48 protein-coding genes, 1 tRNA gene and 1 riboswitch (1 of these 50 only partly in view) are annotated in these 56,781 nt (G+C 69.7%); of the genes, 34 read left to right on the top strand and 15 right to left on the bottom strand.

The features are described 5' to 3' along the window. Window positions 1-168, top strand: partial view of a formyltetrahydrofolate deformylase gene (purU, locus tag JR064_RS19405; protein WP_206230801.1) — the final stretch only. It extends 684 nt beyond the left edge of the window; only the last 168 of its 852 coding nucleotides appear in the window; its start codon lies beyond the left edge, outside the window; the stop codon is at window positions 166-168. 109 nt (window positions 169-277) lie between these two features. Here the strand turns inward: purU and JR064_RS19400 are convergent, their stop codons facing one another. Together JR064_RS19400 and baeS are read right to left on the bottom strand one after the other, a co-directional pair. Continuing rightward, the gene (locus JR064_RS19400; protein WP_179569706.1) at window positions 278-961 is read right to left on the bottom strand and encodes a response regulator; all 684 of its coding nucleotides are present in this window, start codon (window positions 959-961) and stop codon (window positions 278-280) included. Next, window positions 958-2,337, bottom strand: coding sequence for a sensor histidine kinase efflux regulator BaeS (gene baeS, locus JR064_RS19395; protein ID WP_206230800.1), 1,380 nt, complete (start codon window positions 2,335-2,337; stop codon window positions 958-960). The genes JR064_RS19400 and baeS overlap by 4 nt, the downstream gene beginning before the upstream one ends. A gap of 160 nt (window positions 2,338-2,497) precedes the next feature. Between baeS and JR064_RS19390 the strand changes: the two genes are divergently transcribed. The 3 genes from JR064_RS19390 to JR064_RS19380 are packed head-to-tail and all read left to right on the top strand — an operon-like array spanning window position 2,498 to window position 8,313. Next, window positions 2,498-3,709 (top strand): efflux RND transporter periplasmic adaptor subunit, encoded by a 1,212-nt coding sequence (locus tag JR064_RS19390; protein ID WP_206230799.1) that lies wholly within the window; start codon window positions 2,498-2,500, stop codon window positions 3,707-3,709. Between the two features lie 9 nt (window positions 3,710-3,718). Continuing rightward, window positions 3,719-6,865, top strand: coding sequence for an efflux RND transporter permease subunit (locus JR064_RS19385; protein WP_206230798.1), 3,147 nt, complete (start codon window positions 3,719-3,721; stop codon window positions 6,863-6,865). 5 nt (window positions 6,866-6,870) lie between these two features. After that, entirely contained in the window at window positions 6,871-8,313 is a 1,443-nt protein-coding gene (locus JR064_RS19380; protein WP_338123908.1) for an efflux transporter outer membrane subunit, read from the top strand. 172 nt (window positions 8,314-8,485) lie between these two features. Here JR064_RS19380 and JR064_RS19375 read toward each other — a convergent pair whose 3' ends face one another. Next, window positions 8,486-10,450 carry a choice-of-anchor X domain-containing protein gene (locus JR064_RS19375; RefSeq protein ID WP_206230797.1) on the bottom strand — a complete coding sequence of 655 codons (1,965 nt, stop codon included), beginning with the start codon at window positions 10,448-10,450 and terminating at the stop codon, window positions 8,486-8,488. Between JR064_RS19375 and JR064_RS19370 the strand changes: the two genes are divergently transcribed. After that, complete coding sequence (locus JR064_RS19370) at window positions 10,398-11,861, top strand: S1C family serine protease (protein WP_206230796.1); 1,464 nt, start codon at window positions 10,398-10,400, stop codon at window positions 11,859-11,861. The genes JR064_RS19375 and JR064_RS19370 overlap by 53 nt on opposite strands. 225 nt (window positions 11,862-12,086) lie before the next feature. Here the strand turns inward: JR064_RS19370 and metE are convergent, their stop codons facing one another. Next, window positions 12,087-14,378 (bottom strand): 5-methyltetrahydropteroyltriglutamate--homocysteine S-methyltransferase, encoded by a 2,292-nt coding sequence (gene metE / locus JR064_RS19365; RefSeq protein ID WP_206230795.1) that lies wholly within the window; start codon window positions 14,376-14,378, stop codon window positions 12,087-12,089. Window positions 14,379-14,591: 213 nt separating this feature from the next. Then, a riboswitch (cobalamin riboswitch) is annotated at window positions 14,592-14,845 on the bottom strand. Between the two features lie 143 nt (window positions 14,846-14,988). On the opposite strand from metE, the gene dusA reads away from it, so the two are divergent. The 6 genes from dusA to JR064_RS19335 all read left to right on the top strand — a co-directional run bounded on the left by dusA (window position 14,989) and on the right by JR064_RS19335 (window position 21,961). Next, a complete protein-coding gene (dusA, locus tag JR064_RS19360; RefSeq protein ID WP_206230794.1) occupies window positions 14,989-16,008 on the top strand; it encodes a tRNA dihydrouridine(20/20a) synthase DusA in 1,020 nt (339 codons plus the stop codon). A 435-nt stretch (window positions 16,009-16,443) separates the two neighbouring features. Next, window positions 16,444-16,776: a hypothetical protein gene (locus JR064_RS19355; protein WP_369916706.1), complete on the top strand. Its 333-nt coding sequence runs from the start codon at window positions 16,444-16,446 to the stop codon at window positions 16,774-16,776. 76 nt (window positions 16,777-16,852) lie between these two features. Further along, window positions 16,853-17,536, top strand: a complete 684-nt coding sequence (locus tag JR064_RS19350) for a response regulator transcription factor (protein WP_003469280.1) — start codon at window positions 16,853-16,855, stop codon at window positions 17,534-17,536. A gap of 85 nt (window positions 17,537-17,621) precedes the next feature. After that, window positions 17,622-18,992, top strand: coding sequence for an ATP-binding protein (locus JR064_RS19345; protein WP_206230815.1), 1,371 nt, complete (start codon window positions 17,622-17,624; stop codon window positions 18,990-18,992). 136 nt (window positions 18,993-19,128) lie between these two features. Continuing rightward, window positions 19,129-20,709, top strand: coding sequence for a DUF1800 domain-containing protein (locus JR064_RS19340; protein WP_206230793.1), 1,581 nt, complete (start codon window positions 19,129-19,131; stop codon window positions 20,707-20,709). Between the two features lie 61 nt (window positions 20,710-20,770). After that, window positions 20,771-21,961: a DUF1501 domain-containing protein gene (locus JR064_RS19335; protein ID WP_206230792.1), complete on the top strand. Its 1,191-nt coding sequence runs from the start codon at window positions 20,771-20,773 to the stop codon at window positions 21,959-21,961. Window positions 21,962-22,269: 308 nt separating this feature from the next. Here the strand turns inward: JR064_RS19335 and JR064_RS19330 are convergent, their stop codons facing one another. Together JR064_RS19330 and JR064_RS19325 are read right to left on the bottom strand one after the other, a co-directional pair. Next, a complete protein-coding gene (locus tag JR064_RS19330) occupies window positions 22,270-23,058 on the bottom strand; it encodes a zinc-dependent peptidase (protein WP_206230791.1) in 789 nt (262 codons plus the stop codon). Further along, window positions 23,025-23,297 carry a hypothetical protein gene (locus tag JR064_RS19325; protein WP_179569585.1) on the bottom strand — a complete coding sequence of 91 codons (273 nt, stop codon included), beginning with the start codon at window positions 23,295-23,297 and terminating at the stop codon, window positions 23,025-23,027. The genes JR064_RS19330 and JR064_RS19325 overlap by 34 nt, the downstream gene beginning before the upstream one ends. A 128-nt stretch (window positions 23,298-23,425) precedes the next feature. Between JR064_RS19325 and birA the strand changes: the two genes are divergently transcribed. The 9 genes from birA (at window position 23,426) to JR064_RS19280 (ending at window position 28,269) form a co-directional block, all read left to right on the top strand. Beyond that, a complete protein-coding gene (gene birA, locus JR064_RS19320) occupies window positions 23,426-24,397 on the top strand; it encodes a bifunctional biotin--[acetyl-CoA-carboxylase] ligase/biotin operon repressor BirA (RefSeq protein WP_206230790.1) in 972 nt (323 codons plus the stop codon). After that, entirely contained in the window at window positions 24,394-25,134 is a 741-nt protein-coding gene (locus JR064_RS19315; RefSeq protein ID WP_206230789.1) for a type III pantothenate kinase, read from the top strand. The genes birA and JR064_RS19315 overlap by 4 nt, the downstream gene beginning before the upstream one ends. Window positions 25,135-25,143: 9 nt before the next feature. Then, a complete protein-coding gene (locus tag JR064_RS19310) occupies window positions 25,144-25,974 on the top strand; it encodes an SPOR domain-containing protein (RefSeq protein WP_206230788.1) in 831 nt (276 codons plus the stop codon). A 133-nt stretch (window positions 25,975-26,107) separates the two neighbouring features. Next, window positions 26,108-26,183: transfer RNA gene (locus JR064_RS19305), tRNA-Thr, on the top strand. Between the two features lie 13 nt (window positions 26,184-26,196). Beyond that, window positions 26,197-26,400 carry a hypothetical protein gene (locus JR064_RS19300; RefSeq protein ID WP_206230787.1) on the top strand — a complete coding sequence of 68 codons (204 nt, stop codon included), beginning with the start codon at window positions 26,197-26,199 and terminating at the stop codon, window positions 26,398-26,400. Then, entirely contained in the window at window positions 26,397-27,320 is a 924-nt protein-coding gene (gene rocF / locus JR064_RS19295) for an arginase (protein ID WP_179569577.1), read from the top strand. Before JR064_RS19300 ends, rocF begins: the two co-directional genes overlap by 4 nt. A gap of 145 nt (window positions 27,321-27,465) precedes the next feature. Continuing rightward, entirely contained in the window at window positions 27,466-27,618 is a 153-nt protein-coding gene (locus tag JR064_RS19290) for an entericidin A/B family lipoprotein (protein WP_179569575.1), read from the top strand. A gap of 99 nt (window positions 27,619-27,717) precedes the next feature. Further along, the gene (locus JR064_RS19285; RefSeq protein WP_003469322.1) at window positions 27,718-27,852 is read left to right on the top strand and encodes an entericidin A/B family lipoprotein; all 135 of its coding nucleotides are present in this window, start codon (window positions 27,718-27,720) and stop codon (window positions 27,850-27,852) included. 201 nt (window positions 27,853-28,053) lie between these two features. Continuing rightward, window positions 28,054-28,269 (top strand): CsbD family protein, encoded by a 216-nt coding sequence (locus tag JR064_RS19280; RefSeq protein WP_009574162.1) that lies wholly within the window; start codon window positions 28,054-28,056, stop codon window positions 28,267-28,269. 70 nt (window positions 28,270-28,339) lie between these two features. Here JR064_RS19280 and JR064_RS19275 read toward each other — a convergent pair whose 3' ends face one another. Next, entirely contained in the window at window positions 28,340-29,194 is an 855-nt protein-coding gene (locus JR064_RS19275) for a hypothetical protein (protein WP_206230786.1), read from the bottom strand. A 110-nt stretch (window positions 29,195-29,304) separates the two neighbouring features. Between JR064_RS19275 and JR064_RS19270 the strand changes: the two genes are divergently transcribed. From JR064_RS19270 to rarD, 7 genes are all read left to right on the top strand, one after another. After that, a complete protein-coding gene (locus JR064_RS19270; protein ID WP_206230785.1) occupies window positions 29,305-30,597 on the top strand; it encodes a tryptophan--tRNA ligase in 1,293 nt (430 codons plus the stop codon). Window positions 30,598-30,816: 219 nt separating this feature from the next. Further along, on the top strand, window positions 30,817-31,740 hold the full coding sequence (locus JR064_RS19265) for an MBL fold metallo-hydrolase (protein WP_206230784.1): 924 nt from the start codon (window positions 30,817-30,819) through the stop codon (window positions 31,738-31,740). 150 nt (window positions 31,741-31,890) lie between these two features. Then, window positions 31,891-33,546: a M28 family metallopeptidase gene (locus tag JR064_RS19260; protein ID WP_191826915.1), complete on the top strand. Its 1,656-nt coding sequence runs from the start codon at window positions 31,891-31,893 to the stop codon at window positions 33,544-33,546. Between the two features lie 91 nt (window positions 33,547-33,637). Continuing rightward, complete coding sequence (locus JR064_RS19255; RefSeq protein ID WP_191826894.1) at window positions 33,638-33,823, top strand: hypothetical protein; 186 nt, start codon at window positions 33,638-33,640, stop codon at window positions 33,821-33,823. Window positions 33,824-33,913: 90 nt separating this feature from the next. Continuing rightward, complete coding sequence (locus JR064_RS19250) at window positions 33,914-35,134, top strand: PQQ-dependent sugar dehydrogenase (protein WP_206230783.1); 1,221 nt, start codon at window positions 33,914-33,916, stop codon at window positions 35,132-35,134. 787 nt (window positions 35,135-35,921) lie between these two features. Then, window positions 35,922-36,824, top strand: coding sequence for a drug/metabolite exporter YedA (yedA, locus tag JR064_RS19245; protein ID WP_179569557.1), 903 nt, complete (start codon window positions 35,922-35,924; stop codon window positions 36,822-36,824). Further along, complete coding sequence (rarD, locus tag JR064_RS19240; protein WP_206230782.1) at window positions 36,821-37,726, top strand: EamA family transporter RarD; 906 nt, start codon at window positions 36,821-36,823, stop codon at window positions 37,724-37,726. Before yedA ends, rarD begins: the two co-directional genes overlap by 4 nt. A 122-nt stretch (window positions 37,727-37,848) precedes the next feature. On the opposite strand, the gene JR064_RS19235 is transcribed toward rarD, so the two are convergent. The 5 genes from JR064_RS19235 to JR064_RS19215 form a co-directional block, all read right to left on the bottom strand. Continuing rightward, window positions 37,849-39,009 (bottom strand): alpha/beta hydrolase family protein, encoded by a 1,161-nt coding sequence (locus JR064_RS19235; protein ID WP_206230781.1) that lies wholly within the window; start codon window positions 39,007-39,009, stop codon window positions 37,849-37,851. Between the two features lie 371 nt (window positions 39,010-39,380). Next, window positions 39,381-40,694 (bottom strand): ABC transporter permease, encoded by a 1,314-nt coding sequence (locus JR064_RS19230; RefSeq protein WP_206230780.1) that lies wholly within the window; start codon window positions 40,692-40,694, stop codon window positions 39,381-39,383. A gap of 46 nt (window positions 40,695-40,740) precedes the next feature. Continuing rightward, window positions 40,741-41,898: an ABC transporter permease gene (locus JR064_RS19225; RefSeq protein ID WP_206230779.1), complete on the bottom strand. Its 1,158-nt coding sequence runs from the start codon at window positions 41,896-41,898 to the stop codon at window positions 40,741-40,743. A 61-nt stretch (window positions 41,899-41,959) separates the two neighbouring features. Continuing rightward, window positions 41,960-42,652 carry an ABC transporter ATP-binding protein gene (locus JR064_RS19220; RefSeq protein WP_206230778.1) on the bottom strand — a complete coding sequence of 231 codons (693 nt, stop codon included), beginning with the start codon at window positions 42,650-42,652 and terminating at the stop codon, window positions 41,960-41,962. 1,079 nt (window positions 42,653-43,731) lie between these two features. After that, a complete protein-coding gene (locus tag JR064_RS19215; RefSeq protein ID WP_206230777.1) occupies window positions 43,732-44,976 on the bottom strand; it encodes an efflux RND transporter periplasmic adaptor subunit in 1,245 nt (414 codons plus the stop codon). A gap of 250 nt (window positions 44,977-45,226) precedes the next feature. Here JR064_RS19215 and JR064_RS19210 point away from each other — a divergent pair, with 250 nt between their 5' ends. The 4 genes from JR064_RS19210 to JR064_RS19195 all read left to right on the top strand — a co-directional run bounded on the left by JR064_RS19210 (window position 45,227) and on the right by JR064_RS19195 (window position 48,913). Further along, on the top strand, window positions 45,227-46,129 hold the full coding sequence (locus JR064_RS19210) for an ABC transporter ATP-binding protein (protein ID WP_206230814.1): 903 nt from the start codon (window positions 45,227-45,229) through the stop codon (window positions 46,127-46,129). Then, entirely contained in the window at window positions 46,126-46,956 is an 831-nt protein-coding gene (locus JR064_RS19205; RefSeq protein WP_241093176.1) for an ABC transporter permease, read from the top strand. Before JR064_RS19210 ends, JR064_RS19205 begins: the two co-directional genes overlap by 4 nt. 115 nt (window positions 46,957-47,071) lie before the next feature. After that, window positions 47,072-48,259: a sensor histidine kinase gene (locus JR064_RS19200; protein ID WP_191826885.1), complete on the top strand. Its 1,188-nt coding sequence runs from the start codon at window positions 47,072-47,074 to the stop codon at window positions 48,257-48,259. Between the two features lie 51 nt (window positions 48,260-48,310). Then, window positions 48,311-48,913 carry a response regulator gene (locus JR064_RS19195; RefSeq protein ID WP_206230776.1) on the top strand — a complete coding sequence of 201 codons (603 nt, stop codon included), beginning with the start codon at window positions 48,311-48,313 and terminating at the stop codon, window positions 48,911-48,913. 94 nt (window positions 48,914-49,007) lie between these two features. Here JR064_RS19195 and fhuE read toward each other — a convergent pair whose 3' ends face one another. Continuing rightward, on the bottom strand, window positions 49,008-51,158 hold the full coding sequence (gene fhuE / locus JR064_RS19190) for a ferric-rhodotorulic acid/ferric-coprogen receptor FhuE (protein WP_206230775.1): 2,151 nt from the start codon (window positions 51,156-51,158) through the stop codon (window positions 49,008-49,010). Between the two features lie 652 nt (window positions 51,159-51,810). Here fhuE and JR064_RS19185 point away from each other — a divergent pair. Further along, on the top strand, window positions 51,811-52,605 hold the full coding sequence (locus JR064_RS19185; protein ID WP_425510318.1) for a ThuA domain-containing protein: 795 nt from the start codon (window positions 51,811-51,813) through the stop codon (window positions 52,603-52,605). Window positions 52,606-53,231: 626 nt separating this feature from the next. On the opposite strand, the gene JR064_RS19180 is transcribed toward JR064_RS19185, so the two are convergent. Next, window positions 53,232-53,810 carry a cytochrome b gene (locus tag JR064_RS19180; protein WP_206230774.1) on the bottom strand — a complete coding sequence of 193 codons (579 nt, stop codon included), beginning with the start codon at window positions 53,808-53,810 and terminating at the stop codon, window positions 53,232-53,234. Beyond that, complete coding sequence (locus JR064_RS19175) at window positions 53,807-54,907, bottom strand: catalase family peroxidase (protein ID WP_179569531.1); 1,101 nt, start codon at window positions 54,905-54,907, stop codon at window positions 53,807-53,809. Before JR064_RS19175 ends, JR064_RS19180 begins: the two co-directional genes overlap by 4 nt. 248 nt (window positions 54,908-55,155) lie before the next feature. Between JR064_RS19175 and JR064_RS19170 the strand changes: the two genes are divergently transcribed. Further along, the gene (locus tag JR064_RS19170) at window positions 55,156-55,671 is read left to right on the top strand and encodes an RNA polymerase sigma factor (RefSeq protein WP_206230773.1); all 516 of its coding nucleotides are present in this window, start codon (window positions 55,156-55,158) and stop codon (window positions 55,669-55,671) included. Then, the gene (locus JR064_RS19165) at window positions 55,668-56,414 is read left to right on the top strand and encodes an anti-sigma factor family protein (protein ID WP_206230772.1); all 747 of its coding nucleotides are present in this window, start codon (window positions 55,668-55,670) and stop codon (window positions 56,412-56,414) included. The genes JR064_RS19170 and JR064_RS19165 overlap by 4 nt, the downstream gene beginning before the upstream one ends. Window positions 56,415-56,781 lie beyond the last annotated feature (367 nt).

Raw genomic sequence — 56,781 nt, 5'->3', positions numbered from 1 at the left:
GGCCCGATCATCGAACAGGACGTGGCCCGCGTGGACCACGCGATGACCCCGCGCGACCTGGTGCGCCTGGGCAGCGACACCGAGTCGCAGGTGCTGGCCCGCGCGGTGCGCCGCCATGTCGAGCATCGCATTCTGCTCAACGGGCATCGGACGGTGGTGTTTCGGTGAGGCCGGGATTGGGGATTGGTGATTCGGGATTGGGAAAAGCGGCTTGACGGACTACCGTTTCAGCCGTGGCGCTGCCGGCTCTTGCGAATCCCCAATCCCCAATCCCGAATCACGGCTCAAACCGATACCCCGCCCCATACACCGAGCGCACCCACTCTTCGCCGCCGACGTCGGCGAGCTTGCGGCGCAGGTTCTTGACGTGGCTGTCCACGGTGCGGTCGGTGACGATGCGGTGGTCGGCATACAGCCGGTCCATCAGCTGTTCGCGCGAATACACCCGGCCCGGGGCGGTGGCCAGGGTGCGCAGCAGGCGGAACTCCACCTGGGTCAGGTCCAGGTCGCGGCCATGCACGCTGGCGCGGCAGGCGTCTTCGTCGATGCGCAGGCCCGGCGCTGCGGCGTCGTTGGGATCGTGGCGATGGCGGCGCAGCACCGCCTGCACCCGCGCCACCACCTCGCGCGGACTGAACGGCTTGCAGATGTAGTCGTCGGCGCCGATCTCCAGGCCGAGCAGGCGGTCGATCTCCTCCACGCGCGCGGTGACCATGATCACCGGCACCGCGCTTTCCTTGCGCAGGTCGCGGCAGATTTCCAGGCCGTCGCGGTTGGGCAGCATCAGGTCCAGCAGCACCAGGTCCGGCTTCTGCGCGCGGAACGCGCCCAGCGCCTGCGCGCCATCGGCGATCCAGTCGTGCGAATAGCCGGCCGCATGCAGGTATTCGCGCATCACCGCGGCCAGGCGCGGTTCGTCTTCGACGATCAGGATGTGGCCGATCGGATCCAGGCCGTTCATGCCGGCAGCGCCGGCAGGCGCAGCACCACGCGCAGGCCGCCGAGCGCGGAGGCCTCGGCGTTGATCGAGCCGCCGTGCGCTTCGGCGATGTTGCGGCAGATCGCCAGGCCCAGGCCGCTGCCGCCGCTGGCGCGGTTGCGCGAGGCCTCGGTGCGGTAGAAGCGTTCGAACAGGCGCTCGCGCTTGTCCGCGTCCACGCCCGGCGCGCTGTCCTCGACCACCAGTTCCAGCACCGTGTCGCGACGCACGCAGCTGACCCGCACCGTGCCGCCGGCATCGGTATAGCGCAGCGTGTTCTCCAGCAGGTTGCCGAGCAGTTGCTGCAGCCGGCGCTCGTCGCCGTCCACCTGCAGCGGGCCGGCGTCGATCTGCACCTGCAACTGCAACGGCGCGGCGGCGAAGCGCGCCTGCACGCCGGCCAGCACCGTGGCCAGGATCAGCGCCAGATCGACCGGCGCGCGCCGGTAGGCGAGCGCGCCGACGTCGGTGAGCGAGACGTCGTACAGGTCTTCGATCAGCTTGCCGAGCTGGCCGACCTGCTGGTGCAGCGAGCCCAGCGAGGCCGGGGTCATCGGCCGGATGCCGTCCTGCAGCGCTTCCAGTTCGGCGCGCAGCACCGCCAGCGGCGTGCGCAGTTCGTGCGAGATGTCGGCCATGAACTCGCGGCGTGCGCGTTCGTTGTGTTCCAGCGCCTGCGCCAGCAGGTTGAAGTCGCGCGCCAGCTGGCCGAATTCGTCGCGCGCGCCGGTGTCGATGCGGGTGGCGTAATCGCCGGCAGCCAGGCGATGGGTGGCGCCGGTGAGGCCGCGCATGCGCCGCAGCAAGGCGCGCGACAGCAGCCAGCCGAGCAGCGCGGCGACCAGCAGCGAGGCGCTGCCGATCGTCCACCATGCGCGTTGCTGCGCCTGGTAGAAGCGCGCGTCCTCGGCCGCCAGCACCTTCTGGAACGGCAGCATCGCCATCCAGCCGACGGTGCGGCCGTCGACCACGATCGGACGCAGGATGTCGTCGCGGCCGACATCGGGATTGCCGATCACCGAGCGGTAGTTCTGGTCGAGCACGGCGAAGCGGAAGACCGCGCCGGTCTGGTCGGACACCGGCGGCGGCAGGCGCGGCAGGCCAGGGCCGTGCTCCGGACGCATCAGCACGAACCAGGCATCGGGATTGTCGCGCACGAAGTCCCAGTTGCCATGCCGCGCGTACTCGGCCCTGACCCGCGGCAAGGTCTCCAGCATGCGCTCCACGCCCTGTTCGTTGAGGTAATCCAGGAACTGGCGCTTGAGGAAGACCTGCACGGCCATGCCATTGACCAGCAGCACCGCCACGCACGCGGCGAGGATGGCGAGGAACAGCTTGGCGGTGATGCCCAGTTTCATCGGAGAGGCAATGCGGGACGCGGCGACGGGGGGTGTTGCGTATTAGCCGCGTCGCCGCAGGGGAAATCAAGCGAATCCGCGCCGCTGCCGGCAATCTCCAAATTTGCTGCACATTCGCGCCGTAGCGTGGCCACATTCGGATAAACCGTGAGTTCGCCGCATGCTGCCCGTCGTCGCCCGTCGCTTCCCCGTCTCGTCCTCGCGCTGGTTGCTGGCCGCGGCCATCGCCGCGGCAGTGGCCGCGTGTTCCTCCAAGCAGCCGCCGCAGATGCCGCAGGCGCAGGTCGGCGTGCAGACGGTGAAGGCGCAGCGGCTGGCGCTGGACCAGACCCTGTCCGGCCGCACCGTGGCCTACATGACCTCGGACGTGCGCCCGCAGGTCGGCGGCATCCTGCGCAAGCGCCTGTTCACCGAGGGCCAGGACGTCAAGGCCGGGCAGGTGCTGTACGAGATCGATCCGGCCAGCTACCAGGCGGCGTACGACACCGCCAAGGGCGACCTGGCCCAGGCCGAGGCGGCGGTGCTGTCGGCCAGGCCGAAGGCGCAGCGCTACCAGACCCTGGTCGCGCTGGACGCGGTCAGCAAGCAGGACGGCGACGACGCGGTGGCCACGCTGCGCTCGAACGAGGCGGCGGTGGTCGCGGCCAAGGCCTCGCTGCAGACCGCGCGGATCAATCTCGACTACACCCGCATTACCGCGCCGATCGACGGCCGCATCGGCACCTCCAGCTACACGCCGGGCGCGCTGGTCAGCGCCGGCCAGAGCGACGTGCTGGCCACCATCAACCAGCTCGATCCGATGTACGTGGACGTGACCCAGTCCAGCGCGCAACTGCTGCAGCTGCGCCGCCAGCTCGACGCCGGCCAGCTCAAGGCGGTGGACGGCAAGGCCGAAGTGAAGCTGCAGCTGGAGGACGGCAGCACCTACGCGCGCAGCGGCACGCTGGAAGTGGTGGATGCCGCGGTCGATACCGCCACCGGCACGGTCAAGCTGCGTGCGGTGGTGCCCAATCCCGATCGTCTGTTGCTGCCGGGCATGTACGTCAAGGCGGTGCTGTCGATGGCGGTGGACGAGCAGGCCATCCTGGTGGCGCAGCAGGCGATCAGCCGCAACAGCAAGGGCGAGGCGGTGGCACTGGTGGTCGGCAGCGACAACAAGGTCGCGCAGCGGGTGCTGACCACCGGCGATGCGATCGGCGACAAGTGGGTGGTGCGCGACGGGCTGAAGGTGGGCGACAAGGTCATCGTGCAGGGCGTGCAGAAGGTTTCGGTCGGCGCCCAGGTCAAGGCGGTGGAAGTAACCGCGACCGATGCGGCCACCACCGCACCCGCGGCCACGCAGGGCGCCGCGGCCGCGCCGAAGGCCGACTGAGGAACCGCCATGGCCCGTTTCTTCATCGACCGTCCCATCTTCGCCTGGGTCATCGCGATCGTCATCACCCTGGCCGGCGCGATCTCGATCCTGTCGCTGCCGCTGGAGCAGTATCCGGACATCGCTCCGCCTTCGATCACCGTCAGCGCCACCTACACCGGCGCCTCCGCCGAGACCGTGCAGAACTCGGTGACGCAGATCCTCGAGCAGCAGATGACCGGCCTGGACAACCTGCTGTACATGTCCTCCAGCAGCAGCTCCGCCGGCAGCGCCTCGATCACCCTGACCTTCGATTCCGGCACCGATCCGGACACCGCGCAGGTGCAGGTGCAGAACAAGGTCTCGCAAGGCGAGTCGATGCTGCCCGAGGCGGTGCAGAGCAATGGCGTGACCGTCACCAAGTCCGCCGGCAGCAGCATGTTCATGGTGCTGGCCTTCACCTCCGAAGACGGCAGCATGGACAGCACCGACATCGGCGACTACATGGTGTCCACGCTGCAGGACCCGATCAGCCGGCTCAACGGCATCGGCGGGGTCAACGTGTTCGGCTCCGAGTATTCGATGCGGGTGTGGCTGGATCCGGAAAAGCTGCGCACCTATGCGTTGATGCCCTCGGACGTGAGCAACGCGATCTCGGCGCAGAACGCCGACGTCTCCTCCGGCGCGCTCGGCGCGCTGCCGGCGGCGCAGGGCCAGCAACTCAACGCCACGGTCACCTCGCGCAGCAAGCTCAAGACCCCGGCGCAGTTCGAGGCGATCGTGCTGAAGTCGCAGGCCGGCGGCGCCACCGTGTACCTGCGCGACGTGGCGCGGGTCGAACTGGGTTCCAAGTCGTATTCGTCCAGTTCCAAGTACAACGGCAAGGCCGCCTCCGGCATGGGCCTGCAACTGGCCACCGGCGCCAACGCGCTGGACGCGGCCAAGGCGGTGGAAGCCAAGTTGGAGCAGCTCAAGCCGTATTTCCCGGCCGGCCTAAAATACGAAGTCGCCTACGACACCACGCCGTTCGTGCGCATCTCCATCGAGGAAGTGGTCAAGACCCTGCTCGAGGCGATCGTGCTGGTGGTGCTGGTGATGTACCTGTTCCTGCAAAACTGGCGCGCCACGCTGGTGCCGGTGATCGCGGTGCCGGTGGTGCTGCTGGGCACGTTCGGCGTGCTGGCCTTGCTCGGCTATTCGATCAACACCCTGACCATGTTCGCGATGGTGCTGGCGATCGGCCTGCTGGTGGACGATGCGATCGTGGTGGTGGAGAACGTCGAGCGCTTGATGAGCGAGGAGGGCATGTCGCCGCGGCAGGCGACCTATACCTCGATGGGGCAGATCACCGGCGCGCTGGTCGGCATCGCCCTGGTGCTGACCGCGGTGTTTCTGCCGATGGCGTTCTTCGGCGGCGCCACCGGCGAGATCTACCGCCAGTTCTCGGTGACCATCGCCGCGGCGATGCTGCTGTCGCTGCTGGTGGCGCTGACCCTGAGTCCGGCGCTGTGCGCCAGCCTGCTCAAGCCGATCGAGCAGGGCGGCCACGTGTCACGCAAGGGCCTGCTCGGGCGCTTCTTCACCTGGTTCAACGACCGCTTCGACCGCGGTGCCGATGGCTACGGTCGCGGCGTGGGCAAGCTGATCGGCCACCGCAAGCTCGGCGGGCTGGTCTATCTGGTGCTGCTCGCGGTGATGGCGCTGCTGTTCTGGCGCCTGCCCAGCTCGTTCCTGCCCGAAGAAGATCAGGGCATGCTGATGGTGATGTTCACCACGCCGGCCGGCGCCACCCAGCAGCGCACCCAGCAGTCGATCGATCAGGCCACCGGCTTCATCCTCAAGCAGCCGGAAGTGGCGGGGGTGATGACCATCTCCGGCTTCAGCTTCGCCGGCAGCAGCCAGAACTCGGGCATGGGCTTCATCAAGCTCAAGGATTGGGCTGAGCGCGATGCCTCCGCGCAGGAAATCGCCAACCGCATCACCGGCGCGATGATGGGCGCGCTGCCCGACGCGCAGGTGTTCGCGTTGTCGCCGCCGGCGATCAACGGCCTGGGCACCAGTTCCGGCTTCACCCTGGAACTGCAGGACGTGGCCGGCAAGGGCCACGACGCGCTGGTCGCCGCACGCCAGCAATTGCTGCAGCTGGCCAACGCGGACAAGGGCATGACCGCGGTGCGCTTCAACGGCCTGGAAGACGCGCCGACCTACCGCGTGCAGATCGACGACGCCAAGGCCGGCGCGCTCGGCCTGGACGCGTCGGACATCAACACCACGCTGGCCACGGTGATGGGCGGCAGCTACGTCAACGATTTCCTCAACAACAACCGGGTCAAGCGCGTCTACGTGCAGGGCGAGGCGAGCGCGCGCATGCTGCCCAGCGACATCGGCCGTTGGTACGTGCGCAACAGCAGCGAGGCGATGGTGCCGTTCTCGGCCTTCTCCAGCAGCGCATGGGCGTATGCGCCGCAGGTACTGAATCGCTTCAACGGGGTCGAGTCGATGGAGATCACCGGCAGCGCCGCCAGCGGCATCAGCTCCGGCGACGCGATGAACGGCATCGCCGGGCTGGTCGGCAAGGTGGGCAAGGATGTCGGCTACGCCTGGTCGGGCATGTCCTACCAGGAGCAGGCTTCCGGCGCGCAGACCTGGATGCTGTACGCGGTGTCGCTGGTGTTCGTGTTCCTGTGCCTGGCGGCGCTGTACGAGAGCTGGTCGATCCCGATCTCGGTGATGCTGGCGGTGCCGGTGGGCATCGTCGGCGCGCTGCTGGCGACGTGGCTGCGCGGGTTGTCCAACGACATCTACTTCCAGGTCGGCCTGCTGGCGACGATGGGCCTGGCGGCCAAGAACGGCATCCTGATCGTCGAGTTCGCCAAGGAACTGGAAGAGAAGGGCCAGCCGCTGATCGAAGCCACGCTGCATGCCGCGCGCATGCGTCTGCGGCCGATCCTGATGACCTCGCTGGCGTTCATGCTCGGCGTGCTGCCGATGGTGATCAGCAGCGGCGCCGGTTCGGGCGGGCGCCATTCGCTGGGCACCGGCGTGCTCGGCGGCACCCTGATCTCGACCATGCTCGGCATCTTCTTCGTACCGCTGTTCTACGTGATCGTGCGCAGTCTGTTCCCCGGCAAGCGGGCCGAACCGGAACCGCTGCGCAGCGAGGAGGCAACGCCGTGATCCGAGTGTCCCTGATCCGTACCGCGCTGGCCCTGGCCTGCGCCGGTGTCCTCGCCGGCTGCGCCAGCATGGCGCCGAGCTACGCCCGTCCCGACGCGCCGGTGCCGGCCACCTTCGCCGACAGCGGCACCGGTAGCGGCGATGCCGCCGATGTGGCCACGCTGGACTGGCGCCAGGTGTTCCTGGACCCGCGCCTGCAGCAGGTGATCGCGCAGGCGCTGGACAACAACCGCGACCTGCGCGTGGCCGTGCTCAACATCGACAAGGCGCGCGCGCAGTACCGCATCCAGCGGGCCGATCTGTTCCCGTCGGTGGACCTCAGCGGCAGCCAGAGCGCCTCGCGCAGCAGTGCGTCCACCAGCAGCAGCGGACGCTCCGAAGTGGGCCGCACCTACGCGGCCGACGTCGGCATCAGCAGCTGGGAGCTGGACCTGTTCGGGCGCATCCGCAGCCTGAAGAACGAGGCGCTGGAAACCTATCTGGCCACGGCGCAGACCCAGCGCAGCACGCGCATGAGCCTGGTCGCCGAAGTCGCCGCCGACTGGCTGACCGTGGCCGCCGACCAGCAGCGGCTGGCGCTGGCGCAGCAGACCCTGGACAGCCAGCGGCAGACCCTGAAGCTCACCGAGGCGCGGCATCAGGAAGGCATTGCCTCCGGGCTGGATCTGGCGCAGGTGCAGACCAGCGTGGAGAGCGCGCGTGCCGACGTGGCCAGCTACACCACGCAGTTGGCCACCTCGCGCAATGCGCTGGACCTGGTGGTCGGCGCGCCGGTGACGGCGGATACGTTGCCGCAGGCGACCGCACTGGAAAGCGGCGTGGCGCTGGCGCCGCTGCCGTCGCCGCTGCCGTCGCGCGTGCTGCTGCAGCGCCCGGACGTGCTGTACGCCGAGCACACGCTGAAATCGGCCAATGCCGACATCGGCGCGGCGCGCGCGGCGTTCTTCCCGACCATCTCGCTGACCGCCTCCACCGGGCGCAGCAGCACCGCGCTGTCCAGCCTGTTCGACGCCGGCAACCGCACCTGGTCGTTCGTGCCCAGCATCAGCGTACCGATCTTCCGTGCCGGCGCGCTCAAGGCCGAGTTGGACGAATCCAAGATCACCCGCGACGTCAATGTCGCCGAGTACGAGCAGGCCATCCAGACCGCCTTCAGCGAAGTGGCCGATGCGCTGGCCACGCGTGCGCAACTGGACGAACGCATGGACGCGCAGCGCGCGCTGGTGGATGTCACCCAGCGCAGCTACACCCTGGCCGACGCAAGCTATCGCAACGGCGTGGACAGCTACCTGGACGCTCTGGACTCGCAGCGCTCGCTGTACTCCGCGCAGCAGGACCTGATCACCCTGCGCCTGACCGAGGCCAGCAACCGCGTGACCCTGTACAAGGTGCTCGGCGGCGGTGCCGACGCGCAGAGCGGCATGCCTGTGGCGGAGGCAGGGCGTTAGCGCCTCCCCGATGCCTGTAGGAGCGGCTTCAGCCGCGACGGGCGTTACCGGTAGTGCCGCCTGTCGCGGCTGAAGCCGCTCCTACAAAAAGCGGCATTCGGATCGAAACTGCACCGAGCCTACAGGCCCGGTGCAGCCGCTTTTGCCAATCCCCAATCCCAATCCCGGCCCCTCACCGCGCCGCGTTGGCGTTCATCGTCGCGTTGCGGCTGGCGTCCAGGTATTGCGCCGGATCGCGCATGCCGGTGGTGTGGCACTGGCCGGTGGTGTGGCCGCGGTTGACCCCGCCCGGCAGCTGCGCGTTGACCTGCTCGACCACGCCGTCCTCCGGGTCGTCCAGCACCAGGTCCGAGGCCGCGTTGCAGTAGTCGTTGGTGTACCAGTTGGTCTTGGCGAAGGAGGTGGTGTAGTAGTTGACCAGCGCCCGCGCCGAGGTCGGGATGCCGGCCAGCCAGGCCTTGGCGCCGTCGTAGGTCAGGTCGCTGTTGCTGCCGCAGCCCACGCCGAACCACGACCCCACCGTGGCCAGGATGCCGGACAGGTTGGTGCCCTGGTAGGGCGTGCCCACCGACTGCATGACGCGCCCGCCGCTGGCATTGTCCAGCCCGCTCCAGTAGTAGCTGTACAGGTGCAGCGCGGCCATGCCGCCCTGGCTGTGCGCCACCGTGCCGAACGAATTCCACTGGCTGCCGAACTGCCCCAGCAATTGCGCGAACTGGTCGTTGCCGCGGTTCTGGTTGGCGTCCAGGAAGGTCGAGGCGTTGCTGAACTGCGCCGCCGGCCACACCCCGCCGGAGCAATAGCCATGCACCAGCACCAGGCGCTTGCCGGTCGCCTGCGCTTGCGCATCGGTCGCCGCGCGCTGCAGCGTCGCCGGGCGCTCGCCCATGCGCATGCTGGCGTCGATCGCGCCGCCGCGCGCCACGCTGCTGCGGCGCAGCGCCGGCAGGGTCAGTGCCAGCGTGTCGCGGGTGGCTAGCGGCACGAAATGGTCCGGGTCCTCGATACGCAGGTTGCGCAGCGTGAACGGCGCGCGCGCGCCGGCACGCACGATCCAGCGTTCGTCCACGCTCAGCGGCAGGCGCCCGTTCTGCGGCGCGAGCATGCCGCCGAGCCAGGCCACCGGCACCGCGCTGCCGTCGCGGCCGGTGCCCCACAGTTCGCCGAGCACGCGGTAATGCGCCGGCGCCTGGCCGCTGGCGCTGACCGGGATCGGCAGCGCCAGGCGGGTGCCGTCCTGTGCGCTGGCGCTCACCGCGTCGGCGGCGATGCGCAAGCTGGTGTCGAGCACCGGCAGCACGTGTTCGGAGGTGCGCACGAAGGCCTGGCCGGCCGCGTCCTCGCCGTGCACCACCACCTGCGCGAGATAGCTGCCTGGCGCCTTTGCCGGGAAATCGCCGGCATAGACGCCGTCGCCGGCGGCGCCGTCGCCATGGCGGCCGTCGTCGGCCATCGGCCACTGCGTCACCGTGCCGTCGGGCGCAGTCACGCGCAGCTGCGCATCGCGGATGTGCCCGGTAGTGGCGCCGAGCGTGGTGGCGCCGTGGTTGTCGCTGCCGCCGAGCATCGCGGTCAGGCCGATGCGCTGCCCGCTGTGCAGCTGCCGGCGGTCGCTGGGATAGGACGCCAGCTGGGTGCGCGCATCGCCTTCCATCAACAGGTAGCCGCGTTGCGCGGCGCCGCCGTCGGCGCGCAGGGTCAGGGTCCAGCTGCCGTTGGCGGCGCTGTCCACGCGGTACTCGCGCCCCGGCAGCGCGGTGTCGCCGCTGCCCAGGCGGGTGGCGACGGCGTTCGGCACGATGGCGGCGGCGCTGGCGCGAGCGTTCGCCGCGCCGGGCGCGTGCAACTGCGGTTGCCAGTCGTGCGTGCCGGACAGCAGCACGAAGCGCAGCTTGCCGTTTTCCACCGGCAGCGTCGCCTGCCATTGCGCCGCCTCGCCGCTGCGTGCGGAAGCGAATTCCACCGGCAGCAACGCGCTCTTGGACAGGATCGCGGCCTCGGCCGGCGCCGGCGCGCGCATCTGCGCGAATTCCTCGGGAGGACCGGCCAATTGTTTGGGAACCAGCTCGGCCGCATGCGCGAGCATGGGCGACAGCAGCAGCGTGGACAGCAGGGACAACGTCGGTAGCGTCGACATGGCGGCTCTCTCCTTGAACAGTGCGAAGCCGGACAGTGCGCCGATCGCGATTGCGATCGCACGCCTGCGCAGCGGATGCAGCGCCCCCTCGCCGCGACGTGACTGCGTTATACCCCGCCACGATGACAGTTCCACGATGCGCTGCAGCACCGCCGCGCGCGTTGCGTTGTGGTGCAGACGCGGCGGATGGTCTAGTGTCTGCGCTGGGGCGGCACCACGGTGCCGGCGGGGATGCTGGAACAGCCAGGGGGATGTCCGGATGCTGCGCAATGCACTGCATTTGTCTATTTTTTGCGCCGCGCTGGCGCCCGTCGCGGGCCTGGCGCAAGCGCCTGCGCCGATCCGCAGCGCGTTCGCCTTCTGCAGCGTGACCGACACCGGCGGGGTGCCGGCCAAGGTCTGGGCCTCGCCGGTCGTCGAGGTGTCCTATCAAGACGACGCCACCGGCTGGCTGCGACGCAGCAACGAGCTGGCCAGCGATTTCCTGCAGCATGTGGGCAGCCTGGGCGGGGCCGGAACCAAGGAATGCGCGCTCGGTCCCGGGCGCGAGGACGCGCTGGCGCAGCGCGAGCAGCAGCGCGCCATATGGAGCAAACGCCTGTTCCTGATGAAGGTGGGCAGCTGGCGCGACGTGGACTGGACGCCGCCGCCGTGGGATGCCACGGCCAAGGCGCCTGCGCAGACGATGCGCTATTTCTACTGCTACGCGACCCAGGTCGATATTCCCGATCGCAGCGACCTGGCGCGCACGGTCGCCAGCCAGGTCTTCGTCATGCCCACCGGCGCCGATCCGATGGCGGTCTACACGCAGAGTGCGGCGTACGCCGAGGAATTCAAGCAGACCGTGCGCGCGCATGGCCTGCCGGACGAAGGCACCACCTGCACCGCGTACGACACCCAGGGCGAAGCAGGCAAGGCCAGTCGCGACTATCGCAGGCTGTTCGGCGGGTTCAACACCAAGTTCACCGAAGTGGCGTGGATGCCTAGCGGGCGGACGCCCGCCGCGGTTGCTGCTTCGCCGACCTCGCCGTCCGCAACGCAGATCGTGGCCGCTGCGGCGGCGGCACCCAGAGCGCTGGGAGTGGGTATCGCGCCGGTCACCGCGGAAGTGGCGCAGGCCACCGGACTGCCTGCCGCGCGCGGCGCATGGATCGTGAAGGTGATCGATGGCAGCGTCGCCATGCACGCCGGGATCAAACCGATGGACGTGTTGCTGGAGATCGACGGCCGGCCTGTCGGCGCCCCTCAGGACGTGCGGCCCCTGGTGGCTGGGCTACGCGCAGGTATTCCGGTGCCGGCGCAGATATGGCGCGATCGCCGCATGCAGCAACTGAGCCTGCTGTTTGCAGACGGCACTGCCGCTGCGGTGCCCGCGCCAGTGCCCGCCGCCGCTGCGGCAACGACGGAGTGAGTCGCGCTCGACTGTAGCGTTGCGGGGGTGCTTTGCCATCTGCGGCGTGTTCGTCGCATCAGCCCGCGATGCGCAGCGCGGTGCGGCAGGGCAGGCCTGCTCCCCAGGACCGGCGCATCAATCAGGCGCTGCGCGGCGATGCCGGCGAACCGGCATGCCGGGCACTCCTGCCGCTGCGATGCCCGGCGTGCAGCACGCCGGGCATCGTCGGCTCCAGTCGCTTGCTTACGCCGCCTGCGCCTGCTGCGCGCGCAGCTGCCGCGCCGCCGCCACCATCGCTTCCAGCGCGCTGCGCGTCTCCGGCCAGCCGCGCGTCTTCAATCCGCAATCCGGATTGACCCACAGCTGCTGCGGATCCAGCACCGCCCGCGCCTTGTCCAGCAGTTGCACCATCTCCTGCGTGTTGGGCACGCGCGGCGAGTGGATGTCGTACACGCCCGGGCCGATCGCGTTCGGATAGCGGAAGCGCACGAATGCGTCGAGCAGCTCCATCCGCGAGCGCGAGGTCTCGATCGAGATCACGTCCGCATCCATCGCCGCCACCGCCTCGATGATGTCGTTGAACTCCGAGTAGCACATGTGGGTATGGATCTGGGTGGCGTCGCGCACCCCGGCCGCGGCGATGCGGAAGCACTGCACCGCCCAGTCCAGGTACGCCTGCCAGTCGGCGCGGCGCAGCGGCAGGCCTTCGCGGATCGCCGGCTCGTCGATCTGGATCACGCCGATGCCGGCCGCCTCCAGGTCGCGGACCTCGTCGCGCAGCGCCAGTGCGATCTGCCGGCAGGTCTGCGCGCGTTCCTGGTCGTCGCGCACGAACGACCATTGCAGCACCGTCACCGGCCCGGTCAGCATGCCCTTCATCGGCCTGTCGGTCAGCGACTGCGCGTACTGGGTCCAGCGCAGCGTCATCGGCGCCGGCCGCTGCACGTCGCCGTAGATGATCGGCGGCTTCACGCAGCGCGAGCCGTAGCTCTGCACCCAGCCCTGCTTGGTGAAGGCGAAACCGTCGAGCTGCTCGCCGAAGTATTCGACCATGTCGTTGCGCTCGAACTCGCCGTGCACCAGCACGTCCAGCCCGATCTGCTCCTGCGTGCGCACGCAGCGCTCGGTTTCGGCGGCCAGGAACGCGTCGTACTCGGCATCGCCGAGCTTGCCGGCCTTGTGCTGCGCGCGCGCCTGCCGCACCTGTGCGGTCTGCGGGAACGAGCCGATGGTGGTGGTCGGGTAGGCCGGCAGCCGCAATGCTGCCTGTTGCGCCTCGCGCCGCTGCGGATACGGCGATTGCCGGCGGCCGGCATCCTCGCCCAGCGCCGCCACCCGGCGCGTGACCTCCGGCCGATGCACGCGCGCGGACGCGCGCCGCGCCTCCAGCGCTTCGCGCGCCGCGACCAGTTCGGCCTGCGCGTGCGGCAGCTCGTGCAGCGCGTCGGCCAGCGTGCGCAGTTCCTGCAGCTTCTGCCTGGCGAAGGCCAGCCAGGCGTACAGCTCGCGGTCCAGCGCCTTTTCCTGTTCCAGATCCACCGGCACGTGCAGCAGCGAGCACGACGGCGCCAGCCACAGGCGTTCGAGGCCGACATGCCCGGCCGCGTAGCGCGCCAGGGTCAATGCATTGTCCAGCGGCGTGCGCCACACGTTGCGGCCGTTGACCAGTCCGGCCGACAGCACCCGGTCGGCCGGCAACGCCTGCAGCACCGCGTCCAGCTGCGCCACGCCGCGCACCAGGTCCACATGCAGGCCGTCCACCGGCAGCGCCGCGGCCAGCTCCAGGTTGTCGCCCAGCTCGCCGAAATACGTGGTCAGCAGCAGCTTCGGCCGCGGCGCCTGGGCCAGGAACGCATAGGCGCGGCGATAGGCGGCGCGCGCGGCCTCGTCCAGGTCCAGCACCAATGCCGGCTCGTCGATCTGCACCCAGTTGGCGCCGGCCGCGTCGAGCTGCTGCAGCAGTTCGGCGTAGACCGGCAGCAGGCTGTCCAGCAGCGCCCAGCGGTCGCTGCCGTCCACGGTCTTGGACAGCAGCAGGAAGGTCACCGGCCCGATCAGCACCGGCCGCGTGGTGATGCCCAGCGCCTTGGCTTCCAGGAACTCGGCCAGCGGCTTGTCGCCGCGCAGGCGGAAGTGCTGGCGTCGTGCCAGTTCCGGCACCAGGTAGTGGTAGTTGGTGTCGAACCACTTGGTCATTTCCAGCGCATGCAGGTCCAGGCCGTCCTCCTGCGAGCCGCGCGCCATCGCGAAGTAGCCGGCCAGCGGATCGGCATCGGCCAGCGCGCGGTAGCGCTGCGGGATCGCATCGAACAGGAACGCGGTGTCGAGCATCGCGTCGTACAGGCTGAAGTCGTTGCTGGGCGGCAGATCCACCCCGGCTTCGACCTGCAGCCGCCAATGCCGCTGGCGCAGCTGCCGCGCCGTGTCTTGCAGGCTTGCCTCATCCGTTTCGCGGCGCCAGTAGCTTTCCAGCGCACGCTTGAGCTCGCGCCGCGCACCGATGCGCGGGAAGCCCAGGTTGGTCACGATCGTCATTTGCGTTTCCTCATTGCGTTCATGGGCATTGAGGAACGAAGGAACCGCGCGCCGTCCGCCCGTTCGCACGGGACGCCCGCCACGCCAGCGACCTTCGCCCCCGCGGGCGAACCGGCGCCACGCGGGCAGGCGGAAGAGCGCGGCGCGGCGCAGGGCCACGGCACGGCTTCCGGCCGCCTCCCCGCGGAGGCGCCAGGTCGAATCGGAGGACGCACAGGTCCTCCGGCCGGGGCCGGTATTCGGGCTGATGGACGAGCGCACCGTGCCGGCTGCGCACCTACTGTCCGTCGCTTCCCAGGCCGGCATGCGCCGGCCCAGTGCCATTGACGGAGGTCGTTTCCATTCACCGCTGCGGGGCAGCTCCGGAATGGGCAGGCGCTTGCGGCGCCGGCCTTCACCGGATTCCCGTTTAAATCCATCCCTTCATCCGAATGAAGCGATGGATACCTTCGGCGAGCGCACGATAGGCCGGATGCGGCGGTTGGTCAAGCGCCAAGTGAATTTGCGGGCGGGCATCGGCAGCGTTCATGGCGAACGTGTAAGCTATTGATCCCAAAGCCAATGCTCTGACGCTTCCGCCGCAGGCGGGAGCGCAGCACCGCCGCGCCCGATGACGCTTCCGCTTCCTGCTTCCGACCTGTCCGCGGCCTACGCCGCCTCCCTGCGCCTGTCCGTCGCGCCGATGATGGACTGGACCGACCGCCATTGCCGCGTGTTCCACCGGCTGCTGGCGCCGTCGGCGCGCCTGTACACCGAGATGGTGCATGCCAATGCGGTGGTGCTGGGCGATCGCGCGCGGCTGCTGGGCTTCGATGCGGTCGAGCATCCGTTGGCGCTGCAACTCGGCGGCAGCGATCCGGCGCTGCTGGCGCAGGCGGCGCGGATCGGCCAGGAGTGGGGCTACGACGAGATCAATCTCAACTGCGGTTGCCCGTCCGACCGGGTCCAGGCCGGGCGCTTCGGCGCCTGCCTGATGCGCGAGCCGGCGCTGGTCGCCGACTGCGTGGCGGCGATGGCGCAGGCGGTGGACATCCCGGTCACGGTGAAGTGCCGGCTGGGCGTGGACCAGGACGACGACTATGAGGTCTTCCTCGCTTTCGTCGACCAGGTCGCCGCCGCCGGCTGCGGGCTGTTCGTGGTGCATGCGCGCAACGCATGGCTGCAGGGCCTGTCGCCGAAGGAGAACCGCGAGGTGCCGCCGCTGCGCTACGACTGGGCCTACCGGCTCAAGCGCGAGCGGCCGCAGCTGCAGATCGTGCTCAACGGCGGACTGGCCGACGTGGACACGGCGCGGGCGCAGCTGCAGTCGGTCGATGGGGTGATGCTGGGTCGCGCGGCCTACCACGATCCCTACGTGCTGCACCGGCTGGATGCGGCCCTGACCGGCGCCGCGCCGCGGCCGCGCGCCGAGTTGCTGCGCGCGCTGCAGCCGTATGTCGAGGCGCGCCTGGCGGACGGCATTGCGCTCAAGCACATCGCCCGCCACCTGCTCGGCCTGTTCCACGGCCAGCCCGGCGGCCGCGCGTTCCGCCAGGTGCTCAGCGAGGGCGCGCACCGGCCGGGCGCGGACTGGGCGCTAGTGGAACAGGCGTTGCTTATGACCACGGGGACACCGCAGGTCGCAGCGTAGCGATGTCCGGAGGGGTCGCCATTCGTCCGCGCTCCGCTTCCGGGTCCCCAACGCAAGCTGTCCTGACAGACGCTGCACCTCCCTTTTGGATGCGCGTTCAGTTACTTTGTTCAGCTTCCTGCGGCAGCCGGTCCCATACCAGCGGGAGCGGCAGACCCTTGCCGAGGCGGGGCTGAGGGGCGTCGACAAGCGCCCGCCGGCGCGGCAGCGCGAGTTCATTTCACTGAACGAAGGCGGCCGCGGCAGGAAAAGTTCAGATCGGATTCACCCCGAAAAATCAAGAATTTGGCTCGATTTTGCGAAATCGCTGCGCCGCTGCCAGGTGTCGCGTTTCACAACTTTTGAACGTTTCCGATCAGTCCGTTAGGATGCCACCTCGTGACCTCGCCCACTCTCCGCCGCTGCCGTACCACTGCCGTGATCGCACTCGCGCTCATGGCGGCCGGCCATGGCTGGGCGCAGCAGCCGGGTCCGCCGGGTCCGCCAGGGGGGCCGCCGATGGCGCCGGCCCGCGAGGCGCCCCGGGCGCGCGACTACAACGGCAGTTCGCTATCCGATGCGGTGCGCCGGGTGCAGCGGTCTACCGGTGGACAGATCCTCGGTGCCGAGCGCGTGCCGTTCGACGGGCGCGACATCAATCGCGTCAAGTACATGGATGGCCGCGGCCGCGTGCGCTACATGGACGATCCGCAGCCTGGCCGCGCCACGCCGCCGCGCGTGCCGCGCCCGAGCGATGCGCAGGAACCACCACGCGGCGATAACCCCTGAGCCCGGATAGTCTGGTTCAGCTTGTCATACACACTGCCCCGGCCGCCGGCCATCTGTAAGTAACTAGGGAGAGTTCATGCGTATCCTTCTGGTCGAAGACGAAGCTCCGCTGCGAGAGACCCTGGCCGCTCGCCTGAAGCGCGAAGGCTTTGCGGTGGATGCGGCGCAGGACGGCGAGGAAGGCCTGTACATGGGCCGCGAAGTGCCGTTCGACGTGGGCATCATCGATCTCGGCTTGCCGAAGATGTCGGGCATGGAGCTGATCAAGGCGCTGCGCGACGAAGGCAAGAAGTTCCCGGTGCTGATCCTCACCGCGCGTTCCAGCTGGCAGGACAAGGTCGAGGGCCTGAAGCAGGGCGCCGACGACTATCTGGTCAAGCCGTTCCACGTCGAGGAGTTGCTGGCGCGGGTCAACGCGCTGCTGCGTCGCGCCGCGGGCTGGAGCAAGCCCACCCTGGAATGCGGGCCGGTGGCGCTGGATCTGGCGGCGCAGACGGTCAGCGTCAGCGGCAGCAACGTCGATCTGACCAGCTACGAATACAAGGTGCTCGAGTACCTGATGATGCATGCCGGCGAACTGGTCTCCAAGGCCGACCTCACCGAGCACATCTACCAGCAGGACTTCGATCGCGACTCCAACGTGCTGGAAGTGTTCATCGGCCGTTTGCGCAAGAAGCTGGATCCGGACGGCGAACTGAAGCCGATCGAGACCGTGCGCGGTCGCGGTTACCGGTTCGCGATCCCGCGCACCGAAGGCTGATCCCACGCGCCTGCGACGAGCAACCGAAGGACGCGACAGCGTGGCGGCACGGCCCAAGTGGTACAAGCGCTGGCGCCCGCGTTCGTTGCAGGCGCGCCAGTTGCTGGCCGCCAGCCTGAGCCTGGTGGCGTTCCTGGCCGCGGCCGGCTATGCGCTGGACCAGGCCTTCGCCGACACCGCGCTGAGCAACATGCGCGAGCGTCTGAAGAGCTACGCCACCGCCTACGCCAACAACGTCGATGTGGCGCGCGATGGCTCGCTGTACATCAACAACGACAAGCCGCCGCCGGACCCGCATTTCGACCGGCCGGGCAGCGGCCTGTACGCGCAGATCGTGCTGCCCAACGAGGGCTGGATCTCGATGTCCAGCGAGGGCCCGCTGCCGCCCAGGGGCGGCATGCTCGAACCGCGCCAGGAAACCTTCGACGGCCCCTGGCCGATGACCCAGATCGACGGCAGCGAAGGCGAGGTCTACCGCTACGGCATCGGCCTGGCCTACGTGCGCCGCGACAAGGAAACCCCGGTCACCATCTACATCATGGAGGACACCCGCGCGCTGGGTGCGCAACTGCGCGTGTTCCGCGGCCGGGTGTGGTTCAACCTCGGCGGCGCCGGGTTGATCCTGCTGCTGCTGCAGGCCTTCATTCTGCAATGGAGCCTGCGCCCGCTGCGACGCGTGATCAACGAACTGACCAAGGTGCAGCGCGGCGAAGCGATGCGCATGGGCGACCGGCATCCGCGCGAATTGGAACCGCTGACCGACAGCATCAACGCCTTCATCGAGAGCGAGCGCGAGAACCTGGACCGCCAGCGCAACACCCTGGCCGACCTGGCGCATAGCCTGAAGACGCCGTTGGCGGTCTTGCGCACCCAGCTCGACAGCGGCAACGACGGCCCGGAGCTGCGCGAGGAACTGGACGCGCAGTTGCGGCGCATGAACAACCTGGTGACCTACCAGCTCAGCCGCGCCGCTTCCAGCGGCCACAAGCTGTTCTCCGCGCCGCTGCCGATCGAGCCCAACGCCGAGGAGATCGTGCGCGGGCTGGAGAAGGTGTACGCGGCCAAGGGCGTGCTGTGCGAGTTCGACATCGAGCCGAGCGCGCGCTTCCACGGCGAACCCGGCGACCTGCAGGAACTGCTCGGCAACCTGCTGGAGAACGCCTTCAAGTGGGCGCGGCGGCGGGTGCTGCTGAGCGTGCGTCCGGCCCCGGCGGCTGGCAGCCGGCGCGCCGGCCTGGTGATCTCGGTGGAGGACGACGGCCCCGGCATCGCACCGGAGGAAGTCGCGCACATCCTGCAGCGCGGCGTGCGCGGCGACGAACGCGTGCATGGCCACGGCATCGGCCTGGCCATCGTGCAGGACCTGGTCAAGGGCTATCGCGGCGAACTGCAGGTGAGCCGTTCCGAGGAACTGGGCGGCGCGCGCTTCCTGGTGACCATGCCGCCGGGCCTGTAGCAGCCGCTCCGTGTGCTGCAGGTGAATCCCGCGCAAACGCCGCAGCGGTTTCCGACATCGGCTTAACGCCTGCGCCAGGCAGGCGCGGATACTGCGCGAGTCGTCACAGCCGGTTTTCCCGTCCAAGGAGCGCTGCATGCCCGAGCCCCGGCATCGTCCCGTATCGCGCCTGCGCGTGCACGGGCGCCGCGCGTTGCGCAACACGCAGCGGCTGCTGCTGTCGCTGCTGCTGGTGCTGTTCACCGTCGGCGCCATCGCCGGCAGCCAGAAGGTGCTGGAGCGCGACGATGCGCGCTGGCTGCAATCGATGACCACCGGCCTGGACAGCGCCAGCGTGGCGCAGCTGCAGCACGACGGGCGCAAGCGCTTTCTGCGCGACCAGTTGCAGGCCTCCAGCGGCGACGCCGCCCTGCCTGCCGCGGTGCGCACGCAACTGGAGGGCTACGAGGCCTTGCATACGCCGGTGCAGGAGCTGCTCAAGCAACTGGACGCGCGCCAGCAGTACATCAAGGCGATGCCCGACGGCGAGGCCAAGGTCGCCGCGAAGAAGGCCTTGCAGCAGCGCGCCGATGCGTTGCTGGCGCAGGCGCGGCAGGCGCAGCTGCTGCGCGCGGTGTATTCGCGCGACCAGCTGCGCGAGCAGATGGTGTGGTTCTGGCTCAACCATTTCAGCGTGTTCGCCGACAAGGGCCGCCTGCACTGGACCGTCGCCGACTACACCGACAACGCGATTCGCCCGCATGCGCTGGGCAAGTTCTCCGACCTGGTGATGGCGACGCTGCAGAGCCCGGCCATGCTCGAATATCTGGACAACGCGCAGAACGCCAAGGGCAAGGTCAACGAGAACTACGCGCGCGAACTGATGGAGTTGCACACGCTGGGCGTGGACGGCGGCTACAGCCAGCACGATGTGCAGCAACTGGCGCTGATCCTGACCGGTGTCGGCATCGCTCCGCCCAACCGCGACGCGCCGCCGAAACTGCCGCCGCCGCAGCAGGCGCACTACCTGCGTCGCGGCGCGTTCGAATTCAATCCTGCGCGGCACCAGCCCGGCGACAAGACCCTGCTCGGCCAGCGCATCGCCGGCGGCGGTTTCGACGAGGTCGAGCGCGCGGTGCAGTTGATCGTGCGCCAGCCGGCATGCGCGCATTTCGTGTCGCGGCGCCTGGCCGAATATTTCGTCGCCGACGATCCGCCGCCGGCGCTGGTGGAGAAGATGGCGCGCGCCTTCCAGCGCAGCGATGGCGATATCGCCGACGTGCTGCAGGTGATGTTCACCGCGCCGGAAATGGCCGCCGGCGCGCCGCACAAGTTCAAGGATCCGTACCGCTTCCTGGTGTCGTCGCTGCGCCTGGCCTACGACGGGCAGACCCTCGTCAATCCGCAGCCGCTGCTGGGCTGGCTGAGCCAGATGGGCGAACCGACCTATGGGCGCATCACCCCCGACGGCTGGCCGCTGCAGTCCGGCGCCTGGAACAGTTCCGGGCAGATGGCGCAGCGTTTCGAGATCGCGCGCGCGATCGGCGGCGGCAACACCCAGTTGTTCACCCGCGACGGACAGCAGCGCGGCGGTTTTCCGCAGCTGACCACGCCGCTGTACTACCAGGCGATCGAGCCGCAGCTCGGCGAGGCGACCCGCCAGGCGCTGGCGCAGGCGCGTTCGCAGCAGGAATGGAATGCGTTCCTGCTGGCATCGCCCGACTTCAACTATCGCTGATCCGGTCCATAGCGCTGGGTGCGGCGATCGCCGCCGCGTCCAGCGATCACGGAGGTCCTCCATGCACCGTCGCCAGTTCCTGTTCGCCTCCGCCGCCGCGGCCGCCAGCCTGCCCTTCGCCGGGCGCCTGTTCGCCGCGCCGGCGCCCTCGCCGCGCCTGCTGGTGGTGTTCCTGCGCGGCGGCTACGACAGCAACAACCTGTTGATTCCCTACGCCAGCGATTTCTACTACGCGTCGCGGCCGACCCTGGCGATCGCGCGGCCGGATCCGGCCAACCCCAACAGCGCCATCGCGCTGGATGCGCAGTGGGGGTTGAACCCGCGGCTGCGCGACACCTTGCTGCCGCTGTGGAACGACAAGCAACTGGCGTTCGTGCCGTTCGCCGGCACCGACGACCTGTCGCGCAGCCATTTCGAGACCCAGGACAGCATCGAGGCCGGGCAACCGGCCGGGCAACGCAGCGACTACCGTTCCGGGTTCCTGGCGCGACTGTCGCAGGTGGCCACCGGCACCCCGGCGATCGCCTTCACCGATTCGCTGCCGCTGAGCTTCCAGGGCGGCGGCGACATTCCCAACCTGTCGCTCAAGCGGAATCCCACCCCGGCCTTCGACCAGCGCCAGGCCGGGATCCTGGCGAAGATGTACCAGGGCACGCCGCTGGCCAGCGCCGCGCATGAAGGCCTGGCGCTGCGCCAGCAGGTCTCGCAGGCGTTGCAGGACGAAATGCAGCAGGCCAACCGCGGCGCCGCCAGCGCGCGCACCTTCGCTGACGAGACCCGGCGCATCGCCACGCTGATGCGCGAGCGCTATCGGCTCGGCTTCGTCGATGTCGGCGGCTGGGACACGCACGTCAACCAGGGCAGCACCGACGGCCCGCTGGCGACCAATCTCGGCAACCTGTCCGAAGGCCTGGCCGCGTATGCCGAGGCGCTGGGGCCGGAATGGCGCAACACCGTGGTGGTAGTGCTGTCCGAGTTCGGCCGCACCTTCCGCGAGAACGGCGACAAGGGCACCGACCACGGCCACGGCACCACGTACTGGGTGATGGGCGGCGCGGTCAACGGCGGCCGCATCGCCGGCGAGCAGGTCGCGGTGAGCAAGGACAAGCTGTTCCAGGATCGCGACTACCCGGTACTGACCAACTACCGCGACCTGTTCGCCGGCTTGCTGAGCCGCATGTGGGGCCTGTCGCCGGCGCAGTTGCAACAGGTGTTCCCGCAGGCGCATGCGCGGGATCTGCAGCTGGTGTGAGCTGTGCTGTGGCATCGCCGCACGAGCGGCGGCGCGATGGCTGGGTGCCCTGTAGGAGGGGCTTCAGCCCCGACAGACAGTGTACGGAGCCGGTGCAGTTCCCGACTTCGTTCGTCGCGGCTGAAGCCGCTCCTACAAGGGACTAGCGGCCAGCCAGCTGGGTGCCCTGTAGGAGGGGCTTCAGCCCCGACAGATAGTGTCCGAAGCCGGTGCAGCTCCCGACTTCGTTCGTCGCGGCTGAAGCCGCTCCTGCAGCAAGACATTCGTCACGCCGCGATCGCCGCCTGCGCGCCTCTCACGCCGCGCGCTTACGCGCCAGCGAACGGGGAGCGGCCGTAGAACCGCGTCAGATGCGCGGCCACGTCCGGCATCTCGCGCTGCAGCCGCTGCGGCGCGGAGAAATGGTATTCGCTGACCACCGCGAAGAATTCTTCCGGCGCCTCGGCGGCGTAGGCGTCGATCTCGCTGCCGCGGCCGCGGTCCACGCGCTTGCAGAACGCGTCGTAGCTGCGCTGGAAATCCGCGGCCCAGCGCCGCTGCCAGTCGCGCGGCAGCGGCGGCGTGCCGTCCAGTGCGCCATCGAGCACGTCGAGCTTGTGCGCCATCTCGTGCACCGCCACGCAGTAGCCGGCATGCGGGTCGTCCAGGTCGGCCTGTACATCGGCCCAGGACAGGATCAACGGGCCGCTGTCCCAGGATTCGCCGATCAGCTCGTCTTCCCACTCGTGCAGCACGCCGGCCGCATCGACATGGCTGCGCTGCACGCGGAACGCGTCCGGATACACCAGCAATTGCGACCAGCCGCGCAGGCCCTCGGCACCGAACTCCAGCAACGGCAGGCAGCACAGCGCCGCCAGCACGGTGCGCTGCGCCGCATCCAGGGTCAGCCCGTCCAGCGGCGAGATGGTCTTCTGCTGAAGGAATTGCGCCGCCAGCGTACGCAGCCGCTGCTCGCGTTCCGCATCCAGTGCCGCCACCCACGCGCAGCGCTGTCGCACCAGCTGCCAGGTCGCATCGTCGATCGCAACAGGCGCCGGCAGCAGCCAGCGCAACCAGCGTGGGATCAGCGGAACATCCCCGGCAGGAAGCTGTGCCACTTGGGCATGCGCAGGCGCGGCACCAGGTCGCTGTCGCTGCCGCCGCCGCTCGGTGCCGCCGGCTTGGCCGCCGCGGCGGGCGGGCGTGCCGTCGAAGCCGGACGTGCCTGGGCGGCGTCCGCGTCGGTGTTGTCGGCGTAGACGCAGTCGTTGCGCTGCTTGCTCACCAGCGCTTCGGACGCGTGGACGGCGGCCAGCGGGAGCAACAGCAGGATCAGGCACGGCAGGGAGCGGCGCATCGTCGGCATCCAGGGCGAACGGCGGTGAATCCCGATTCTAACGCGGTTTTCACCCGGTGCAGGGCCGGCGCTGGGCGCGGGGACGGCGCTTCCCGCATAATTTTCCGATTCGAGGCGATGGAATCGGCGTGGACGAGCGCGAACTACTGGCCCGGCTCAGCCAGGGCCGCCTTTCCGGCGACGCCCTGGCGCGGTCGTTCGGGCTGACCCGGGCCGCGGTGTGGAAGCGCATCCAGGGCCTGCGCGCGGCCGGGGTGGAGATCGACGGCCGCGCCGGCGAGGGCTACGGGCTGGCACGGCCGCTGGAATTGCTCGAGGTCGAGCGTATCCACGCGGCGCTGGCGCCGGCGGCCCGAGACGAGCTGGCCGGGCTGGAGATCGCCTGGAGCCTGGCCTCGAGCAACAGCACCCTGCTGGCGCGGCCGGCGCCGGCGCGCGGCAGCGCCGTGCTGCTGGCCGAGCGCCAGACCGGCGGCCGCGGCCGCCGCGGGCGGGTCTGGGCCTCGCCGCTGGCGGCGCACTTGTACCTGTCGGTGGCGCGCGGCTTCGACGGCGGGCTGGGGCGGCTGGGCGGGCTGAGCCTGGCCGCCGGCGTCGCCGTGGCCGAGGCGCTGCGCGCGGCCGGCTTCGCCACGGTCGGGCTGAAATGGCCGAACGACCTGCTCGCCGACGGACACAAGCTCGGCGGCTTGCTGGTCGAGGGCGGCGGCGAATTCGCCGGGCCGGCGCGCGCGGTGATCGGCCTGGGACTCAACGTACGCATGCCCGCGGCCAGCGCCGCGAGCATCGGCCAGCCGTGGACCGACCTGGCCACGCTGGCCGGCGCCGACGCCGAGGTCTCGCGCAACGCGATCGCCGCGAGGGTGCTGTCGCATCTGCTGCCGGCGCTGGCGCTGTTCGACGCGCAGGGCCTGGCGCCGTTCCTGCCGCGCTACGCCGCGCTGGACCTGCTCGCCGGGCGCGCGATCCGCATCGACGAGGGCGGCGTCGCGCGCGAGGGCGTGGCGCTGGGCCTGGCCGAGGACGGCGCGCTGCGGGTCGCCTTCGCCGACGGCGAGCGGCCGCTGCACGCCGGCGAAGTCAGCGTGAGGCCGGCATGAGCGACTGGTTGTTCGACCTGGGCAATTCGCGCTTCAAGTTCGCCGCGCTGGAACGCGGCCGCGCCGCCGCGGTGCAGGCCTGGCCGCACGGCGCCGAAGCGATGGACGCGGCCGCGGTGGCGGCGCTGCCGCGCGGCGACACCGCCTATGTCGCCAGCGTCGCCGCGCCGGCACTGACCGCGACCGTGCTGGATGCCTTGCGCGCCCGCTTCGCGCAGGTGCGGGTGGCGCGCACCGAGGCGGTCTGCGCCGGCGTGCGCATCGCCTATGCGCAGCCGCACAAGTTCGGCGTGGACCGCTTTTTGGCGCTGCTCGCCGCGCACGGCGACGGCGACGTGCTGGTGGTCGGGGTCGGCACCGCGCTGACCCTGGACCTGCTCGATCGCGACGGCCTGCACCACGGCGGGCGCATCGCGCCGTCGCCGACCACGATGCGCCAGGCCCTGCAGCAGCGCGCGGCGCAACTGCCGGCCGAGGGCGGCGACTATCGCGAGTTCGCCGCCGATACCGCCGATGCGCTGGCCTCCGGCTGCGACGGCGCGGCGCTGGCGCTGATCGAACGCAGCCTGCAGCAGGGCGAGGCGCTGCTGGCGCGGCGGCCGCGGCTGCTGCTGCACGGCGGCGGCGCACCGCCATTGCTGCATGCGTTGCCGGCGGCCGAGCAGCGGTCATCGCTGGTGCTGGACGGGCTCGCGCTGTGGGCGCAGGCGCACGCCGCGGCCGGGTCCGCCGGGTAGAATCCGCGCATGCTCGTCCGCGCCCTGCTCGTCGTCCTGACCATCCTCAACCTCGGCGTCGCGCTGTGGTGGGCGACGCAGCCGCAGACTCCGGCGCCGGCACCGATGCCGGCGCTGCCGGCCGGCGTGGCGACGCTGCAATTGGTGCCAGCGTCCGCGGCGGTGCCGCAGGCCGCGTCTCCGGCGCCGGCTGCCTCCGCAGCGGCGCCGACACCAGCGGTCCACACGGCCTCGGTGCCGGACGCTGCCGCTCCGGTCGTCGCTGCGCCGGCTGCGGACGCGCCTGCGACCACCGCAGTGCCCGCCGCCGCTGCGCCGCCGCCGCAGCAGCTCAAAGCGCCCAGCGTCGCAGCGGCTCCCGCCGCCGAGCCTGCCGCCGCCCCCGTGTGCCTGAGCCTGGGCCCATATCCGGACCGCGCCGCGGCCGAGACGGCAGCCGCCGCACTCGGTGCCGCACCGCGCCCGCGCCTGCGCGAGGTCAGCGACGGCGACGCCACCAGTTTCCGCGTACTGCTGCCGACCATCGGCGGCGAGGACGGGGTCAAGGCGGCGGTCGATCGCATCGTCGCCGCCGGCATCCGCGACTACTACCCGATTCGCCAGGGCGATGCCGGCAATGCCATCGCCCTGGGCCAGTACCGCAGCCGCGAAGGCGCCGAACGTCGCAAGGCCGAACTGGCCAAGGCCGGCTTCAACGTCGATCTGATTCCCAGCGGCGGCAGCGGCCAGTCGCGCTGGTGGCTGGACCTGCGGACCGACTCCGCGGCGCAGGCCGCGGCGCTGCGCCGGCAACTCGGCGCGCAGCGGCAACGCGCGCTGGACTGCGCCACGCTGCGCTAGAATGCCGCGCTGCGGTTGTTTCGGCCTCGTGCGCCCTGCGGATCGCAGTCCCGCAGCACCGCCGCGATGTGCCGCAACGGCCTGCCAGCAGGTAGACTGCGACGGCCCGCAGCGCGGGCGCTGCAGTCCTCGTGCCGCTTTAGCTCAGTCGGTAGAGCAACTGATTTGTAATCAGTAGGTCGTCCGTTCGATTCGGACAAGCGGCACCACTCTTCAGTCTTCATGCAGCGCATCGCGCAGGCCCGCGTCACGCTGCGCCCTCCTCGTGTCGATCTCGTGCGCAAGCACGCTGCAGCGCTGCATTTGCGCGTGTTTCCGGCAACCGGCCGCACACGGCCGGCGCTCGGCCTGCTGCGCCGCGGCGGGTCGCGCCGCGGGCGGCTCGCTAGACTGGCGCACATTTTTCGCTGGAGCGCGTCCGCATGAATTCCTCTTTTCTGCCGGTGTCCCTGATCGGCGTTCCCACCGACATCGGTGCCGGGCATCGCGGCGCGCGCATGGGGCCGGAGGCGCTGCGCATCGCCGGCCTGCACGAGGCGCTGGCCAATCGCGGCATCGAGGTGCGCGACCTGGGCAACCTCGACGGTCCGCGCAACCCGTGGCAATCCCCGGTCGCCGGCTATCGCCACCTGGACGAAGTGGTGGCCTGGAACCGCGCGCTGATGGAGGCCAGCTACGCCGAGCTGCGCGCCGGGCGCATGCCGATCATGCTCGGCGGCGATCATTGCCTGGGCATCGGCTCGATCACTGCGGTGGCGCGGCATTGCCGCGAGCAGGGGCGCAAGCTGCGGGTGCTGTGGCTGGACGCGCATTCGGACTTCAATACCAGTGAGGTGACCCCGTCGGGCAACGTGCACGGCATGCCCGTGGCCTGCCTGTGCGGGCTGGGGCCGCAGGCGCTGACCGAACTGGGCGGCGCCGCGCCGGCGCTGCGCCCGGAGCAGGTCCGCCAGATCGGCATCCGCTCGGTGGATCCGGACGAGAAGCGGCTGATCAAGCAGCACCGCATCGACGTGTACGACATGCGCTACATCGACGAGATGGGCATGAAGCGGACCATGGAGGCGGCGCTGGACGGGCTGGACGCGGACACGCACCTGCACGTCAGTTTCGACGTGGATTTCCTCGACCCGAGCATCGCTCCCGGCGTCGGCACCACCGTGCCCGGCGGGCCGAATTACCGCGAAGCGCAATTGGTGATGGAGATGATCGCCGACAGCGGACGCATGGGGTCGCTGGACATCGTGGAGCTCAATCCGGTGCTGGACCATCGCAATCTGACTGCCGAGCTGGCGGTGGACCTGGTCGAGAGCCTGTTCGGCAAGTCCACGCTGATGCGCGATTGACGCGGGTTTCAGCGCGAAACTGAATATTGCCACGCTTCATTCACGTGAAATCCACAGTCGTGAAGTCAGATTCACCGCCAGACGGTAGTTCGGCAACGGCTATCGCCGCGACCACCCAGACCCGATCCACTGCGAGGACTCCATGATGAAGCGACTGCTCACCTTGATGATGCTGACCCTGTTCTGCGGGGGCATGCTGACTGGCTGCAACACCATGGCCGGTGCCGGCAAGGACATGCAGAAGGCCGGCGATAAGGTGGAAACCAAAGCCGACGATTGCAAAGACGGCAAGTGCTGATCGATCGTCCGCAGTGGTTTGGCGTTGACCGATTACCCAATGCGTAACCCCGCGCGGCCACCTATGCCGCGTTCCCATGACCAAGAAGGAGTGAGACCTATGAAGCGTACTTTTGCGTGGATGCTGCTGGCGATGTTTTCGGTGGGCCTGCTGTCGGGCTGCAACACGGTTGCCGGTGCCGGCAAGGACGTGAAGAGCGCCGGCGAGAAGGTCGAAGACGCTGCCAAGAACTGAGCCCAGCGCTCGGTGACGAAAGACGGGTCGGCTTGCCGGCCCGTTTTTTTTGCGCGTTTTTCAGCGCGCATCGATAGTTTGGCGCTAAACGATTCATCGCACTCATGCGCCGTTGACGGCGCATTGATCGATCGGCAACGGCGCAGGCGCAATGCTGTGCGCGCGGTGCAATCGCCGCCCACCTCCAACGAGAGCGATGCTATGAACAAAGACATCATTTCCGGCAAGTGGACCCAGCTCAAGGGCAAGATCAAGGCGCAGTGGGGCGACCTGACCGACGACGATTTCGACGTGGCCACCGGCAATGCGCAGTACCTGTCGGGCAAGCTGCAGGAACGCTACGGCTGGGATCGCGACCGCGCCGAGAAGGAAGTGCGCACCTTCCAGGACGGCCTGGGCAAGGAATACCGCGACTGAGGCGCTCGATGTGCTCTACGCAGAAACGGGCCGCGATGCGGCCCGTTTGTTTTTGCGCGGTCGTGCAGGCTCAGCGCGCCGGCGGATCCGGCACGAAGTCGCCGGGGAAGGCCTGCGGGACGTCGGCCACGCGCGGGTAGGGGCGCGGCCGCGGGATCACCCCGCGCGCGACCAGCCGCGCATGGCTGTCGTAGCGCAGCTGCAGGCGCTGCCGCGGCACGTCGCTGGCGCGTTCGAACTCGGTGACGGTGGACGGCGACCATTCGCGTTCGCCATGGCCGGTGCCCAGGCGCTGCATCTTGCCCTGCGCCGCGTCGCTTTCCTGCGCGCGTGCGGCGGCAGCGGGCGCGGCTGCTACCGGCGCCGCGGCGCGCTCGCCGTACCGCTGTTCGCTGTCCTGCTCGACGCTCGCCTGCGGCACGATCGTCGGCGCTTCCTCGAACACCGCCATGCCGATCACGCCGACGTTGTCGGGGCGGCCGGTGCGCGCGGCGTAGCTGTCGGCAAGGTCGGTGAACACGAACTGCGCGATCTCGCGCTGCGACTTGCGCCAGCCGGCGATCTCGGTGCTCTGCCACGGCGCCAGCACGTAGCCGCGCTGGTCGCTGGCCGCGGTCTGGCCGCTGACCGCGTTGACCCCATCCACCGACAGCACCGCCAGCACGCGGCGGCCGCTGCGGTTGGTCAGGCGCAGCGCATAGCGGTGGCCGGGCGCGGCGGCGATCCAGCGCTGGCCGCGCTGCACATACTGCGGCAGATCGGCGCCGCCGGCGTCGCGGTCGATCACGCTCAGCTCCACCAGCGGGGCGGATGCGGGCGGCGCGGGGTAGGGGCGGAAACCGCACAACAGGCCGATGCACAGCAAGGCGATCGAGATCGGGCCGATCGGGCGGGTCGAAAAAAACAGGCGGGCGGGCTTGCGCATCACGGCGACTCCACGGAAGGGACCTGCTGTTGAACGCGCCAGGCGCCGGAACGGGGTTGCCGCGCAGCGGTTAAACTCGCCGGGTTTTCTTCTGGCCGTCGATTCCCCGCATGACCACCCGCGTCCTTACCGGCATCACCACCTCCGGCACCCCGCACCTGGGCAACTACGTCGGCGCGATCCGCCCGGCATTGCAGGCCAGCCTGCGCCCCGGCATCGAGAGCTTCTATTTCCTGGCCGACCTGCACAGCCTGATCAAGGCGCAGGATCCGGCGCGCACCCAGCGCTCGACCCTGGAGATCGCCGCCTCGTGGCTGGCGGCCGGGCTGGACCCGTCGAAGGTGTGGTTCTACCGCCAGTCGGACGTGCCGGAAACCAACGAGCTGACCTGGTTCCTGACCTGCGTCGCCGGCAAGGGCATCCTCAACCGCGCCCACGCCTACAAGGCGGCGGTGGACAAGAACCGCGCCGACGGCGAGGACGACGATGCCGGGGTCAGCGCCGGATTGTTCATGTATCCGGTGCTGATGGCCGCCGACATCCTGCTGTTCAACGCGCAGCAGGTGCCGGTGGGCCGCGACCAGATCCAGCACATCGAGATGGCGCGCGATTTCGGCCAGCGTTTCAACCACGTCTACGGTCGCGACTATTTCACCCTGCCCGAAGCGCTGATCGACGAGAACGTGGCCACCTTGCCCGGCTTGGACGGGCGCAAGATGAGCAAGAGCTACGACAACACGATTCCGTTGTTCGCCCCGCGCGAGGAACTGAAGAAGCGGGTGTTCTCCATCGTCACCGATTCGCGCGCGCCGGGCGAGCCGAAGGACACCGAGGGCTCGGCGCTGTTCCAACTGTACCAGGCCTTCGCCAGCGACGAGGAGACCGCCGCGTTCGCGCAGGCCTTCGCCGGCGGCATCGGCTGGGGTGAGGCCAAGCAGCAGCTGTTCGCGCGCATCGATGCGGAGATCGCGCCGATGCGCGAGCGCTACGAGGCGCTGATGGCGCGGCCGGGCGATATCGAGGCGATCCTGCGCGACAACGCGCAGCGCCTGCGCGCGCGCTATGCCACGCCGTTCCTGGCCGAATTGCGGCACGCGGTGGGCCTGCGCGACCTGTCGCTGCGCGAGGCCGGGCACGCCGATGCCGCCGCGGCCAGGCAGGCGTTGCCGAGCTTCAAGCAGTACCGCGAAGGCGACGGCTGCTTCTACTTCAAGCTGCTCGACGGCGAAGGCGCGCTGCTGCTGCAGAGCGGCGGTTTCGCGTCGCCGCGCGACGCCGGGCGCGTGATCGGCGCGCTCAAGCAGGCCGATCGCGCCGATGCGCTGCAGACCGCAGAACTCAGTCTGGCGGTGCCCGCCGAAGCCGTGCTGGCCGCGCTGCAGCGGCTGCGCGACGCGGGCTGAACGCGTGCACGGCGAAGCACTCCTGTAGGAGGGTCTTCAGCCCCGACCGGGCATTACCGGTAACGCCCGGTCGGGGCTGAAGCCCCTCCTGCAGAGAAGCGCGCGGCAGCGCGGGCCGCGTGCGAACCGGGTCGTCGGCCTGACCACCGCTCCGCGCAGGGCTGGCAACCGCCTCCATACGGCCTAGAATGGAGGTTCGCCCAGCCACCGCCTTGCGCAATGCCACGCGACCCCAGCATCCATCTCATCGACACCGGCTTCCAGCGCGCGCAGTTCGATGCGGCCTACCTGATCGTGGAAAACGGGCGCGGCGCGTTCGTCGATTGCGGCACCAGCCACTCGGTGCCGGCCATGCTGGCCGCGCTCGACGGCGCCGGCCTGGCGCCGGGCGACGTGGACTGGCTGATCCTGACCCACGTCCACCTGGACCATGCCGGCGGCGCCGGCGCGTTGCTGCAGCGGCTGCCGAACGCGCGCCTGCTGGTGCATCCGCGCGGCGCGCCGCACATGATCGATCCGGCGCGGCTGATCGCCGGCGCCACCGCGGTGTACGGCGCGGCCGAGATCGCGCGCAGCTACGGCACGATCGTGCCGGTGCCGGCCGAGCGCGTCGTCGTCGCCGAGGACGGCCATCGGCTGTGGCTGGGCGAGCGCGAACTGCTGTGCATCGATACGCCCGGCCACGCGCGCCATCATCTGTGCGTGTGGGACGCGCGCAGCCGCAGCTGGTTCACTGGCGACACCTTCGGCCTGTCGTACCGCGAACTGGGCAGCGCGCAGGGCGCGTTCGTGATCCCGACCTCCTCGCCGGTGCAGTTCGATCCGGAAGCGATGCGCGCCTCGATCCAGCGCATGCTCGGCCATGCGCCGGAGACGCTGTATCTGACCCACTACGGCCCGGTCGGCGCGGCGGACACGCTGGCGGTGGAGTTGTTCGAGCAACTCGACGCGATGGTGGCGATCGCGCGCGGTTGCGACGGGCGTTCCGATCGCCATCGCTGCCTGGTCGCCGCGCTGAGCGCGCTGTACCTGGAGCGCGCGCGGCTGCATGGCTGCCCGCTCGACGATGCCGGCGTGGAGCGGGTGTTGCAGATGGATATCGAGCTCAATGCGCAGGGCCTGGGCTGCTGGCTGGATCGGTGAGGGGCCGGGATTCGGGATTGGGGAATCGGGAATGGGAAAAGCGGTGTGTCTGCGCATCTCGCATCTCGATCCACCTCATTGCTGTTTCGTGACGGTGTCACGCTCTACACTGTGCGGCCCGCTGTTTTCCAGGTCGTTGCCGTGAATCCGATGCGTATGTTGCTGCTGTCCGCCTGCCTGTTCATGGGGGGCGCCGCGCAGGCGGCCAACGAGGCGCTGCCTGGCGGCGGCATCGATGCCGAAGCGCTGGAGCGGCATGTGCGCACGCTGGCGTCCGATGCGTTCGAGGGCCGTGCGCCGGCCACGCCGGGCGAGGACAAGACCATCGCCTATCTCAGCGAACAGTTCCGCCTGGCCGGCGTGCAACCGGCGGGCGACGACGGCGGCTGGACCCAGGCGGTGCCGCTGGTGCGCGCGCAGGTCGACGGACCGGTGACGGCGACGCTGCGTGTGGCCGGCGCGTCGCAGGCGCTGGTCAACGGCGAGGACGTGGTGCTGCAGAGCCTGCGTCCCGGCAGCAAGGTGGCGCTGAAGGACGCGCCGCTGGTGTTCGTCGGCTACGGCATCCACGCGCCCGAGCGCGGCTGGGACGACTACAAGGGCGTGGACCTGAAGGGCAAGATCGCGGTGATGCTGATCAACGACGCCGACTTCGAGACGCCGCAGCCCGGCGCTTTCGACGGCCGTGCGGTCACCTACTACGGGCGCTGGACCTACAAGTACGAGGAAGCCGCGCGGCAGGGCGCGGCCGGCGTGCTGATCGTGCACGAGACCGCGCCGGCGGCGTACGGCTGGGCCACGGTGAAGAGTTCCGGGCTGTCGCCGCTGTTCGACATCGAGCGCAGCGACGCGCAGGCGCGCGCGCAGCACGTGCCGGTACGCGGCTGGATGCAGCGCGCACTGGCGGTGTCGCTGTTCCAGCGCGCCGGGCTGGATTTCGAGGCGGAGAAGCAGCGCGCGCAGCGCGCCGACTTCCGCCCGCAGGCGCTGGGCGATGCGGCGCTGTCGGTGCGCTTCGCGCTCAAGCGCGAGCGCGTGGTCACCCACAACGTGGTGGCCAAGCTGGAAGGCGCCACGCATCCCGAGGAGACCATCATCTACTCGGCGCACTGGGACGCGTTCGGCATCGGTGCGGCCGACGCCAGCGGCGATCGCATCCGCCGCGGCGCGATCGACAACGCCACCGGCGTGGCCAGCGTGCTGGAGCTGGCGCGGGTCTTCGCCGCCGGGCCGCGGCCGCAGCGCACGCTGTATTTCATCGCGCTCACCGCCGAGGAGAAGGGCCTGCTCGGCGCGACCTACTACGCCGCGCATCCGCTGGCACCGCTGGCGACCACCGTGGCGGTGATCAACAGCGAGATGTTCAGCCCCGACGGCGCCACCCGCGACATCGCCTCGTGGGGCCGCGGGCGGGTGTCGCTGGAGCGCGACCTGGCCGCCGCGGCGCAGGCGCGCGGCCGCGCCTATTCGCCGGATCCGAACCTGGAGGCGGGCTTCTTCTATCGCGCCGACCATTTCGCCTTCGCCCGCGCCGGCGTGCCGGCGATCACCGTGGGGCCTGGCTTGGACAAGCTGGACGGCGGCGTGGCCGCCGGCAAGGCGATCCGCGACCGCTATTTCGCCGACTGCTACCACCAGCCCTGCGATCGCTGGAGCGCGTCCTGGGATCCGGCCGGGCATGCCGCCGACACGCTGCTGCTGTACGACCTGGGTCAGCGCCTGGCCGACAGCCGCGAATGGCCGCGCTGGGACGACGGTTCGGAGTTCAAGCCGGCGCGCGATGCGAGCGAGGCGGCGCGGCGCTGAGGGGGGCGCCCGCCATGCCGCTCCGCACCTGGCGCGCAACGGCTCGACGACCTTCCTTGGCGGCGGCATTGGAGCGAGGGCGAAGCTTGGCATGGCGGCCGGCACCTCGACGTTCGCCGCGGTAGACGCGCTGTCGCATTCCCTCGCTCTGGACCTGGTGCCCGTCACGATCGCCGGCGTCGGGCACGCGGCGGTCTTCCTGACGACCCATCCCTATGTCCCCGGAATCGTCCTAGAAGTCTCCGGTGGAGCGTTGCTGGTCGACGGGCTGTTCTGACCGACATCCCAGGATGGGCCGTTGTCACACCCAGGCGGCGCCGAAACCACTACGATTCCTCGCGCCACCTGGACGCGAGGAATCATGCAGATGAAGACGCTGGCAAATGCGGTTCTGCTCGGAGTCCTACTGACGAGTGTCGCGCACGCGCAGACCAACGCAGGCAATCAGAAGCCCGACCCTGAGCTCCCTTTCAACGTCACCAAGGTGGCCAGCTTCGATCTGCCCTGGCGCATCGCGTTCCTGCCCGATGGCCGCATGCTGATCACCGAGAAGGTCGGTCGCGTGCAGTTGGTGACTCCGCAAGGCGCCAAGACCGAGCTCAAGGGCGTGCCGGCCAGTTACGTTGAAGGCCAGAACGGCATGCTGGGCGTGTTCGTGTCGCCCCACTACGCCATCGACAAGAGTGTGTACCTGACGTATGTCGCACCCGGTGACTATGGCGGCGGCCTGGCCATGGGCCGAGGCAGACTGGTGGTGGAGGGCAACGAGGCCCGGCTGGACAACTTCAAGGTGCTATGGCGCCAGATGCCCACGGGCAAGGGCGGCCAGGCCGGCGCGCAGATCGCCTTTTCGCCGGATGGCCAGTATCTGTTCCTCACGGTGGGCGATCGCCAGCGCTTCACGCCGGCACAGGATCTCAATCAACCAGTGGGCAAGATCCTGCGGTTGACGCTGGACGGCAAGCCCGCGCCGGGAAACCCGTGGGCAGGCAGGGGCGGTGCGCGCACCATCCCGCTGATCGATCCGCCGGCCGATACCGAAGCGGCCAAGACGGCACCGGTGATCAGCACCTACACGTTCCCCAAATCCAACCTCACGCCGGCCGAAACCTGGTCCATCGGCCACCGTACCCCCTACGGCCTCGCCTTCGCTCCCGACGGTCGGCTGTGGGAACTCGAGCACGGTCCCCTCGGCGGCGACGAACTGAACCTGATCCAGCGCGGCAAGAACTACGGGTGGCCGCTGGTTTCGTATGGCGACAATTACAACGGCGTGCCGATTCCCAAACCCGAGACGCGGCCCGATCTTGCCAAGCCGGCGATCTATTGGGTACCGGTGATCGCGCCCGGCAACCTGATGTTCTACAAGGGCAGCCTGTTCCCGCAGTGGAAGGGAAGCGCGTTGATCAGCGGCCTGGTCAGCCAGGGCCTCATCCGCGTCACGGTCGATAGCAAGGGCGGCGCCACCGCGGTCAATCGCTGGAGCATCGGCAAGCGCATCCGCGATATCGAGGAGGCGCCGGATGGCTCGCTGTGGTTGCTGGAAGACGCCAAGCCCGGTGGCCTGTTCCGGCTCACACCGAAGTAGGCGCACTGGCGGTGTTCCTGGCGCTATCGGGCGCCCGCTGGGTTGCGAACCGCCGTCATGCGGAAGGTGATCGACCGGTGCAGACCGTGTCCGGAGCCGGCGCAGTTTCCGACTTCGCTCGTCGCGGCTGAAGCCGCTCCTGCAGGGGCTTGCGGCATGCCGGCTGGGTGCACTGTAGGAGGGGCTTCAGCCCCGACAGATGGTCTCCGGAGCCGGCGCAGTTTCCGGCTTCGCTGGTCGCGGCTGAAGCCGCTCCTACAGGAGGCTCGCGGCTAGCGGGCTGGGTGCACTGTAGGAGGGGCTTCAGCCCCGACAGACAGTGTCCGAAACCGGTGCAGCTCCCAACTTCGTTCGTCGCGGCTGAAGCCGCTCCTACAGGAGGCTCGCGGCTAACGTGCTGGGTGCACTGTAGGAGGGGCTTCAGCCCCGACAGACAATATCCGAAGCCGGTGCAGCTCCCGACGTCGCTCGTCGCGGCTGAAGCCGCTCCTACAAGGGACTTGCGGCCAGCCGGATGGGGGCACTGTGGGAGGGACTTCAGTCCCGACGCGGACGAGCTTGCCGGCGCGGCGTGCGGCATCGATGGACCGACTTCGCCAGGACGGCTCCTGCGCGGAAAGCGCGTGTGCTGCCACGATCGAGATCGAGCATGCATCGTCGACGCGTCGCGAACGCGCCACGTGCGCCACGTGCAAAACAGCGTGCCACGCACATCGCGCCGCGCTGCTGTCGCTGGTCGCCGCCGCTGGCCTAGAATCCATCTCCACACCGCCCGGTCCTTCTGCGCATGTCGTCCCCGCCTTCTCCCGTCGCCGCCGTCCCCGCGCGTGGCGGTTTCGTCGTCCTCGCGCTGCTGCTGGTCTACGTGGTGTGGGGGTCGACCTATCTGGCGATCCGCTTCGCGCTGGAAGGCGGCACGCCGCCGCTGAGCATGGTCTCGGGACTGCGCTTCGTGGTCGCCGGTTCGCTGCTGTACGCGGTGCTGCGCTGGCGCGGCGTGGCCGCGCCGACGCGCGCGCAATGGGGGTCGCTGACGGTGCTGGGCGCGCTGCTGCTGTTGTGCGGCAATGGCATGGTGGTGCTGGCCGAGCGCCAGGTGTCCTCCGGCCTGGCCGCGGTCGCGGTGGCTTCGGTGCCGCTGTGGATGGCGCTGTTCGGCGCGCTGCGCGGGCAGCACGCCAGCCGCGGCGAATGGCTGGGCATCGTGGTCGGGTTCGCCGGCGTGCTGTGGCTCAACGCCGGCAGCAGCCTCAGCGCCAGCCCCAAGGGCCTGGTGCTGCTGTTGATCGCGCCGATCGGCTGGGCGTTCGGCTCGGTGTGGTCGCGCGGTCGCGATCTGCCGATGCCGTTCATGGCCGCGGCCGGGCAGATGTTGTGCGGCGGCGTGCTGCTGGTCGCCACCGGCCTGCTGAGCGGCGAACGCCCGCACGCGTGGCCGACGCCGCACGCGTTGATGGCGGTCGCCTACCTGTGCGTGTTCGGCTCGATCGTGGCGTTCACCGCCTACGTGTGGTTGCTGCAGAACGTGCGTCCGGTGCTGGCCGGCAGCTATGCCTACGTCAATCCGGTGATCGCGGTGGCGCTGGGCAGCTGGCTCGGCGGCGAGCGCTTCAGCGCCAGCGACCTGGGCGCGATGGCGGTGATCCTGGCCGGCGTGGTGGTCATCACCGTGGCGCGGACGCGGCGATGAGCGTCACCGAGCAGGACACGCGCCGCGGCCTGTCGATCACCGCGCTGACCTTCGCGCTGTGGGGCGTGGTGCCGGTGTACTGGCATCTGCTCAAGGCGGTGCCGTCGGCCTACATCATCGCCCACCGCATCGTCTGGAGCGCGGTGCTGGTGGTGGGCTGGCTGCTGTACCGCACGCGCCTGCAGTGGTGGCGCAGCATCGCCGCGCAGCCGCGCGCGCTGGCGATCCTGGCGCTGAGCAGCCTGGCGATCGCGTTCAACTGGGGCCTGTACATCTGGGCGATCAACGCCGGCCACGTGATCGAGGCCAGCCTGGGCTATTTCATCAATCCGCTGGTCAACGTGCTGCTCGGCGTGCTGGTGCTGAAGGAGCGGCTGCGCGCGCTGCAGTGGCTGGCGGTGGCGTGCGCCGCGTTCGGTGTGGCGTGGCTCACCGTCGATGCCGGTGCGCTGCCGTGGATCGCGCTGAGCCTGGCGGCCTCGTTCGGGCTGTACGGCCTGCTGCGCAAGCTGGTGCAGGTGGATGCGGTGGCCGGACTGGGCGTGGAGAGCCTGTACCTGTTCCTGCCGGCACTGGGTTTCGTGCTGTGGAGCGAAACCGGGCACGGCGGCGGTTTCGCCACCGGGTGGGGCTGGCGCAACGATCTGCTGCTGGTGTTCGGCGGCGTGGTCACCGCGGTGCCGCTGATCGGGTTCGCCTACGGCGTGCGGCGCATTCCGCTGTCGCTGGTCGGCCTGCTGCAGTACATCGCGCCGAGCCTGCAGTTGCTGCTGGGGGTGTGGTTCTTCCGCGAGCCGTTCGACAGCGGCAAGGCGATCGGCTTCGCCGCGATCTGGGTGGGTTTGCTGCTGTTCGCCGGCGAGAGTTTGTGGCGCTCGGGCTGGGGGCGGCGGGGGGCCTGAGAGGCCGGGATTGGGGATTCGGGATTGGGGATTCGTAACGGCGACCTGCGCGGGCCGCTACGCTACCGCTGTGAGCGGCTTCGGCCCTTGCGAATCCCCAATTCCGAATCCCCAATCCCGGCTCAACCCCGGCTGCCACTCGCGGCCGGGGCGCCGCCAGTCAGCTGCTGCTCTACGTCCACGCGCGGCGCCAGCGGCGACGGGCAGTGGCCGTCGTGGCGCTGCGCCGGCAGTTCGGCGAACCAGTCCTCCACGGTCGGCGCCAGCAGGTCCAGCCGCATCGGCAGGCTGATGTGGTTCTCGCCGGGCATCTCCAGGTAGTGCGCGCGCGGCGCGTCCAGCGCCAGCAGGCGGCCGTGCGCGACCGGGATGTGCTGGTCGGCGCTGCCGTGCAGCAGCAGCAGGCAGGCCGGCGCGGTGCGCGCGGCGGCGGTCACGTCGACCTGGTCCAGGTTCAGCGCCAGGCGCTGGTTGGCGTTGGCGATGACCGCGTCCAGGTTCTGCCCGCCGTAGCGCCAGCGCGCCAGGTCCATCGCCGCGCTGGCCATCCAGCCCTGCGGGCGGCTGGCGAGCATGTGCGGGATCATGTCGCGGATGCCGCGGCCGGCGTTGGCGAAGGATTCCATCGCGACCACGCCTTCGACGTCGCCGCCCAGCTTCTGCGCGGTGAACAGCGCGGTGGCGGCGCCGTAGGACACGCCGAACAGGTACAGCGGGCCTTGGATCTCGCCGCGGGCGCGCAGCGCGCGGATCACCGCGACCACGTCGTCGGACTCGCGCGTGCCGTAGCCGGCCGGGCCGCCGCCGGAGCGGCCGTGGTTGCGCAGGTCGATGCTGATGCTGCGGTAGCCGGCCTGGGCCAGGTCCAGCGACCACGGCAGCAGCGAGTCGCCGTCCATCATCCAGCCATGCAGCAGCACCACGGTGCCGCGCGGGGCGGCGTGGGGGCCGGGCTGCGGGGCGGCCACGTCCATCGCGAAATCGGCGCGCTCGTGGCCGTTGGCGTCGCGGCCGGCGTGCTCGTAGCGGTAGCGCATGCGGTAGTCGCCCGGATCGATCGCACGCCAGAAGATCGGGATGCCGGCCGGGGTGAGCACGTGCCCGCTGCGGTTGGGCAGCGTCGCCAGCAGGCCCTGGATGCGTTCCTCGTCCATCAGCGGCGACACGCCGCCCGGCGCGACCAGGCGGTCGCTGAGCGAGGTGGAGGAGCGGGCGGCCAGGCCCAGGCTGGTCAGGCACAGGCTGGCGCAGAGGACGAGCAACAGGCGCAGGCGCGACGACATGGCGGTAGGCGGTGGATGAATGGCCGCGCAGGCTAGCGCCTTCGCCGGCGCGGCTCTACCGCAATTGGATGACGAAACGATGACGCGGTGCGGGTGCGGGGCGCCAAGGCGCGGTCGCCGGCCCGGTTTTCCCGATGGCGCCTTGCGCTGCGGTGCATTCGCGGCGCCCGTGTCGGCCGCGCCGGGCCTGTTTGGCGCTCGGTCGGTGCTGCGTGGCGCAGCCTTGCGTTCAGGTCGGCGCGGCGCGACCGGCTTGCGGCACGCCGGACCGGACCCGCAGGGTGGCGCTTGCGCAAGCCAATGGCCCTGCCCGACCGCGTGGTCGCCGAGCCGAGCAGGCTTGGCGCCTGCCCGGGCACGGAGGCCCGCCGCTACAGCGCGCGCAAGGCGGTGGTGATCGGCAGCCGCGCCGCGCGCAGCGCCGGGAACAGCCCACCGACCAGGCCGATGCCCAGCGCCCACTTCAGTCCGCTCCACAGCAGCGCCGGGGAGACCTTGAACTGGAACACCACCTGGCTGAAGTTGCTGCCCAGCGTGGACACGCTGTAGCCGTTGAACACGGTCCAGGCGATCAGCCCGCCGAGCAGCCCGCCGAGCAGCGCCAGCAGCATCGTCTCCAGCATCACCGCGGTCACCACCGGCAGGCCGCGGAAACCGATCGCGCGCATCGTGGCGATCTCGCGGGCGCGGGTGGCCACCGCCGCGTACATGGTGTTGAGCGCGCCGAACACCGCGCCGACCGCCATGATCGCGCCGATCACCGTGCCGAGGATGCTGATCAGCTTGCTGAGGTTGCCGCCCTGCTTGGCGTAGTAGGCGCGGGTGGTCTCCACGTCGAGCTTGAGCCGCGGGTCGGCGGCCATCGCCGCCTTGAACTGGGCGTAGCCGTCCTTGCCGGCGGTACGCACGCTGATCGACTGGTAGGCGCTGCGGTTGTAGGTGGAGGCCAGGGTCTGCGCGTCGGCCCACAGCTCCGAGTCGTGCGCATCGCCGGAGGCGAACACGCCGACCACGGTCCACTGCTCGCGGCCCAGGCTCAGGGTCTTGCCCACGTCCAGGCCGCGGAACTGCGCCTTGGCGCCCTGGCCGACCACGATCTCGCGCAGGCCGGCGCCGAAGCGGCGGCCCTCGACGATCCTGAGCTTGTCGTGCACCGCCCAGCCGGCGTCGCCGACGCCGCGGAACTGCACGTTGGTGTCGGTGCCGTCGGCCTTGCTCGGCAGGTTGATCACCTGCGACAGCTCCGGGGAGACCAGCGGCTTGCCGTCGGCGCCTTTGGCCACGCCGGCCAGGCTGGCGATCAGCGGCACCTGGTCGCGGGTGATCACCGAATTGGTCTCGGCGCCGGAGCCGCCGCGCAGCACGATCGCGGTGCTGTCGTCGCCGGTGCTGTTGAGCGTGGCCTGGAAGCCTTCGCCCATCGCCAGCATCGCCACCAGTACGCCGACCACGCCGGCGATGCCGACCACGATCACCGACGAGGCGCCCCAGCGCTGCGGCAGGCTGGCCACGCCGATGCGGGTGGCGGCCAGCGCCAGGCGGCCGCCGCGGGTCAGCAGCAGCCACAGCGCCACGCCGGCGGCCAAGGCCAGCACGCCGTACCAGGGCAGGGCGATCCACAGCGCCAGCCCCACCGCCAGCAGCAGCAACGTGAGCAGGTTTCCCAACCAGAGTTTGAGTTTCATCAGTGCGTCTTCCGAAAATGCGACAGGGAGCGATGCGGCGGCGGGCTCAGCGCCCGGCCAGCGCGTCCACGATCTTCAGGCGCTGCGCGCGCAATGCCGGCAGCAACCCGACCACGATGCCGATGGCGACCATCAGTCCCAACGCCACCCCCCAGGTCTGCGCCGGTACGCCGCGCATCGGCATCATGCCGCCGCTGGCCGCGGCCACGCCGGGGATGATCAGCGCCGCCAGGCCCATGCCGATCAAGCCGCCGAGCACGATCAGCAGCACCGACTCCACCATCACCAGGGTCAGCACGGTGCCGTCGCGGAAGCCGAGCGTCTTCAGCACCGCCAGTTCCGGGATGCGCTCGCGTACCGCCTGCGCCATGGTGTTGCCGGTGAGCAGCAGCAGGGTGAAGAACACGGCGGCCATGATCGCGGTGACGATCAGGCCGACGTCGGCGAACTGCTTGGCGAAGGCCTGCGAGAACGCGGCCTCGGTCTGGCTCTTGGTCTCGTGGTCGGAGTTGAGCGACAGCGCGTCGATCGCCTGCGCCACCCGCGAGGCCTGGTCGGCGTTGCCCAACTGCACGGTGTACCAGCTGACCTTGTTCTTGATGTAGTCGTTGGACTCGTCGAAGTACTTCCAGTTCATCATCAACTGGTTCTCGGCCTGCGCGTTCTTGGCGTCCTTGACCTTGAAGATGGTGGTCAGGGTCAGCGGCCAGTCGTTGCTGCCGCCGCGCGGGAAGATGGTGGCCTGCAGCGGAATGGTGTCGCCGATCTTCCAGCCGTTCTTCTTGGCCAGCGAGGCGCCCACCGCCGCCGCGGTGCGTGTCTCGCGGAACGCCTTGAGCTGCGCCGGCGGCACGTCGTACTCGCTGTAGACGTCGAAGAAGTTCGGCGCCACCGAGAAGTTGGGGAAGAAGTTCTTCGGGTCGCGGTAGATGCCGCCGAACCACATCGCGTAGGTGACCTTCTTCACCCCCGGCACCGATTCGATCTGCGACTGCAGGCTGACCGGCAACGACTGGGTGATCGACAGCCGCGAGGACACGATTAGCCGGTTGGCGCCTTCGACGCTGCCGCCGGAATTGAACGCCACGCGCACCGAATCGAGCATGCCGAACAGCAGGAACGCGGCGACCACCGACAGCAGAGTCAGCAGGGTGCGGGTCTTGCTGCGGAACAGTTGCGCCCAGACCAACGAAAAATATTTCATGTTCGATCCTCCAAGGGACGGGATGCCGGGGCGCGGAATGCGCGCGGCGGCAGCGGCCGGTTCAATGCGCCACGAGCGGCGCGTCGGCCAGCTCGCCCTTGTCCAGGTGCACGGTGTGGCTGGCGTACTCGGCGGCCTTGGGGTCGTGGGTGACCATGATGATGGTCTTGCCGTGTTCGCGGTTGAGCTGCTGCAGCAGGTGCAGGATTTCCTCGGCGGCGGTGCGGTCCAGGTCGCCGGTGGGTTCGTCGCAGATCAGGAAGGTGGGGTCGGAGACGATGGCGCGGGCGATCGCCACGCGCTGCTGCTGGCCGCCGGACAGTTCGTTGGGGCGGTGGCTGCGGCGGTCGGCGAGGTTGACCAGGGTCAGGGCGATCTCGGCGTTGCGCTTGCGCTGGGCGGCGTTGAGGTTGGTCAGCAGCAGCGGCAGTTCCACGTTCTTCTGCGCGGTGAGCATGGGCATGAGGTTGTAGAACTGGAACACGAAGCCGACGTGCTGGCTGCGCCAGGTGGAGAGCTGGCCGCCGCTCATGCGGTCGATGCGTTCGCTTTCGATCTCGATCTCGCCGCCGCTGGGGGTATCCAGGCCGCCGATCAGGTTCAGCAGGGTGGTCTTGCCGGAGCCGGAGGGACCCATCAACGCGACGAAGTCGCCGCGTGCGATGTCCAGGTCGATGCCGTGCAGGACTTGTACTTTCTCGGGTCCGCGCTGGTAGGTCTTGGTGACGTTGCGCAGTTTGACGAGGGTGGACATGGTGGTGTTCCTGGCAGTGGACGGAAGTAGATGTGCCGATTGCGGTGAGGCGGTTCGCGGATGTTTGCTTCGTTTGCAGTTGCAGTTGCAGTGCTGTTGCTTTGCTTTTGCTTTACCGGGTCCCTTACGTAGCGGCGAATAGGGCGGGAAAAACCCCGAAGGGGCGGCGCACAGGGATGTGCGCCGTTCGCGGCAGGGGCAGGATGCCCCTTCCGCGAATCCCGTCCTATTCGCGGACCCGGAGCGCGCAGCGCGGAGGGCGCGAAGTAGGGTGTGCTTGACCAGCCTTCGGCTGTGGTAAAGCGTTTCTTTTGGTTACTTTTCTTTGCACAAGCAAAGAAAAGTAACTCGCCGCAAGGCGAAAGCTTTTGCTCTTGCAGTGGCAACTCCCTTGTAGGAGCGGCTTCAGCCGCGACTGGTTCTGTCAGCAAAGTGTCGCGGCTGAAGCCGCTCCTACAAAAGCGAACGCGCAAGCAAAAACAAACAGCAAAGCAAAAGCTTCCGCCTTTGGCGGGTCACTTTTCTTTGCTCGCGCAAAGAAAAGTAACCAAAAGAAGCGCTTTACCACAGCCGAAGGCTGGTCAAGCGCGCCCTGCCTTGCGCCCTCCGCGCTGCGCCCTCCGCGCTGCGCGCTCCGGGTCCGCGGATGCACCGGGGATTCGCGGAAGGGGCATCCTGCCCCTGCCGCGAACGGCGCACATCCTTGTGCGCCGCCCTTCGGGTTTTTCCCCGGTCCATCCGCCGCTGCGGAAGGGAACCCGGAAAGTCAAAAGCCACGGCACAGCAACGGCCAGAGCAACAGCAGAGCAACGGCAACAGCAACAGCAACAGCAACAACGAGGAGCAACAACTAGAGCGATGCGGCGATTGGAGCGAGTGAAGCCAGTTGGTTGCTGGATCGGATACGAGCAAAAACCTGTTGACGCGATAGAACGGTTGTAACGGCACCCGCTACTGCACGAGTTGGACGAAAAGCGATGCCGGCAGCGCCGCTCTCATGGCGATAGCCCAAGGCAGCGGCGACATGGACCGCATGCAATGGTTCGCGGCAACGCGCACTACCTCACATGCGGTCGCCGTTATTGCTCGGCCGCCTCCGCCATCTTCACCTTGACCCCGTCGCGCAACGTCTCCGGCGGATCCAGCACCACCGTGTCGCCCGCCGCCAGGCCCGACAGCACCTGGCGGTCGTCGCCCAGGGTGATGCCGGTCTTCAGCGCGCGCTGCTCGACCGTGTTGTCCTCCTTCAGTGCGAACGCCACGTCCTGCCCGCCGCGCTTGACGATCGCCGCACCCGGCGCGCGCACGCCCTGCGGCTTGTCCTGCGCCTGCGCTTGCGGCGCTTCCAGGAAACTCACGCGCACGCCCATTTCCGGCACGATCCGCGGGTCCTTCTGCTTCAGCGCCACGCGCACCTTCACCGTGGCCTTGCCGCGGTCGGCCGAGGGGATGATCGCGATCACTTCGGCCGGGATCTTCCACTCCGGGTAGGCGTTGAGCACGGCTTCCACCGGCATGCCCGGCTTGACCCGGCCGATGAAGGCCTCGCCCACTTCCACCTCGATCTCCAGCGAATCCATGTCCACCACCGTGCCGATGCCGGTGCGGGTGAAACCGCCGCCGGCCGACAGCGGCGAGACGATCTCGCCCGGCTGCGCCGCCTTGGCGGTGACCACGCCGGCGAACGGCGCGCGCACGATGGTGTTGTCCACGTTGAGGTCGGAGATCGACAGCTGGTTGCCCGCCACCACCACGTTGCGCTGCGCGCTCTGCAGTTGCGCGCGCAAGGCATCGCGCTGCGACAGCGCCTGCTCGTATTGCGAGCGCGACACCAGCTGCTGCGTGGACAGGGTCTGCAGCCGCTGCGCATCGGCCTCGGCCTGGCGCAGTTGCGCCTGCATGTTGGTCACCTGGCTGCGCGCCGCGTCCAGTTGCGACGCCGACAGCTGCCGCTGCGCGCCGGCATCGATCGGGTCCAGCGTCGCCATCACCTGGCCCTGCTCCACGCGCATGCCTTCCTCGATCAGCACTTCGCGCACCTTGCCGGTGATCTTCGCCGACACCGTGGCCATGCGCCGCGCCACCACGTAGCCGCTGGCGTCCAGCACCGAGGCGCTGCTGCTGCCGGCGGCGATCGCCACCACCGGCGCGGTGGTCACTTCGATGGCCTTGCCGCGGCCGAACAGCAACCAGCCGCCCACGCCGAGCGCGATCAGCAGCGCCAGGACCACGGCGATCCACAGCCCGCGCCGCGACGGCGGTTCGCTCGGCGGTGCCTTGCGGTCGATACGGAGTTCTTTGAGCAGATCGGCGGAGGTACTCATCTTGTCCCTGGATGAATCGGTAGGCGCAGTGTGGATCGGCGAGGCGCGCGCTTCCAAGTTGCCGGAAGTCACTTTCTGCGTTGCGCTGCGGCAGGTGCGGCGCCATTCCCCATGGCGTGGAGCGCAGCATGCGGCAATCGCGCGGCCATCGCCAGTGACAGCTGTCACCTGCCGCGGCTGACGGGCCGCACTGGGATGCTCCGGCGGCGCGACGCAGCATGGCCACTCCTGCCACGACCGGTCCATGCCGATGCCCGCTCCCGACACTCTCCCGCTGGCGCAGCTGCGCGGCGTGCACAAACGCTACGGCACGGTGGTCGCGCTGGATGGCGTGGACCTGCAGCTGCAGCGCGGCCAGTTGCTGGCGCTGCTCGGCGCCAATGGCGCGGGCAAGAGCACGGCGGTGGCGCTGCTGCTCGGGCTGCAGGTGGCCGATGCCGGCAGCGCACAGCTGTGCGGGCAGGATCCGCGTGCGCTCGGCGCGCGGCGCCAGGCCGGGGTGATGCTGCAGTCCGCCGGGCTGCCGGACACGCTGCGCGTGGGCGAACTGCTGGACCAGGCGCGCGGCTACTACCGGCGTCCGCGCAGCGTCGCCGATTGCGTGGCGCTGGCCGGGCTGGATGGCCTGATGCCGCGCCGCTACGGCGGCTTGTCCGGCGGCCAGCAGCGGCGCGTGCAGTTCGCGATGGCGATCTGCGGGCGGCCGCAGGTGCTGTTCCTGGACGAACCCAGCACCGGTCTGGACATCGAGGCGCGGCAGGGCCTGTGGCGGGCGATCCAGGAACTGGTCGCGGACGGCTGCGCGGTGCTGCTGACCACGCATTACCTGGAAGAGGCCGAAGCGCTGGCCGACCGGGTCGCGGTGCTGCAGCGCGGCACGCTGATCGCCGAAGGCAGCGTGGAACAGCTGCGGGCGCGCTTCGAGCAACGCACGATCCGCTGCCGCAGCGCGCTCGCCGCGGCGCAGGTGGCGAAATGGCCGCAGGTGAGGCGCGTGGACGGCCGCGACGGCGTGCTGGAGATCGTCGCCGATCCGGCCGAGCCGGTGGTGGCGCAATTGCTCGCCGCCGATCCGGGGCTGGACGAACTGGAAGTCAGGCGCGCCGGCCTGGCCGACGCGTTCCTCGCCATCACCCGTGCGGAGGCTGCATGAACGCTCACGATCCACGCCGCATCGAGCCCGTCGCGGCGCCAGCGCATGGCGCAACCGCCGCACTGCCGTACGACGCGTCTGCGTTGCCGTTGCGCGAGTCCGCGGCGCTGCTGTTGCGCGAGATCCGCTACGAGCTGTTGCGCTGGCTGCGCACGCCGTCGTTCGCGCTGCCGACCTTGCTGTTCCCGCCGATGTTCTATCTGTTGTTCGGCGTGGTGCTCAACCGAGGTAATCCCGCCGCCGCGGTGTACCTGATGGCCAGCTATGGGGTGTTTGGGGTGATGGCGCCGGCGCTGTTCGGCTTCGGCGTCGGCCTGGCGCTGGACCGCGAGCGCGGCCTGCTCACGCTCAAGCGTGCGCTGCCGGTGCCGCCGGGGGCGATGCTGCTGGCGCGCACCGTGCTGGCGATGCTGTTCGCGCTGGCGATCGGGGTGCTGCTGCAACTGCTGGGCAGCACGCTCGGCGGGGTACGGTTGGCGCTGCCGCAACGCGCCTTGTTGCTGCTGGTCGATGTGCTGGGCACGCTGCCGTTCTGTGCGATCGGCCTGTACATCGGCGCCCGCGTCGGCGGCAGCGGCGCGCCGGCGGTGGTCAACCTGATCTACCTGCCGATGGCGTTCCTGTCCGGCCTGTGGATCCCGTTGCAACTGCTGCCGTCGCTGCTGACCACGCTGGCGCCGCTGTGGCCGTCCTATCACCTGGGCCAGCTCGCGTTGCGCGTGGTCGGCCAGGATGGCGGCGGCAGCAGCGCCGGTCACGTCGCCGCGCTGCTGGCGGTGACCGTGGCGTTCTATGCGCTGGCGCACCGCCGCCTGCGCCGCGGCTGATGGCCAGCCTGCATCGCGCCCAGGCAGCGTTGGTTCCCGCCGCGTCGCCGCGCGGCGTCCGCATGCGCTCGCTATGCTATGCACCGCGGCCGTGCGACCGCCACAGGAGTCTTCCGTGATCGCCTTGCTGCACGCCTCGCCCGATTCGCTGATCTCACGGCGCCTGGGCTGGAACACCGCCCGGCCCGGCGCGCACTGGTTCGTGTGGCTGTCGCTGATCTGGTCGATCTGGCTGTTCGTGACGCCGCTGTACGAGCCGCACTACTTCACCCGCTGGTTCTGGCCGACCATGGCCAGCTACGCCGTGTTCCTGGCGCTGTACTACTGCGCCTATTACCGCCACCGCCGCTACCTGCGCTGGTGCGTGGCCGCCATGGCCGCGCTGGCGTTCGCGCTGTTGCCCTACAACCCCGGCGCGCAGTGCTACATCATCTATGCCTGCGCGTTCCTGGCGTTCTGCTTCCAGCCGGTGCGTGCGCTGCTGGGGATGCTGCTGCTGCTCGGCCTGTTCGCGGCGGCCTGGTGGATGCGCGGCTGGTCGCCCCTGTACATGGCCAGCGCGGTGCTGGTGGGCCTGGCGGTGGGGTTGATGAACATCAGCTTCGAACGCCGCGCGCGCGCCGACGCGCAGCTGCGCCTGAGCCACGAGGAAGTGCGGCGTCTGGCCGCGGTCGCCGAGCGCGAGCGCATCGGCCGCGACCTGCACGACCTGCTCGGCCACACGCTGTCGCTGGTGGCGCTGAAGGCGGACCTGGCCGCGCGCCTGCTGGCGCGCGACCCTGACGCGGCGCGGCAGGAGATGGAGGACGTCAGCCAGGTCGCGCGCGAGGCGCTGGGCCAGGTGCGGCGCGCGGTCAGCGGCATCCGCGCTGCGCAGCTGGCCGCGGAGATGGCCTCGGCCAAGCTGCTGCTGGAATCGTCCGGGGTCACCTTCCGCTACCAGGTCGATGCGTTGCCGCAGTGCGCGCAGCTGGAGACGGTGTTCGCCATGGTGCTGCGCGAGGCCGCCACCAATATCCAGCGCCATGCCGCCGCCAGCCATGCGCAGCTGCGGCTGTGGTGCGAACGCGATCAGGCCTGGCTGGAGATCCGCGACGACGGCCGCGGCAGCGCCATGCAGCCGGGTACCGGCCTGGCCAGCATGCGCGAGCGGCTGGAGGCGGTGGGCGGTGCGTTGCGGATCGACTCCGAACGCGGCCAGGGTACCCGCCTGCTGGCGTCGGCGCCGTTGCCGCGGACCCCGGCGCCGGCTGCGGAGCCGGCGCCGCAGCCGCGCGGCTGCCAGGACGCCGCACTGCGCTGAACGCCGCTGCGGGCGCGGTTCTACAATGCGTCCACAGGACCCGGGGGACACGTGATTCGACTAGTGCTGGCGGAAGACCAGGCGATGGTGCGCGGCGCGCTCGGCGCGCTGCTGGGCCTGGAAGCGGATATCGACGTGGTCGCCAGCGCCGCCGACGGCGAGGCCGCGTGGCGCGCGCTGCAGGCGCACACGCCGGACCTGCTGGTCACCGACATCGAGATGCCCGGCCTCGGCGGCCTGGAACTGGCGCAGCGGGTGCAGCGCCAGCAGTTGCCGATCCGCGTGGTCATCGTCACCACCTTCGCCCGTCCCGGCTTCCTGCGCCGCGCGCTGGACGCCGGCGTCGGCGGCTATCTGTTGAAGGACGCGCCGCCCGAGCGCCTGGTCGATGCGATCCGCCAGGTGCACCGCGGCGGCCGCGCGATCGATCCGGAACTGGCGTTGGAGGCCTGGTCCGAAGCCGACCCGCTCAACGACCGCGAACGCCAGGTGCTGCGCCTGGCCGGCGAGGGCGCCTCGGCCGGCGACATCGCCGCGCAACTCGGACTTTCGCACGGCACGGTGCGCAACTATCTGTCCGAAGCGATCGGCAAGCTCGGCGTCGGCAACCGCATCGAAGCGGCGCGGCTGGCGCGGCAGAAGGGCTGGCTGTAGCGCTGCCGAGAACGCGAATGCCGGTGGACGTGGGCCACCGGCATTCGGGTGCATCCAGGCCCGTCCAGCGCAGCGCGCCGGACGGGGCGACGGATCAGAACGACCAGGTGAAGCTCAGCGAGCCGCTGCGCGGTTCGCCCCAGGCGCCGTAGCCATAGATCTGCGCGTAGTACTTCTTGTTCAGCAGGTTGTTGAGGTTGGCCTGCACGGTGAATGCGTCGGACAGGCGGTAGCGCGCGAACGCGCTGACCAGCGCGTAGGCGTCCTGTTCGAAGCGGCCGTAGGTCGCATCGACGTAGTAGATGCGGTTCTGCCAGTTGACCCCGCCGCCGAACGTCAGCTCGCTGAGGCTGCGCGGGGTGTAGCTGGTGTAGAGCTTGAGCGTGGTCTGCGGCAGCTGCGAATTGATGTCCGCACCGCCGGCATCCTTGGCGACGTAGCGCGACGCGCCGAAGGTGCCGTTCCAGCCGGGCGCCAGTTCGCCGTTCACCTCGAACTCGAAGCCGCGGCTGACCGTGCCCTGCGCCGCGACGTACGCCGTCTCGGTGGTGCCCAGCACGAACTCGGTGGTGGCCTGGGCGACGTTGTCCTGTTCGATGCGGAACACCGACAGCGAGGCATTGAGGCGATCGTCGAACCACGCCGCCTTGACCCCGGCCTCGTAGCTCTTGCCGATCACCGGATCCAGGTAGGCACCGTTGCGGTTGCGCGATGTCTGCGGCTGGAAGATGTCGGTGTAGCTGACGTAGGTCGACCACACATCACTGATGGTGTAGACCAGGCCGGCATACGGCGTGGTTTCCTTCTGCCGGCTGGTGTACGCCACGCCGCTTTCGGCGCCATCCACCTTCCAGTCGGTGTAGCGCGCGCCGACGATCAGCTTCAGCGGATCGGCCAGCGAGAACCGCGCGGCCGCATAGCCGGCCTTCTGGGTGACGGTGCCGCGGCTGAACTCGGTCAGCGCCGACCAGGCCGGCTCCGGATAGTTGCCGGTCCAGTTCAGATAGCTGGCCATCGGCGCGGGGAAATCGAACGCGCCGTCGTTGACGTAGCGGCGGCGGTTGTAGCTGACGCCGGCCATCAGTTCGTGCTCGCGCCCGAACAGCTGGAACGGGCCTTCCGCGTAGCCGTCCAGGCCATCGACCTTGCGCTCGGTGACGTAGTAGCCGGAGTAGGGCACCACGCCCGCGCCGGTGTTCTTGTCGAAGCCGTAGATCGTGTAATACGGGTAGAACAGCTTGTCGGTGACGTTGGTCTGGTCGTGGGTGGCGTTGGCCTTGAGTTTCCAGCCGCTGGCGAAATCGTGCTGCAGCGTGGCGAAGGCGCGCTTGGTGGTGGTGTCCCAGAACGTCCAGTCTGCGGCTGGGTTGAACGAGCGCGCATAGTTGGTGCGGCTGCCGTCGGAATACCACAGCGGGAAGCCGCCCCAGGTGACGTCGTCGGACTGCTTCTTCTGGTAGTCGTAGCCCACGCTCAGCTGGGTGTCCGGGGTCAGGTCGGCATCGATCACCGCATAGCCCAGGGTCTTGTTCTGGCGGTAGCGGTCCACGTACGAATCGGTATCCAGGTAGCTGCCGATCACCCGCGCGCGCACCGTGCCGCTGGCGTTGAGCGGGGTGGTCACATCCACCGTCGTGCGCGTCCGGCCCCAGCTGCCGGCGGTGACCTGCACGCTGCCGGCCAGCTCGGCGCTGTCGGCGTGCTTGCGGATCAGGTTGACCGAGGCGGAAGGATTGCCCGCGCCGGTCATCAGCCCGGTGGCGCCGCGCACCACTTCCACGCGGTCGTACAGGGCCAGGTCCAGTGCCGAGTCGCCGTAGCTCCAGTTCTGCACCATCGTGGTCGGGATGCCGTCGAACTGGTAGTTGTCGATGTAGAAGCCGCGCGCGTAGAACTCGAAGCGCTCGCTGTCCGAGCGGGTGTTGGACACGCCGGTGGTGTTCTCCAGCACGTCGATGATGTCGTCCAGGCCCTGATCCTCGATGCGCTGGTGGCTGATGATGCTCACCGACTGCGGAATCTCGCGCGGCGCCAGTTCGAAGCGGGTGCCGGCGGTGGTCTTGCGCACGCTGTACCCTTCGGCGCGCTCGCCCTTGACGCTGATCTTGTCCAGGGTGGTGACGTCGCTATCGGCGGCGCTGTCGGCGGCCGTTTCGGCGGCGAAGGCCGGCACGCTGGCGAGCAGGCAGGCCATGGCCAGGGCCGAGCGGCGCGGGAAACGGCGGGGAGTGAGGAAACGGGTCATTGCGGGGCTCCGTGGCAAGCAGGCATGGCCATCGACGGCGCTGCACGAAGCGCCGCGGGATGGTCGGATTTGGATGCTGGCTTGGAGCGGGACATGCGCCGTGCACAGGCGAGGCCTGTGCGCGGGACGTCGGCACCTGGCTGGCGCTGTCGATGCGGCCGGCTGCCTCGGAAGGACGGCCGGCGCATGACGGGTGTTTCGGGGAAACGGGCGTGGTGACCTGGCGATCGGGGCGCGCCCACGGTGGCAAGTGTAACGGTGTCGGGTCGGCGCGGCCATGTCGGCGCTGCCACATCGCGCGCCGTCCTGTGCGCTTCCGGCGGGACGATGCTCGGCCGCGATGCGTGGCGCGGTGTCCGCCGGCCGATACGTCCTGCTGGCGCTGCGGCGCAAGCTCGCTGCTCCGCCGCGCCGTCGGCCATCGGTATGCCGGAAGCGCAGGCGCCTATGAAATTGTGCGTGCCCACGCAGTGGCGCTGCCGCCAGTGACTATGCTGTCCGCAATCGGATCCAGCGACGCGCCAGGCAGGCAGTGCCCGGGATGGAGCGTCTGCGGACGGCGGTGCGATTCCGCCCACCGCCGCCATCTCGAATCCCGATGGATGCGCCCGGATCGACGGACAGGAGAACGTGGATGAAGTGGATGCGCGCAATGCTGTTGGCAGTAGCGCTGTTGCTGGCCTGGTCGCTGCCGGCCGGCGCTGCGCTTGCCGCCGACGGGCAGTTCAAGGTGCTGGTCGCGGCGATTCCCAACAAGTACCACCACGACTACATCCCGGTGGCCAAGCCGCAGTTCGAGGCGCTGGCGCGGCAGCACTACTTCGAGCTGGTGTGGGCCTGGAACACCGAGGCCTTCGATGGCGACCTGTCGCAGTACGCGGCCATCGTGCTGCTCAATACGCCGGCCACCGATCTGAATCCCGCGCAGCGCGCCAACTTCCAGAACTACGTGCGCGGCGGTGGCGGCGTGGTCGCGGTGCACAAGGCGTTCGCGATCGCGCGCGGGCAGTGGGACTGGTACGACCGCCTGATCGGCCGCTCGTTCCGCACCCATCCGTATCTGCAGACCGCGATGGTCGACGTGGTCGATCGCAACTTTCCCGCCACCGCCGGCCTGCCGCAGCGCTGGCTGTGGTCGGACGAGTGGTACGAATACGATCCGCCGTACAGCGACGACCTGGTCACGCTGCTGACGGTGGACGAATCCAGCTACGATCCCACGCTGATCTGGCCCGGCCAGGTCGCCAAGGGTATGGGCAAGCCGCATCCGGTGGCCTGGTACCACCGCTTCGAAGGCGCACGCGTGTTCGTCACCGCGCTCGGCCACCAGGCCGAGGCCTACAACGATCCGCGCTATCTCGAACACCTGTACGGCGGCATCTACTGGGCCGCCACCGGCCGCGGCATCGCCGGCGACACGGCCCCGCCCGCATCGCGCCCGCGCTGAATCCGCCCGCATCGCACTATCGCTGCCGGGCAATCTGCCAGGGCCGAAGTCCCCTACAGAAGCACCCGGCCAGCAAGCCACCCGCCTTTTGTAGGAGCGGCTTCAGCCGCGACAGAAACCGAACCGTCGCCGGCAATCCGTCGGGGCTGAAGCCCCTCCCACAGGAGCACCGGGCCAGCGCGCCATGCGCTTTTTTGTAGGAGCGGCTTCAGCCGCGACAGAAACCGAACCGTCGTCAGGCAATCTGTCGGGGCTGAAGCCCCTCCTACAGGTGCACCGGGCCAGCACGCCACCCGCTTTTTTGTAGGAGCGGCTTCAGCCGCGACAGGAACCGAACCGTCGCCAGGCGATCTGTCGGGGCTGAAGCCCCTCCTGCAGATGCACCGGGCCAGCACGCCACCCGCTTTTTTGTAGGAACGGCTTCAGCCGCGACAGGAACCGAACCATCGCCAGGCGATCTGTCGGAGCTGAAGCCCCTCCCACAGGAGCGCCGGCCAGCAAGCCGCACGCCTTCTTGTGGGAGCGACTTCAGTCGCGACGGGCGTTACCGATCGCGCCCATCGCGACCGATGGTCCAGGTCCATCCGAGCCGTTCCGATAGCTCGCGATCAGCACAGCGCAAAACCTCAGCCCTGCTCTCGCCGCGTCGTCCGCTCCACCACCGCCGCACCACCCCGCGCCATGCTCGAAAATACCCCGTCGCGGCGCACCCAGGCATGGAACAGCGCCGCGCACAGATGCCCCAGCACCGTGGCGAACAGCAGGTACGCCAGCCAACCATGCGCGCTGCGCAGCCAGGCATACAGCGCCGGACTGTGCGGCGCGATCGGCGGCAACTGCGCGCCCGGCCACAGCACGATCGGATAACCGCCGGCCGACAGCATCGACCAGCCCAGCAGCGGCATCGCCAGCATCAGCGTGTACAACAACCAGTGCGAGGCCAGCGCCGCCGTCTTCTGCCACCACGGCAGGTCCGCCGGCAGCGGCGGCGGCCGCTGGCGCAGGCGGTTGCCCAGGCGCACGATCGCCAGCACCAGGATCGCAATGCCCAGCGGACGATGCAGGTCGAGCAGCCACGGCCGCTGCGACACCGAGGCGACCATGCCCACGCCGACGAACAGCATGGTCAGGATCATCGCCGCCATCAGCCAGTGCAGCACGCGCGCGGTCAGGTTGAAATGCCCGGAGGCGTTCGCGCGGCTCATTGCGCACCCCCATGCGCCTGGCCGGTCGCCTCGGGCGCCTGGCCGCGGCCGATCTCGCGTTCGCGACGGTTGAACGACTGCGAATACACCGCCGAGCGCGCGGCCAGGATCGGATCGTCGGAGCCGGCGATACCGCGCGGCAGGATCAGCGGGTCGTAGTTGAGATCGCGGCACGGGCCGGTGGCCTGCGGCTCGGCGTGGTCGAGCACCAGCGTGCCGGCGACCACCTGTTGCCGGTCCTGCGGCCAGGGTTGCGAGGGATCGTTCACCGGATCGCCAGGCGCGGCCACGGTCAGCACCAGGTCCCAGCGCAGCGGTCCTTGCGCCAGCCGCGCCTGCAGGTCCTCGCCGAGGAAGTCGGCATCGGCCTGCGCGCGCTGCGCCGCGGACAGTTCCTTGAACGCCGTCTGCGGCCGCATCGACCAGCGCACGAAACGGCTGCTGCCGTCGGCGGCGATGAAGCGAAAGCTGTTGACCCCGTTGTACTGGGTGTTGGCCCAGCTGTCCGACCACGGCGCGGTCTTGGCCCACTGCTGGAACTTCTTCGCTTCCGGATAGCGCTGCGCGAACGCGGCCAGCTTCGCCGGGTCCGGCTTGCCGGTGGCCGGGTCCGGCTGCGCGGCCAGGGTCTGCGCCATGAAGCCCTCCGGCGTGGCCACCACGAAGAACGGGAAGCTGTTCATCGCCGTGCGCCACTGCTGGCCGTCGTCGCTGCGCAGCAGCAGCGCCATGCTGCGCACCCGCGCCGTGGCATCGGCACCGTGCGGATCGCCGCCGCCGATCGACATGCGTCCCAGCACCGGCACCGATGCCTGGGTGAACACCCGCGCCGAGGACAGCGCGCTCGCCTGGCCATTGCCTTCGAAATGGCCGCTCACGCACATGCCCTTGCTGTGCGCGCGGCGGAAGCCCGGATGCGGCGGGCCGCCGGCCTCGATGGCATCGGTCATGCGCTGCGCGGTCAGCCGCTGCGGCCCGCCCAGCCAGCCCGCGCTCCAGGCGAAGGCGGCGGCGAGCACGGCGGCGATCGCGGCGATGCCGGCCAGCGGCAGCCAGGGCCGCGGGCGTGGCGGCGGGGTGGGATCGGGATGGGACATGGGGCGACTCCTGTGGCGGCGGCGATTGGGAGTGAGACGTCCGGCGCCGCGTTCTATTCCCGGCACAGGCGCTGGTTCGGCGTTTGCGTTGCGTTTTTCGCCGGCAGCGGTCCCTTGCGGCCCGGCAGGCGGCACAATCACGTGCCAGCCGCCCGAACAGGCGGCTCGCCCAGGCTAGGGAATAATCCGCCTCGCCGTGCGTCCTACCTGTGATTGCCCCTTCCCGAGCGCTGCACGCGACCCTGCCCATGGACGAACTCGACGACGACTCCCTGCGTGCGCTCATGCCGCGATTGCGGCGCTTCGCCCAGGCGCTGAGCGGCGATGCGGCCAGCGCCGACGACCTGGTGCAGGCGGCACTGGAGCGCGCGCTGCGGCGCTGGTCCACGCGCCGCGATGCCGACGCGTTGCAGCCGTGGTTGTTCGCGATCGTGTACCGGCAGTTCGTCGACGCGCGCCGGCGCGCGCAGCGCTGGCAGCGGGTGCTGGCCCTGTTCGCGCCGCAGCAGCCGACCCAGGCGCCCTCCGCCGAACAGGTGCACGACGGCCGCGCGATGCTGGCCGCGTTCGCGCAACTGCCGGCCGAGCAGCGCGCACTGCTGTTGCTGGTCAGCGTCGAGGGCTTCAGCTACCGCGACGCCGCCACCGCGCTGGACCTGCCGATCGGCACGGTGATGTCGCGGCTGTCGCGCGCCCGCGAGAAACTGCGCCAGATCTGCGAAGGCCGCGGCGCCGGCGGCCCTGCCTTGCGAGTGCTCAAATGACCGTGCTGCGCCCCGACGACGAAACCCTGCACGCCTACGTCGATGGCCGTCTGGACCCGGCGCGGCGCGCGCAGGTCGCGGCATGGTTGCAGGCCAATCCCGCGCACGCCGCGCGCGTGGCCGGCTGGAAGCGGGACGCCGACGCGCTGCGCGCGGCCTGGGCCGGTGCGGAGACGCTGCCGGCCAACCCCGCGTTGACCGTGCCGGCCCTGCGCCGCCGCGTGCGCCAGCGGCGCCGTACGCTGGCCGCCATGGCCGCCAGCTGCGTCCTGATGCTGGGCCTGGGCACCACGCTTGGCTGGCAGCTGCGCGACAGCCGCCTCGGCGGCGATCGCCTGCCGATGGCCGACGCGGTGGCCGCGTATCGGCTGTTCGCCGACGGCGAGCAGCCGCTGGAATTCGACCCGGCGCGGCGGCTGGCCTTGCAGGGCTGGCTGCGCACGCATTTCGGCGCCGCCGGCGCGGTGCCGGACCTGCAGGCGCAGGGCTTCGCGCTGCGCGGCGGGCGCCTGCTGTCCACCCCCGAGGGCGCCGCGGCGATGCTGGTCTACCAAGACGCCGACGGCGCGCGCATCGGCCTGTACCTGCGCCCGCGCAGCGCCCGCCTCAGCGACGGCGAGCGCCGCGACGGCCGCTTGCTGGCGCAATACTGGTCCGAAGGCGACACCGCCTTCGCCCTGGTCGGTCCGGCCACGCAAACCCGCATGCGCCAGATCGCCCCGCTGCTGCGCGGGCAGGGCTGAGCCAGCAGAACGGCGTCGGGACTGAAGTCCCTCCCACAGCGCACCCGGCGAGCAAGCCGCAAGTTTCTGTAGGAGCGGCTTCAGCCGCGACGAACGAAGCCAGCAACCCTGGTGGTTTTACTTGTCTGTCGCGGCTGAAGCCGCTCCTACAGTGCACTCTGCAGAGAGCCGCAAGACCCTTGTGGGAGCGACTTCAGTCGCGACGAGCGAAGCGGTGGAGGTCCCGCGACCGGATCGCGTCGGGACTGAAGTCCCTCCCACAGTGCACAAGGCGGGCAAGCCGCAAGTTCCTGTAGGAGCGGCTTCAGCCGCGACGAACGAAGCCAGCAACCCTGGTGGTTTTACTTGTCTGTCGCGGCTGAAGCCG

This window comes from Xanthomonas bonasiae (assembly GCF_017163705.1).
In the GTDB taxonomy this organism is placed as follows: Bacteria; Pseudomonadota; Gammaproteobacteria; order Xanthomonadales; family Xanthomonadaceae; genus Xanthomonas_A; species Xanthomonas_A bonasiae.
The sequence above is the reverse complement of the archived record's forward strand: the minus strand, read 5'-3'. Positions and strand labels throughout refer to the sequence as shown.

Coding starts and splice junctions, on each gene's coding strand:
- JR064_RS19400 (WP_179569706.1), bottom strand. CDS start 961: ATGAACGGCCTGGATCCGATCGGCCACATCCTGATCGTCGAAGACGAA.
- baeS (WP_206230800.1), bottom strand. CDS start 2,337: ATGAAACTGGGCATCACCGCCAAGCTGTTCCTCGCCATCCTCGCCGCG.
- JR064_RS19390 (WP_206230799.1), top strand. CDS start 2,498: ATGCTGCCCGTCGTCGCCCGTCGCTTCCCCGTCTCGTCCTCGCGCTGG.
- JR064_RS19385 (WP_206230798.1), top strand. CDS start 3,719: ATGGCCCGTTTCTTCATCGACCGTCCCATCTTCGCCTGGGTCATCGCG.
- JR064_RS19370 (WP_206230796.1), top strand. CDS start 10,398: ATGGGCGACAGCAGCAGCGTGGACAGCAGGGACAACGTCGGTAGCGTC.
- JR064_RS19375 (WP_206230797.1), bottom strand. CDS start 10,450: ATGTCGACGCTACCGACGTTGTCCCTGCTGTCCACGCTGCTGCTGTCG.
- metE (WP_206230795.1), bottom strand. CDS start 14,378: ATGACGATCGTGACCAACCTGGGCTTCCCGCGCATCGGTGCGCGGCGC.
- dusA (WP_206230794.1), top strand. CDS start 14,989: ATGACGCTTCCGCTTCCTGCTTCCGACCTGTCCGCGGCCTACGCCGCC.
- JR064_RS19355 (WP_369916706.1), top strand. CDS start 16,444: ATGGCGGCCGGCCATGGCTGGGCGCAGCAGCCGGGTCCGCCGGGTCCG.
- JR064_RS19350 (WP_003469280.1), top strand. CDS start 16,853: ATGCGTATCCTTCTGGTCGAAGACGAAGCTCCGCTGCGAGAGACCCTG.
- JR064_RS19340 (WP_206230793.1), top strand. CDS start 19,129: ATGCCCGAGCCCCGGCATCGTCCCGTATCGCGCCTGCGCGTGCACGGG.
- JR064_RS19335 (WP_206230792.1), top strand. CDS start 20,771: ATGCACCGTCGCCAGTTCCTGTTCGCCTCCGCCGCCGCGGCCGCCAGC.
- JR064_RS19325 (WP_179569585.1), bottom strand. CDS start 23,297: ATGCGCCGCTCCCTGCCGTGCCTGATCCTGCTGTTGCTCCCGCTGGCC.
- JR064_RS19315 (WP_206230789.1), top strand. CDS start 24,394: ATGAGCGACTGGTTGTTCGACCTGGGCAATTCGCGCTTCAAGTTCGCC.
- JR064_RS19310 (WP_206230788.1), top strand. CDS start 25,144: ATGCTCGTCCGCGCCCTGCTCGTCGTCCTGACCATCCTCAACCTCGGC.
- JR064_RS19300 (WP_206230787.1), top strand. CDS start 26,197: ATGCAGCGCATCGCGCAGGCCCGCGTCACGCTGCGCCCTCCTCGTGTC.
- rocF (WP_179569577.1), top strand. CDS start 26,397: ATGAATTCCTCTTTTCTGCCGGTGTCCCTGATCGGCGTTCCCACCGAC.
- JR064_RS19290 (WP_179569575.1), top strand. CDS start 27,466: ATGAAGCGACTGCTCACCTTGATGATGCTGACCCTGTTCTGCGGGGGC.
- JR064_RS19285 (WP_003469322.1), top strand. CDS start 27,718: ATGAAGCGTACTTTTGCGTGGATGCTGCTGGCGATGTTTTCGGTGGGC.
- JR064_RS19280 (WP_009574162.1), top strand. CDS start 28,054: ATGAACAAAGACATCATTTCCGGCAAGTGGACCCAGCTCAAGGGCAAG.
- JR064_RS19275 (WP_206230786.1), bottom strand. CDS start 29,194: ATGCGCAAGCCCGCCCGCCTGTTTTTTTCGACCCGCCCGATCGGCCCG.
- JR064_RS19270 (WP_206230785.1), top strand. CDS start 29,305: ATGACCACCCGCGTCCTTACCGGCATCACCACCTCCGGCACCCCGCAC.
- JR064_RS19265 (WP_206230784.1), top strand. CDS start 30,817: ATGCCACGCGACCCCAGCATCCATCTCATCGACACCGGCTTCCAGCGC.
- JR064_RS19260 (WP_191826915.1), top strand. CDS start 31,891: ATGCGTATGTTGCTGCTGTCCGCCTGCCTGTTCATGGGGGGCGCCGCG.
- JR064_RS19255 (WP_191826894.1), top strand. CDS start 33,638: ATGGCGGCCGGCACCTCGACGTTCGCCGCGGTAGACGCGCTGTCGCAT.
- JR064_RS19250 (WP_206230783.1), top strand. CDS start 33,914: ATGAAGACGCTGGCAAATGCGGTTCTGCTCGGAGTCCTACTGACGAGT.
- yedA (WP_179569557.1), top strand. CDS start 35,922: ATGTCGTCCCCGCCTTCTCCCGTCGCCGCCGTCCCCGCGCGTGGCGGT.
- rarD (WP_206230782.1), top strand. CDS start 36,821: ATGAGCGTCACCGAGCAGGACACGCGCCGCGGCCTGTCGATCACCGCG.
- JR064_RS19235 (WP_206230781.1), bottom strand. CDS start 39,009: ATGTCGTCGCGCCTGCGCCTGTTGCTCGTCCTCTGCGCCAGCCTGTGC.
- JR064_RS19230 (WP_206230780.1), bottom strand. CDS start 40,694: ATGAAACTCAAACTCTGGTTGGGAAACCTGCTCACGTTGCTGCTGCTG.
- JR064_RS19225 (WP_206230779.1), bottom strand. CDS start 41,898: ATGAAATATTTTTCGTTGGTCTGGGCGCAACTGTTCCGCAGCAAGACC.
- JR064_RS19220 (WP_206230778.1), bottom strand. CDS start 42,652: ATGTCCACCCTCGTCAAACTGCGCAACGTCACCAAGACCTACCAGCGC.
- JR064_RS19215 (WP_206230777.1), bottom strand. CDS start 44,976: ATGAGTACCTCCGCCGATCTGCTCAAAGAACTCCGTATCGACCGCAAG.
- JR064_RS19210 (WP_206230814.1), top strand. CDS start 45,227: ATGCCCGCTCCCGACACTCTCCCGCTGGCGCAGCTGCGCGGCGTGCAC.
- JR064_RS19205 (WP_241093176.1), top strand. CDS start 46,126: ATGAACGCTCACGATCCACGCCGCATCGAGCCCGTCGCGGCGCCAGCG.
- fhuE (WP_206230775.1), bottom strand. CDS start 51,158: ATGACCCGTTTCCTCACTCCCCGCCGTTTCCCGCGCCGCTCGGCCCTG.
- JR064_RS19185 (WP_425510318.1), top strand. CDS start 51,811: ATGCTGTTGGCAGTAGCGCTGTTGCTGGCCTGGTCGCTGCCGGCCGGC.
- JR064_RS19180 (WP_206230774.1), bottom strand. CDS start 53,810: ATGAGCCGCGCGAACGCCTCCGGGCATTTCAACCTGACCGCGCGCGTG.
- JR064_RS19175 (WP_179569531.1), bottom strand. CDS start 54,907: ATGTCCCATCCCGATCCCACCCCGCCGCCACGCCCGCGGCCCTGGCTG.
- JR064_RS19170 (WP_206230773.1), top strand. CDS start 55,156: ATGGACGAACTCGACGACGACTCCCTGCGTGCGCTCATGCCGCGATTG.
- JR064_RS19165 (WP_206230772.1), top strand. CDS start 55,668: ATGACCGTGCTGCGCCCCGACGACGAAACCCTGCACGCCTACGTCGAT.